The 56941-nt window shown below is 74.8% G+C and carries 54 protein-coding genes (1 of these 54 cut by a window edge); 30 read left to right on the top strand and 24 right to left on the bottom strand.

The genetic code is table 11. The features are described 5' to 3' along the window. The 5 genes from Q1A09_RS17305 to Q1A09_RS17285 form a co-directional block, all read left to right on the top strand. Positions 1-633, top strand: partial view of a DASS family sodium-coupled anion symporter gene (locus Q1A09_RS17305; protein WP_299957639.1) — the end only. It extends 1017 nt beyond the left edge of the window; only the last 633 of its 1650 coding nucleotides appear in the window; the start codon falls outside the window, past its left edge; it ends in the stop codon at positions 631-633. A 164-nt stretch (positions 634-797) separates the two neighbouring features. After that, positions 798-1619 (top strand): PASTA domain-containing protein, encoded by an 822-nt coding sequence (locus tag Q1A09_RS17300; RefSeq protein WP_299957637.1) that lies wholly within the window; start codon positions 798-800, stop codon positions 1617-1619. A 123-nt stretch (positions 1620-1742) separates the two neighbouring features. After that, a complete protein-coding gene (locus tag Q1A09_RS17295; RefSeq protein WP_299957634.1) occupies positions 1743-2792 on the top strand; it encodes a TIGR03885 family FMN-dependent LLM class oxidoreductase in 1050 nt (349 codons plus the stop codon). Positions 2793-2825: 33 nt separating this feature from the next. Beyond that, entirely contained in the window at positions 2826-4505 is a 1680-nt protein-coding gene (locus Q1A09_RS17290; RefSeq protein WP_299957631.1) for an alpha-amylase family protein, read from the top strand. Between the two features lie 203 nt (positions 4506-4708). After that, positions 4709-5560, top strand: a complete 852-nt coding sequence (locus Q1A09_RS17285) for a hypothetical protein (RefSeq protein ID WP_299957628.1) — start codon at positions 4709-4711, stop codon at positions 5558-5560. Here Q1A09_RS17285 and Q1A09_RS17280 read toward each other — a convergent pair. From Q1A09_RS17280 to Q1A09_RS17260, 5 genes are all read right to left on the bottom strand, one after another. Continuing rightward, complete coding sequence (locus Q1A09_RS17280) at positions 5544-5723, bottom strand: hypothetical protein (protein ID WP_299957625.1); 180 nt, start codon at positions 5721-5723, stop codon at positions 5544-5546. The two genes, Q1A09_RS17285 and Q1A09_RS17280, sit on opposite strands and share 17 nt — an antisense overlap. 87 nt (positions 5724-5810) lie before the next feature. Further along, positions 5811-6560: a hypothetical protein gene (locus Q1A09_RS17275; protein WP_299957622.1), complete on the bottom strand. Its 750-nt coding sequence runs from the start codon at positions 6558-6560 to the stop codon at positions 5811-5813. An 80-nt stretch (positions 6561-6640) separates the two neighbouring features. Further along, positions 6641-7414 (bottom strand): sulfite exporter TauE/SafE family protein, encoded by a 774-nt coding sequence (locus tag Q1A09_RS17270; protein WP_299957620.1) that lies wholly within the window; start codon positions 7412-7414, stop codon positions 6641-6643. Further along, complete coding sequence (locus tag Q1A09_RS17265) at positions 7411-8199, bottom strand: sulfite exporter TauE/SafE family protein (protein ID WP_299957618.1); 789 nt, start codon at positions 8197-8199, stop codon at positions 7411-7413. Before Q1A09_RS17265 ends, Q1A09_RS17270 begins: the two co-directional genes overlap by 4 nt. 99 nt (positions 8200-8298) lie before the next feature. Next, positions 8299-10623, bottom strand: a complete 2325-nt coding sequence (locus tag Q1A09_RS17260; protein WP_299957615.1) for a bifunctional diguanylate cyclase/phosphodiesterase — start codon at positions 10621-10623, stop codon at positions 8299-8301. Positions 10624-10862: 239 nt separating this feature from the next. Here Q1A09_RS17260 and Q1A09_RS17255 point away from each other — a divergent pair, with 239 nt between their 5' ends. Next, on the top strand, positions 10863-11423 hold the full coding sequence (locus Q1A09_RS17255; RefSeq protein WP_299957612.1) for an SRPBCC family protein: 561 nt from the start codon (positions 10863-10865) through the stop codon (positions 11421-11423). A gap of 234 nt (positions 11424-11657) precedes the next feature. Here the strand turns inward: Q1A09_RS17255 and Q1A09_RS17250 are convergent, their stop codons facing one another. Together Q1A09_RS17250 and Q1A09_RS17245 are read right to left on the bottom strand one after the other, a co-directional pair. After that, positions 11658-13142: an HNH endonuclease signature motif containing protein gene (locus Q1A09_RS17250; protein WP_299957609.1), complete on the bottom strand. Its 1485-nt coding sequence runs from the start codon at positions 13140-13142 to the stop codon at positions 11658-11660. A 168-nt stretch (positions 13143-13310) separates the two neighbouring features. After that, the gene (locus Q1A09_RS17245) at positions 13311-15932 is read right to left on the bottom strand and encodes an RNA helicase (RefSeq protein WP_299957607.1); all 2622 of its coding nucleotides are present in this window, start codon (positions 15930-15932) and stop codon (positions 13311-13313) included. 448 nt (positions 15933-16380) lie between these two features. Between Q1A09_RS17245 and Q1A09_RS17240 the strand changes: the two genes are divergently transcribed. Then, complete coding sequence (locus tag Q1A09_RS17240; protein ID WP_299957604.1) at positions 16381-17238, top strand: SDR family oxidoreductase; 858 nt, start codon at positions 16381-16383, stop codon at positions 17236-17238. A gap of 103 nt (positions 17239-17341) precedes the next feature. Here Q1A09_RS17240 and mmuM read toward each other — a convergent pair whose 3' ends face one another. The 3 genes from mmuM to Q1A09_RS17225 all read right to left on the bottom strand — a co-directional run bounded on the left by mmuM (position 17342) and on the right by Q1A09_RS17225 (position 19787). Beyond that, positions 17342-18238 carry a homocysteine S-methyltransferase gene (mmuM, locus tag Q1A09_RS17235; protein WP_299957601.1) on the bottom strand — a complete coding sequence of 299 codons (897 nt, stop codon included), beginning with the start codon at positions 18236-18238 and terminating at the stop codon, positions 17342-17344. 19 nt (positions 18239-18257) lie between these two features. Then, positions 18258-19043, bottom strand: coding sequence for a hypothetical protein (locus tag Q1A09_RS17230; protein ID WP_299957598.1), 786 nt, complete (start codon positions 19041-19043; stop codon positions 18258-18260). A gap of 120 nt (positions 19044-19163) precedes the next feature. Beyond that, positions 19164-19787 (bottom strand): hypothetical protein, encoded by a 624-nt coding sequence (locus Q1A09_RS17225; protein ID WP_299957595.1) that lies wholly within the window; start codon positions 19785-19787, stop codon positions 19164-19166. Between the two features lie 71 nt (positions 19788-19858). Here Q1A09_RS17225 and arfB point away from each other — a divergent pair, with 71 nt between their 5' ends. Together arfB and Q1A09_RS17215 are read left to right on the top strand one after the other, a co-directional pair. After that, the gene (gene arfB, locus Q1A09_RS17220; protein WP_299957591.1) at positions 19859-20296 is read left to right on the top strand and encodes an alternative ribosome rescue aminoacyl-tRNA hydrolase ArfB; all 438 of its coding nucleotides are present in this window, start codon (positions 19859-19861) and stop codon (positions 20294-20296) included. A 32-nt stretch (positions 20297-20328) separates the two neighbouring features. Beyond that, entirely contained in the window at positions 20329-20700 is a 372-nt protein-coding gene (locus Q1A09_RS17215; RefSeq protein ID WP_299957588.1) for a hypothetical protein, read from the top strand. Here Q1A09_RS17215 and Q1A09_RS17210 read toward each other — a convergent pair. Continuing rightward, positions 20697-20846, bottom strand: a complete 150-nt coding sequence (locus Q1A09_RS17210) for a hypothetical protein (RefSeq protein WP_299957586.1) — start codon at positions 20844-20846, stop codon at positions 20697-20699. The genes Q1A09_RS17215 and Q1A09_RS17210 overlap by 4 nt on opposite strands. Positions 20847-21110: 264 nt before the next feature. Here Q1A09_RS17210 and Q1A09_RS17205 point away from each other — a divergent pair, with 264 nt between their 5' ends. The 3 genes from Q1A09_RS17205 to Q1A09_RS17195 are packed head-to-tail and all read left to right on the top strand — an operon-like array spanning position 21111 to position 26634. Continuing rightward, positions 21111-23684 carry a molybdopterin oxidoreductase family protein gene (locus Q1A09_RS17205; RefSeq protein WP_299957584.1) on the top strand — a complete coding sequence of 858 codons (2574 nt, stop codon included), beginning with the start codon at positions 21111-21113 and terminating at the stop codon, positions 23682-23684. Next, complete coding sequence (gene nirB, locus Q1A09_RS17200; RefSeq protein ID WP_299957583.1) at positions 23684-26224, top strand: nitrite reductase large subunit NirB; 2541 nt, start codon at positions 23684-23686, stop codon at positions 26222-26224. The genes Q1A09_RS17205 and nirB overlap by 1 nt, the downstream gene beginning before the upstream one ends. Beyond that, the gene (locus Q1A09_RS17195) at positions 26221-26634 is read left to right on the top strand and encodes a Rieske (2Fe-2S) protein (protein WP_299957580.1); all 414 of its coding nucleotides are present in this window, start codon (positions 26221-26223) and stop codon (positions 26632-26634) included. Before nirB ends, Q1A09_RS17195 begins: the two co-directional genes overlap by 4 nt. On the opposite strand, the gene Q1A09_RS17190 is transcribed toward Q1A09_RS17195, so the two are convergent. Further along, positions 26631-27068, bottom strand: a complete 438-nt coding sequence (locus tag Q1A09_RS17190) for a DUF2000 domain-containing protein (protein WP_299957979.1) — start codon at positions 27066-27068, stop codon at positions 26631-26633. The two genes, Q1A09_RS17195 and Q1A09_RS17190, sit on opposite strands and share 4 nt — an antisense overlap. Positions 27069-27124: 56 nt before the next feature. Between Q1A09_RS17190 and Q1A09_RS17185 the strand changes: the two genes are divergently transcribed. Then, on the top strand, positions 27125-27940 hold the full coding sequence (locus tag Q1A09_RS17185; RefSeq protein WP_299957577.1) for an AraC family transcriptional regulator: 816 nt from the start codon (positions 27125-27127) through the stop codon (positions 27938-27940). A 21-nt stretch (positions 27941-27961) separates the two neighbouring features. On the opposite strand, the gene Q1A09_RS17180 is transcribed toward Q1A09_RS17185, so the two are convergent. The 8 genes from Q1A09_RS17180 to Q1A09_RS17145 form a co-directional block, all read right to left on the bottom strand. After that, entirely contained in the window at positions 27962-28372 is a 411-nt protein-coding gene (locus Q1A09_RS17180) for a hypothetical protein (RefSeq protein WP_299957573.1), read from the bottom strand. Continuing rightward, positions 28369-28512, bottom strand: a complete 144-nt coding sequence (locus Q1A09_RS17175) for a hypothetical protein (RefSeq protein ID WP_299957570.1) — start codon at positions 28510-28512, stop codon at positions 28369-28371. The genes Q1A09_RS17180 and Q1A09_RS17175 overlap by 4 nt, the downstream gene beginning before the upstream one ends. Before the next feature lies 1 nt (position 28513). Continuing rightward, positions 28514-29986, bottom strand: coding sequence for a hypothetical protein (locus tag Q1A09_RS17170; protein WP_299957567.1), 1473 nt, complete (start codon positions 29984-29986; stop codon positions 28514-28516). Next, on the bottom strand, positions 29983-30480 hold the full coding sequence (locus Q1A09_RS17165) for a SigE family RNA polymerase sigma factor (RefSeq protein WP_299957564.1): 498 nt from the start codon (positions 30478-30480) through the stop codon (positions 29983-29985). Before Q1A09_RS17165 ends, Q1A09_RS17170 begins: the two co-directional genes overlap by 4 nt. Before the next feature lie 115 nt (positions 30481-30595). Next, positions 30596-31393, bottom strand: coding sequence for a hypothetical protein (locus tag Q1A09_RS17160; protein ID WP_299957562.1), 798 nt, complete (start codon positions 31391-31393; stop codon positions 30596-30598). A 121-nt stretch (positions 31394-31514) separates the two neighbouring features. Further along, positions 31515-32954 carry an MFS transporter gene (locus tag Q1A09_RS17155; protein ID WP_299957560.1) on the bottom strand — a complete coding sequence of 480 codons (1440 nt, stop codon included), beginning with the start codon at positions 32952-32954 and terminating at the stop codon, positions 31515-31517. Between the two features lie 215 nt (positions 32955-33169). Then, entirely contained in the window at positions 33170-34402 is a 1233-nt protein-coding gene (locus tag Q1A09_RS17150) for a uroporphyrinogen-III synthase (RefSeq protein WP_299957557.1), read from the bottom strand. Positions 34403-34572: 170 nt separating this feature from the next. After that, positions 34573-35175 (bottom strand): uridine kinase, encoded by a 603-nt coding sequence (locus Q1A09_RS17145; RefSeq protein WP_299957554.1) that lies wholly within the window; start codon positions 35173-35175, stop codon positions 34573-34575. A gap of 38 nt (positions 35176-35213) precedes the next feature. On the opposite strand from Q1A09_RS17145, the gene Q1A09_RS17140 reads away from it, so the two are divergent. The 5 genes from Q1A09_RS17140 to Q1A09_RS17120 all read left to right on the top strand — a co-directional run bounded on the left by Q1A09_RS17140 (position 35214) and on the right by Q1A09_RS17120 (position 38362). Then, positions 35214-35705 carry a PH domain-containing protein gene (locus tag Q1A09_RS17140; RefSeq protein ID WP_299957551.1) on the top strand — a complete coding sequence of 164 codons (492 nt, stop codon included), beginning with the start codon at positions 35214-35216 and terminating at the stop codon, positions 35703-35705. Between the two features lie 349 nt (positions 35706-36054). Next, entirely contained in the window at positions 36055-36651 is a 597-nt protein-coding gene (gene infC / locus Q1A09_RS17135; protein ID WP_299957976.1) for a translation initiation factor IF-3, read from the top strand. 130 nt (positions 36652-36781) lie between these two features. Then, entirely contained in the window at positions 36782-36976 is a 195-nt protein-coding gene (rpmI, locus tag Q1A09_RS17130; RefSeq protein WP_222196142.1) for a 50S ribosomal protein L35, read from the top strand. 36 nt (positions 36977-37012) lie between these two features. Next, the gene (gene rplT, locus Q1A09_RS17125) at positions 37013-37402 is read left to right on the top strand and encodes a 50S ribosomal protein L20 (RefSeq protein ID WP_299957545.1); all 390 of its coding nucleotides are present in this window, start codon (positions 37013-37015) and stop codon (positions 37400-37402) included. 156 nt (positions 37403-37558) lie between these two features. Beyond that, entirely contained in the window at positions 37559-38362 is an 804-nt protein-coding gene (locus Q1A09_RS17120) for an RNA methyltransferase (protein WP_299957543.1), read from the top strand. Between the two features lie 123 nt (positions 38363-38485). Here Q1A09_RS17120 and Q1A09_RS17115 read toward each other — a convergent pair whose 3' ends face one another. Next, complete coding sequence (locus Q1A09_RS17115; RefSeq protein WP_299957540.1) at positions 38486-40738, bottom strand: diguanylate cyclase domain-containing protein; 2253 nt, start codon at positions 40736-40738, stop codon at positions 38486-38488. 126 nt (positions 40739-40864) lie between these two features. Here Q1A09_RS17115 and pheS point away from each other — a divergent pair, with 126 nt between their 5' ends. Genes pheS through Q1A09_RS17100 form a run of 3 tightly spaced genes read left to right on the top strand, consistent with a single transcriptional unit; the run spans position 40865 to position 45196 of the window. After that, the gene (gene pheS / locus Q1A09_RS17110; protein ID WP_299957537.1) at positions 40865-41932 is read left to right on the top strand and encodes a phenylalanine--tRNA ligase subunit alpha; all 1068 of its coding nucleotides are present in this window, start codon (positions 40865-40867) and stop codon (positions 41930-41932) included. After that, positions 41929-44391, top strand: coding sequence for a phenylalanine--tRNA ligase subunit beta (gene pheT, locus Q1A09_RS17105; protein ID WP_299957534.1), 2463 nt, complete (start codon positions 41929-41931; stop codon positions 44389-44391). The genes pheS and pheT overlap by 4 nt, the downstream gene beginning before the upstream one ends. Then, on the top strand, positions 44384-45196 hold the full coding sequence (locus tag Q1A09_RS17100; RefSeq protein WP_299957531.1) for an SDR family NAD(P)-dependent oxidoreductase: 813 nt from the start codon (positions 44384-44386) through the stop codon (positions 45194-45196). Before pheT ends, Q1A09_RS17100 begins: the two co-directional genes overlap by 8 nt. Before the next feature lie 4 nt (positions 45197-45200). On the opposite strand, the gene Q1A09_RS17095 is transcribed toward Q1A09_RS17100, so the two are convergent. The 3 genes from Q1A09_RS17095 to Q1A09_RS17085 form a co-directional block, all read right to left on the bottom strand. Further along, entirely contained in the window at positions 45201-45518 is a 318-nt protein-coding gene (locus Q1A09_RS17095) for an STAS domain-containing protein (RefSeq protein WP_299957528.1), read from the bottom strand. A gap of 106 nt (positions 45519-45624) precedes the next feature. Next, positions 45625-46023 (bottom strand): glyoxalase superfamily protein, encoded by a 399-nt coding sequence (locus Q1A09_RS17090; RefSeq protein ID WP_299957525.1) that lies wholly within the window; start codon positions 46021-46023, stop codon positions 45625-45627. Between the two features lie 55 nt (positions 46024-46078). After that, positions 46079-46960: a diacylglycerol kinase family protein gene (locus Q1A09_RS17085; protein ID WP_299957522.1), complete on the bottom strand. Its 882-nt coding sequence runs from the start codon at positions 46958-46960 to the stop codon at positions 46079-46081. 129 nt (positions 46961-47089) lie between these two features. Between Q1A09_RS17085 and argC the strand changes: the two genes are divergently transcribed. The 9 genes from argC to tyrS are packed head-to-tail and all read left to right on the top strand — an operon-like array spanning position 47090 to position 56552. After that, positions 47090-48127, top strand: a complete 1038-nt coding sequence (gene argC, locus Q1A09_RS17080) for an N-acetyl-gamma-glutamyl-phosphate reductase (protein WP_299957519.1) — start codon at positions 47090-47092, stop codon at positions 48125-48127. 49 nt (positions 48128-48176) lie between these two features. Further along, positions 48177-49328, top strand: a complete 1152-nt coding sequence (argJ, locus tag Q1A09_RS17075; protein ID WP_299957516.1) for a bifunctional glutamate N-acetyltransferase/amino-acid acetyltransferase ArgJ — start codon at positions 48177-48179, stop codon at positions 49326-49328. Continuing rightward, positions 49325-50422: an acetylglutamate kinase gene (gene argB / locus Q1A09_RS17070; RefSeq protein ID WP_299957514.1), complete on the top strand. Its 1098-nt coding sequence runs from the start codon at positions 49325-49327 to the stop codon at positions 50420-50422. Before argJ ends, argB begins: the two co-directional genes overlap by 4 nt. Next, entirely contained in the window at positions 50419-51603 is a 1185-nt protein-coding gene (locus Q1A09_RS17065; protein WP_299957511.1) for an acetylornithine transaminase, read from the top strand. Before argB ends, Q1A09_RS17065 begins: the two co-directional genes overlap by 4 nt. Next, on the top strand, positions 51600-52547 hold the full coding sequence (gene argF, locus Q1A09_RS17060; protein ID WP_299957508.1) for an ornithine carbamoyltransferase: 948 nt from the start codon (positions 51600-51602) through the stop codon (positions 52545-52547). Before Q1A09_RS17065 ends, argF begins: the two co-directional genes overlap by 4 nt. Positions 52548-52569: 22 nt before the next feature. Then, positions 52570-53112: an arginine repressor gene (locus Q1A09_RS17055; RefSeq protein ID WP_299957505.1), complete on the top strand. Its 543-nt coding sequence runs from the start codon at positions 52570-52572 to the stop codon at positions 53110-53112. Further along, a complete protein-coding gene (gene argH, locus Q1A09_RS17050; RefSeq protein WP_299957502.1) occupies positions 53109-54551 on the top strand; it encodes an argininosuccinate lyase in 1443 nt (480 codons plus the stop codon). Before Q1A09_RS17055 ends, argH begins: the two co-directional genes overlap by 4 nt. Positions 54552-54570: 19 nt before the next feature. Further along, positions 54571-55236, top strand: coding sequence for a DNA-3-methyladenine glycosylase (locus tag Q1A09_RS17045; RefSeq protein ID WP_299957499.1), 666 nt, complete (start codon positions 54571-54573; stop codon positions 55234-55236). Between the two features lie 32 nt (positions 55237-55268). Then, the gene (tyrS, locus tag Q1A09_RS17040; protein WP_299957496.1) at positions 55269-56552 is read left to right on the top strand and encodes a tyrosine--tRNA ligase; all 1284 of its coding nucleotides are present in this window, start codon (positions 55269-55271) and stop codon (positions 56550-56552) included. Positions 56553-56941: the final 389 nt, after the last annotated feature.

The raw sequence follows: 56941 nt of genomic DNA, 5'->3' as shown, positions 1-56941 counted from the left end.
CTGCTGTGGGTGTTCCGCCAGCCGCTGACCGGCTGGGCGGCGCTGACCGACCTGCTGCCGTTCGTGGCCAACCTCAGCGACGCCACCATCGCCATCGCCGCGGCCGTCGCGCTGTTCCTCATCCCGGTCAACGCGCGGGAGGGCGTCGCGGCGCTGGACTGGCAGCAGGCCCAGAAGCTGCCCTGGGGGGTGCTGCTGCTGTTCGGCGGCGGGCTCAGCCTGGCCGCCGCGGTGCAGGCCAGCGGTTTCGACGAGTACGTGGGCACCCGGGTCGGGGAGGTCGGCGCGCTGCCGGCCGTCGTGCTCGTGCTGATCACCGCTGGGGTGGTCCTGCTGCTCACCGAGGTCACCAGCAACACCGCGACCGCCGCGGCCTTCCTGCCGGTGCTCGGCGGGGTGGCGCTCGGCCTGGAGCTGATGCCGCTGGTCCTGCTGGTGCCGGCGGCGCTGGCGGCCTCCTGCGCCTTCATGTTGCCCGTGGCCACCCCGCCCAACGCGATCGTCTTCGGCTCGGGGTACGTGACGATCGGGCAGATGCTGCGTGCCGGCGTCGTCCTCAACGTGATCGGCATCGTGCTGATCACCGCGGCGGTCTACCTGCTCGGCGGGCTCGCTCTGGGCATCACCTTCTGACCCCGGTCCGGCGGCAGCCCGAGCAGGCGACCGCCCCGCTCGCCGCCCGCCGGGCACCGGACGCCTGCGGACGATCGTGTCCCAGCGGTGCCTCCTGCCCCATGCGCACCCGACGCTCGCCCTGTCTGCGCTCGACGGTGATCTCGCACGGCTAGCGTGCCGGCGTGCCCTCCATCTCCGGCCGTCTGATCGTCTGTGCCGCGCTGGCTCCGCTGGCCCTGCTCACCGGGTGCGGGGCGGAGGAGGTGCAGCTCCCCGACCTGGTCGGCCTCCCGCTCGATGAGGCCCACCGCGCTCTGGAGGAGCTGGGCTTCCAGGAGTTCGAGGACCAGGACGCCTTCGAGGACCGGGTGATCGTGCGGGACGCGAACTGGGTCGTCCTGGAGGTCACCCCGGGTGCCGGCGAGCCGGTTGCGGTGGATCAGGTGATCGCCTTCTCGGTGGGCAAGCTCGACGAGCAGCGGGCGATCGACGAGCTGCCCGCCGAATCGCCGGTCGCTCAGCAGTTCGCCGCCGAGCAGGCAGCCGAACGCGATCGCCTCGCGGCGGAGGAAGCGGAGGCACTGCAGGAGCAGTCGGAGCTGCTGACCGGGTACGTCAACGACCTGGACCCGCTGGTGCGGCTGGGCAATCGGGTTTTCGCCGAGGTGGGTGCCATGGCCGCAGGTGTGCAGGCCGAGGAGTACGGGCTCGGCCAAGTTGACGTCGTGCTGGCCGCTGCCGGGAGCACCGACACGCTGGTCGACGAGTTGCGGTCGACCGAGCCGCCTGCGGGCAGCCGGCGTGCCGGCACGCACGAGGAGTTGGTCGCCTCGGCTGAACGCCTCACCGACGCCGCCCGCACGCTGCTCAGCGCCGAGGCAGGTGAGCGTGCGTCGTCCCTGGAGCGGTATGGCCAGGTCGTCGCTGAGGCGCGTAGCTCCTGGAACAGTGCTCTGACCGCGATGTACGCCGGGACCGGGATCGCTGCGCCGCTGCTCCCGTAGCGCTTGGGACGTCCAACCCGGTCTGCTCCGGGCACCGGGGCGCACCGCGGACACGGACCCGACAGCAACGTTGCGGTCTGCACCCACCCAGCGGGTGATCACCGTGCCCGGTAGGCATGCCCCATGACGGTGATCGGCTTCCACAACTCCCACGAGCAGGTGCACCCCAGCGACCTGCTCCGCGCGGTGCAGCACGCCGAGCAGGTCGGCTTCACCGCCGCGATGTGCTCCGACCACCTCGAGCCCTGGAACGAGCGGCAGGGCCACTCCGGCTTCGCCTGGTCCTGGCTCGGGGCGGCGATGGCCACCACGGGCCTGCCGTTCGGCGCGGTCAACGCCCCCGGGCAGCGCTACCACCCGGTGATCATCGCCCAGGCTATCGCCACCCTCGGCTCGATGTTCCTCGGCCGGTTCTGGGTCGCGCTCGGCTCCGGGGAGGCGATGAACGAGCACGTCACCGGGCACGTCTGGCCGAACAAGGACCTGCGCGACGCCCGGCTGCGGGAGTGCGTCGACGTCATCCGTGCGCTGCTGGCCGGCGAGGAGGTCAGCCACGAGGGCCTGGTCACCGTGGACCGGGCCCGGATCTGGACCCTGCCCGAGCAGCAGCCGGCGCTGATCGCCCCCGCCGTCAGCGCGAGGACCGCCGCCCGGCACGCCGAGTGGGCCGACGGCCTGGTCACCATCAACCAGCCCCACGACGTGCTCCGCGAGGTGATCGCCGCCTACCGCGACGCCGGCGGCAAGGGCACGCTCACCATCCAGGTGCACGTCTCCTACGACCCGGACCCCGACCGGGCGCTCGCCCTGGCCCACGACCAGTGGCGCAGCAACGTCTTCCCGCCGCCGCTGTGCTGGGACCTGGACACCACGCGCGCCTTCGACCAGGCCAGCACGCACGTCCGGCCCGAGGACATGCACGACTCGGTGCGGATCTCCAGCGACCTCGGCCAGCACGCCGCCTGGATCGCCGAGTACGTCGACCTCGGTTTCGACCAGGTCTACCTGCACCACGTGCCCAAGGACCAGCTGCCGTTCCTGGACGCGTTCGGTGAGCACGTGCTGCCGCAGCTCGACGTCACCGTGCCCGCCCCGGCCGTCGCCATCGACCCGCCCGGGCCGGCCGAGCCGCTGCGCCCGCGGCAGCAGCCGCAGCCCGCCGTCCTGCCCTGACCCCGCTCCACCCGCCCCGAGAAGAGGAGCGACATGCGCATCACCGACACGTCGGACCTGTGGTGGAAGAACGCCGTCGTCTACTGCCTGGACGTCGAGACGTTCATGGACTGGAACGGCGACGGCGTCGGCGACCTGGAGGGGCTGGCCCAGCGGCTGGACCACCTGGCCGACCTCGGCGTCACCTGCCTGTGGCTGATGCCCTTCTACCCGACGGCCGGCCGGGACGACGGCTACGACATCACCGACTACTACGGGGTCGACCCGCGGCTGGGCACCCACGGTGACCTGGTCGAGATGATCCGGACGGCGAAGGACCGCGGCATGCGGGTCATCGCCGACCTGGTCGTCAACCACACCTCCGACCAGCACCCGTGGTTCACCTCGGCCAAGGCGAGCAAGGACTCCCCGTACCGGGACTTCTACGTCTGGCGGGAGGAGGAGCCGCCGGACACCAGCGACCAGGTGGTCTTCCCCGACGCCGAGGGCGGCATCTGGACGCACAGCCCGGAGACCGACACCTGGTACCTGCACCGCTTCTACTCCGAGCAGCCCGACCTCGACGTCACCAATCCGCGGGTCCGGGACGAGATCGCCAAGATCATGGGCTTCTGGCTGGAGCTCGGGCTGTCCGGCTTCCGGGTCGACGCCGTCCCGTTCCTGCTGGAGACCGCCGGGGTGGACGACGACTCCGCGTCGCACTTCCCCGACCCGCACGAGTACCTGCGCGCGCTGCGCGCCTTCCTCGGCCGGCGGACCGGCTCGGGGGTGCTGCTGGGCGAGGTGAACCTGCCGTTCGAGCAGCAGGCGGAGTTCTTCGGCGGCCAGGACGGCGACGAGCTGACCATGCAGTTCGACTTCAACACGATGCAGCAGATGTACCTGTCGCTGGCCCGGGGCGACGCCGGCCCGCTGGCCGCCTCGCTGGCGGCTCGCCCGGAGATCTCCCCGGACAGCCAGTGGGGCACGTTCGTGCGCAACCACGACGAGCTGACCCTGGACAAGCTGGACGACGACGAGCGCGCCGAGGTCTTCGCCGCGTTCGGCCCCGAGCCGGACATGCAGGTCTACGACCGGGGCCTGATCCGCCGGCTGCCGCCGATGCTGGCCGGCGACCCGCGGCGGGTGCGGATGGTCTACAGCCTGCTGTTCTCGCTGCCCGGCACCCCGGTGCTGTTCTACGGCGAGGAGATCGGCATGGGGGAAGACCTCTCGGCCGGCAGCCGGCTGTCGGTGCGCACCCCGATGCAGTGGACCAGCGGCGCCAACGGCGGGTTCTCCGACGCCCCGGCGAAGAAGCTGACCCGGCCGGTGGTCGACGGCGGGTTCGCCCCCGAGTTCGTCAACGTCGCCGACCAGCGCCGCGACCCGGACTCGCTGCTGTCGTTCATGAAGCTGCTGATCCGCCGCTACCGGGAGAGCCCGGAGCTCGGCTGGGGCGGCTTCCAGCTGCTCGAGCAGCCGCACGCCGCCGTCCTGGCGCACCTGTGCACCTGGGACGACGGTGCGCTGGTCGCCGTGCACAACCTGGGCGCCGAGCCGGTCTCGGTGCCGCTCACCGTGCCCGGCTGCGGTGCCACCCACCGGCTGGAGGACCTGCTCACGGCCGGCGGTGCCGCGCTGGCCGACGACGGGTCGGCCGAGCTCGCGCTGGAGGGCTACGGGTTCCGCTGGCTGCGGGTGGTCGCCGAGGACAGCCGCCGGCTGCTGTGAGCCGACGGCAGGGACGACGGCCGTGCGCCGCCGTCCCTGCCGTCCGCCGGTCCCGGGTCGCCGCCGCGCTGACGCTCCGGCCGCGGAGGACCACGGTCGGTCACTCCCCGCCGGGGCCCCACCCGCCCCGCCCGCCACACCCGACCACCTGCGGCGGTTCGTCGGAGTGGCGACCTAGCGTCCGCGCCGAGGTGATCGCAGAGATGAGCGACGAGCAGGACGTGCTGGCGGCCGGATGGGTCGACCGCGACCGACGACGGCCCGAGGACCAGCAGGCAGGGCCCACGCAACCGGGGACGGTCCCGCCGGGCTCCGCGGCGACGGGGGCCACGGCGGCGGGGATGGTGCCCGACCAGCGGAGCGCCGGTGGGCCGCCCGACGGCGCACCGCACCCGATGGCCGCGCCGGGGGAGCCGCCGTCCGGCGACCAGGTGCCGGCACCCGAGCAGGAGGCGGCGCACGAGCAGGTGCCGGCACCGGAGCACGGGTCGGCACTCGGGCACGGGTCGGCGCCCGAGCCGGGGCCGGCCCGGGAGCACGGGTCGGCACTCGGGCACGGGTCGGCGCCCGAGCCGGGGCCGGCCCGGGAGCCGGGGCCGCCGACCGGGTCGGTCCCGGGACACGCCCCCGACCAGCCCGGCACCCCCTACCCGACCACCCCGGTCAACGTCGGGAAGCCCCGGCCGCGCCCGCGGATGCCCCGCCCCGGTGACCCGCTGATCCGGATGGGCCCGTGGGCACCGGTGGCCGGCGCGGGCCTGGGTCTGCTGCTCGGCCTGATCGTGGTGCTCTTCCTGGCCCCGGCCGTCGACACCTTCGACCAGCGGCTCTCCCTGGTCTTCGTCGTCCTGGGGCTGTCGCTGCTGGGCGCCGGTGGCACCCTGCTGGCCGACGAGGTGCGGCTGCTCCGTCGCGGCGCGCAGGCCGCCGAGGCCCGGGCGTCGAACGTCGGGGTGATCGCCGGCCTGCTCAACGGGCTGACCCCGGCCCGGCTGCTGATCACCGCCAGCGCCTTCGTGCTGCTGCTGTCGGCCTACGTCACCGGCGGGAGCTGAGCTCGCTCGGTCGGCCCTGCCCCCGCCGACCGAGCCCCCGCCGACCGAGCCCCCGCCGACCGAGCCGGTCCCAGGCGACGCCGCCGGCGGCCAGCCCGAGCAGCACGGTGAGCACCGGGCTGGTGTCCAGCACCAGCACGTTGGTCACGGTCGCGCCGACCATCAGCGCGGCCAGCCCCAGGGCCGCCGCGCCGACCAGGTGGGGGCCTCCGACACCAGCCGCTCCAGCGGTCGATACGGCGGGCGGCGCTCAGCGGTCGGTGTCGGCGGCGGGGCGCAGCTCGTCGAGCGACAGCCGCCCGGTGACCAGGTCGTCGGCGACGTCGTCCACCACCCGGTCGCCGGCGAAGGCGTGCGCCTTGAGCACCGCGAGGGCGTCGGCGGTGTCCAGCCCGAAGGCGACGTTGACCATCCCGGTGGCCTGCCAGACCCGGGCCCGGCGGAGCGCGTCGGGACCGTCCCACCAGCCGCGGGCGCCGTCCTCCACCGGTGCGCCGAGTGCGGCGGCGACCATCGCCCGGGTCAGTGCGATGGTCACGTCGGCGACGTCCTCCCGGTCGGTGGCCGGCAGGGCGCGTGCGTCCCGGACGTAGAGGTCGAGCACCACCAGCGGCCCGAGCGGGGGCAGCAGCGGCACCGACAGCACCGCGGAGAACGGCGTCTCGCCCACCAGGGCGCTGTGCAGCTCGGGCCAGTTGCGGGCGATGTCGGCGGGGTCGAAGGCGATCGCCGCCCCGCCGTCGTGCGCGCGCAGGGCCGGCCCGGCACCGTGGGTGAACTGCAGCCGCTCGGCCAGGGCGGTGGTCGGGTCGCTGGCGCCGATCGGCGTCCGCAGCCCGTCGTGGTCGTGGATGCTCAGGCCCGCCCCGTCGACCGGCAGGGCGGTCAGGCACGCCCGGGAGAGCCGGACGGCGAGCATCTCCGGCCCGCGCAGCTCCGGTGGCGGCAGCTGGTCGAGCGCCTGGACGAACCGTTGCGCCGCTGGGCCGGGGCCGGTCATGGTGCCTCCTGTCGGTGCGGTGCCGGGATCGGCACCCGGACCACCCTGCCGGGCCGGGCGCCCGGACACCAGCGGGGCCCTCAGCCGAAGGCGTCCAGCCCCAGGTGGAGGGCCAGCCCGAGACCGGCGACGGCGATCACCCGGCGCAGCAGCGTCTGCGGCACCCGGCGCACCACCCGCGGCCCGAGCCGGCCGCCGGCGAACAGCCCGACGGCAAGGGGCAGCGCGGCCAGCCACGCGACGTCGGCGAACACGGCGTAGCCGACGGCGGCCACCCCGTTGGCCAGCCCGAGGACGGCGTTGCGCAGCGCGTTGCTGCGGGCCAGGCCCTCCCCGGTGGTGAGCAGGTACACCGCGAGCATCATCGTGCCGGCGGCGGCGCCGAAGTAGCCGCCGTAGATCGAGACGAGGAACGTCACCGGCACGACGACCCAGTGGTCGCGGTGCGACTGCCCGGCCCGCAGCTGGGCGCCCTCGGCGGCGAGGTCGGCCGGCCGGCGCTGCACCAGCAGCAGCACCGAGGCGCCGGCGATGAGGAAGGGCACCACCCGCTCGAACGCCCCCGCCGGGGTGAGCAGCAGCAGGACGGCGCCGGTCGCGCCACCGAGGACGCCGGCGATGCCGAGCCGGACCAGCCGGTCCCGCTGACCGGCGAGCTCGGGGCGTGAGGCGCTCACCGAGCCGACGCCGGTGAGCACCAGTGCGACGGTGTTGGTGACGTTGGCGGTGACCGGCGGGATGCCGGTGGCCAGCAGCGCCGGGTAGCTGAACAGCGAGGCGAGCCCGGCGATGCTGCCGATCAGCCCGGCGGCGAACCCGGCGGCCACCAGCAGGGCGATCTCGGCGGCGGTCACCGGCGCAGCAGCACGGTGATCGCGACCAGCCCGAGGGCGACGATGGCGGCCCGCAGCACCGTGGCGGGCAGCCGCCGGCCGAACGTGGACCCCAGGTACCCGCCGACCAGCGAGCCGGCGGCGACGAGACCGGCCGCCCGCCAGTCGACCCGGTCGGTGGCGACGACGACGTAGGCCAGCGCGGCGACCGCGTTCACCCCGAGGGTGAGCACGTTCTTGATCGCGTTGAGCCGCTGCAGCGGCTCGCGCAGCAGCAGCCCGAAGATGCCGATCTGCAGCACGCCCTGGCTGGCGGCGAAGTAGCCGCCGTAGGTGCCGGTGACGTAGGCGCCGGCGAACAGCGCGGCGACCCGGCCGCGGCCGATCGGCCCGGGGTCCTCCGAGGTGCCGGCGCGGGCGCGCCGGGCGGCCAGTCGGCGCTGCAGCAGCGGCTGCACCGCGACCAGGACGACGGCCAGCGCCACCAGCCCGGGGACGATCGCCTCGAAGGCGGCCGCGGGCAGGTGCAGCAGCAGGAAGGCGCCGGTGAGGGCGCCGAGCACGGAGGCGGGGAACAACCGCACCAGCAGGCCGCGCTGGCCGCGCAGCTCCCGCCGGTAGCCGATCGCGCCGGTGAGGTTGCCGGGCACCAGGCCCAGGGAGTTGGTGATCGTGGCGGTGACCGGGGGGAGGCCGACCGCCAGCAGCACCGGGAAGGTCACCAGGGTGCCCGAGCCGACGACGGCGTTGATCGAGCCGGCGGCCAGCCCGGCGGCGGCCACCGCGACCATCTCCCACCCGGTCATGCGGACATCGCCGCGAGGGTGTCACAGCCCCCGCTGTGAGCCCGCACACCGCGGGACCGGCGGCGGGGCGGTCGGGGGCCGCCCCGCCCTGCCAGCGGGTCAGGCGGGGGTGAGCTCGCCGGCGTCGGACCGGCGACGGTTCTCCGCGAGCCATGCCTCGAACTCCGCCGGCGGTGCGGGCGGCAGGTGGAGGAAGCCCTGCAGGCCGCCGATGCCGGCCTCCTGCAGGAAGGTCTGCTGCTCCACGGACTCGACGCCCTCGGCCACCGTCTCCAGGCCCAGCCGGGTGGCCATCTGCACGATCGCCTGCACCACCGCCTGGTCCGCGGCCTCGGTGAGCACACCGGCGACGAACGACCGGTCGATCTTGACGATGTTGATCGGCAGGCTGCGCAGCGTGGTGAGCGCGGAGTAGCCGGTGCCGAAGTCGTCCAGCGCGATGCCCACACCGAGGGCGACCAGCTCGTCGAGCGTGGCGGAGACGACGGGGGAGTCGAGCACGGTGGTCTCGGTGACCTCGATGACCAGTCGCTCCGGCGGGAGGCCGGCATCGCTCAGCGCCGTCCGCACCAGCTCGACGAACCGCGGGTGGGCCAGCTGGGTGGGGGAGGCGTTGACGTGCACCGCGACCGGCGCGCCGTCGACGGACCAGCCGGCCGCGTCGGCGCACGCCGTGCGCAGCACCCACTCGCCCAGCGCCACGATCGCGCCGGTCTCGTCGGCCAGCGGCAGGAAGGCGTCGGGTCCCAGCAGTCCGCGCAGCGGGTGTGCCCAGCGGACCAGCGCCTCGACGGCGGTGCAGCTGCCGTCGGTCGCCGACACGACCGGCTGGTAGGCCAGGACCAGCTCCTCGCCGTCGACCGCGGCCCGCAGCTCGGCCTCGGCCGCCTCGGCGTCGGCCACCTGCAGCAGGTCGGTGGAGAAGAACTGCACCCGGTTCTTGCCCGCGGCCTTAGCCGCGTACATCGCCAGGTCCGCCCGGTGGACGACGAGGGTCTCGGTCGCCCCGGGCTGGACCCGGGTGGCGCCGACGCTGGCGCCGATCCGGGCCAGGCCCTCGGCGAGCTGGACCGGGGTGGAGATCAGCTCGAGCACGCGCTGGCCGATCTGGCGGGCGTCGTCCTCGCCGGCGCCGCGCAGCAGCAGGGCGAACTCGTCGCCGCCCAGTCGCGCGCAGACGTCCGAGCGGCGCAGGGTCGCGGTCAGCTGGGTGCCCAGGTGGGCGAGCAGCCGGTCGCCGGCCAGGTGCCCGAGGCTGTCGTTGACCACCTTGAAGTCGTCCAGGTCGAGGAACAGGACCCACGACTCGGTCTCGGGCCGGGCCAGCGCGTCGTTCAGTGCTGCGGAGAACGCCGACCGGTTGGCCAGTCCGGTGAGGCCGTCGGTCAGCGCCCGGGTCTGCAGCTCCGCGTGCGCGTTGCTGGTGCGCAGGGCGAGCGCGACCTGGTTGAGCATCGACTGGGCGGCCAGCACGGCCTCGGGCGGGACGGTCGGCGAGGCCCCCAGCAGCATGTAGCTGCCGGGCGAGTCGGGCATGGGCAGGCAGAGCCACTCACCGCGGATGCCCGAGCTCAGCACCAGCGCGGCCGAGGGCTCCACCGGCCGCGCCTCGTCCGGGACGAGTGCGGTGGGCACCAGCGTCCGGGGCAGTGTCGCGATCGGCCGCAGGAACCCGCCGGCCGAACCGACGACCCGCAGCTGGTCGCCGTCGGTGTGCAGCACCGCGGCGCGCAGGCCGGGGGTGGTGGCGCAGACGGCCTCCGCGGTGGCCCAGGCCCGCCGCATGATCTCCCGCCGGTCGGTGAGGCCGAGCAGCTGCCCGCCGAGGGCGGCCAGCACCGCGTCGCGTCGCTGGTCGGCGTCGCGGGCGAAGAGCCCGACGGCCAGGTGCCGGACGACGAAGACGGTCAGCAGCAGCACCGGCAGCTGGCCGAGCACCGCGGCGGAGGCGAGCAGTGCGTCGTGGCCGGGGAGCAGGCGCCAGGTGTCGAGGGCGACGGCCAGGGCGACCGAGGTGGCGAGGCCGTAGGCGGCACTGTGCCACGTCCGGCCGTAGAGGGTGCGGTACCAGATCGCCGGGAAGGCGATGCCCAGGCCGATCACCGGCCGTGGGCAGGCGGTGGCGAAGAGCAGGACGGCGAACACGTCGGTGACGTCGAAAGCTGGGCGTGCCCGCCGGGCGCGGTACCGCCAGGACCACGAGACGGCCAGCGCTGCGGTGCTCACGGTCAGCAGCAGCAGCGACCAGCCGCCGGTGCCGGGCAGGACGAAGAGGAAGGTCAACGCCAGCGCGCCCAGGGCGCACAGGCAGAACAGCCAGCGGGTGTGCTCGACGAGGTCGGCAGGCCGGTGCACGCGGGCAGCGGCGCGTCGCAGCCGTGCGGCGGCGTGGCGCAGCTGCTCGGCTGCGGCGGGTCTGCTCATCGGTGCCCGTCCTCGGACCTGGAGGTGGGGCCGCCGCTGCGGCGGTCCCGGTGTCGTCCCTGTGTCTTCGGACGCTCCGGCTCCGTGCTTGATCACCCTTCCGGGTCGATCCGCAACGAGATCGGACGCGTGACCCGCTGCAGCCACCCCCGAGTCGATGCGCGGTGGCGGTCGGCGCATGTGCCTGGGCGTGGGCGTGGGCGTGGACGAGTGGGCTGAGCGCGAGGAGAGTCCGAGAGGTGAGCCGGGACCCGAGCTACCACTTCGTCTCGACCTGGCGGGTGGCCGGCACCGTCGCGGAGGTGCGGGCGGTGCTCAGCGACAGCGAGTCGCTCCCTCGCTGGTGGCCGGCGGTCTACCTGGACGTGGTACCCGTCGCGGACGGCGACCCCGACGGCGTCGGCCGCATGGTCGAGCTGCTCACCACCGGGTGGCTGCCCTACACGCTGCGCTGGACGCTGCGGATCACCGAGACGATGACCGACACGGGCTTCGCGCTGGCCGCCTCCGGGGACCTGATCGGCGCCGGCCGGTGGATGTTCACCCCGGACGGACCGGAGGTGGTCATCACCTACGACTGGCGGGTGGCGGCGGCCAAGCCACTGCTCGCGCGGTCGAGCTGGCTGCTCCGACCGGCGTTCTCGGCGAACCACCGGTGGGCGATGGCGCGCGGCGAGGAGAGCCTGGCGCTCGAACTCCGTCGCCGGCGCGACCCGGCAGCCACCGTTCCGCCGCCACCCGCCCCGACCTTCCGCCGGCTCACGCGCGTGCCGCGACCTGGGCCCAGCCTCCCGGCGTGACCGGCTCGGGCGACGGTCCTGGGCGGGCGACGGTCCTGGGTAGGTCACGGTCCTGGGCGAGCGACGGTCCTGGGCGGGTCAGGGTCCTGGGTGGGTCACGGTCCTGGGAGGTGACCGCCCTGAGCAGGTGACCGTCCCGTCGGCCGGAGGCCTTCCTGGGCGTGCACGAGTCGGACCGACGAGGTCCGTCCTGACAGGCCGGTCCCGAGAAGGTCGGCGGGACCGAGACCATGGCTAGAACGGCGGCGGTTGGTCGTCCGGAGGCAGTGGCTCTGGGATCAGCGGTCCCGCGGGCTCCGGAGGTGGCCGCCGGAGACCGGGTGGGCGGGTGGTGCGGGTGACCCCGGACGGGGTGGTGACGTGGAGGGTGCCGTCGCCGTCGAGGTGGAAGCGCCAGCCGGGGGCGAAGGTCTTGAGCCGGTGGTGGGAGCGGCAGAGGCAGCAGAGGTTGGTGCAGTCGGTGACCCCGCCGCAGGCGTGGGCGGTGACGTGGTCGAGGTCGGTGAAGCCGACGCGTTGGCCGCAGTTGGGGAACCGGCAGCGCCGGTCGCGGGTGGTGACGAAGGCCCGTTGTCGGGCGGTGGGTGTGTAGGCGCTGGTCGGTGGTGGTGGCCCCAGCACCGGGCAGTCGCACGCGGCACCAGGGTGGTCCGGGCAGCCGCGGCGAGCGAGGCGGGCGAGCTCGGCGGGGGTCACGGTGGCCAGGAGCTGCCCGTCGGGGCCGGCGAGGGCGTAGCTGAGCGTGCCGCCGTCGGGGGTGGTGAGGCCGAGGGCGCCCACGCGGGCCAGGAGGTCGCGCAGGTGGGCGGCGGTGATCGCCAGGCCGTTGACCTCACCGGTGGTGCTGCTGGTGCCTTCCAGTGCGCTCAGGTCGGCGGTGATCGTCAGGTTCGCGGCCACCTCAGGCAGCCCGGAGTCGGCGGGGCGGCGGATCAACGCCGAGAGGACGTGGGCGCGCAGGGCGCCGATGGGGCGGGGGTCTCCGTCGGCCTTGAGCATCGTCGCGAGCTGGTCGACCAGGTCGTGGCACTCCACGGCCTCGTCGGTGGACAGGTCCGCGGCCAGGGTGGACCGGCCGTCGGTCGGGGAGGGGTACACCCGCACATCGGTGGTCTTCTCTGCCTCCGACCGCCGTTCTTCGGCCGCGGCGGCGTCCAGCTGCAGCATCAGCTCGGTGGCGCGCTTGTCCAGCCGGGCGACTGACAGGTCGCGGGCTTCGGCGAGAAGCTGGTCCTCGATCTGGCCGGCGACGGTCGGGTTGGTGTGGGCGAGGGTGTCGGCCAGCTGCTGGGCGCGGCGCTCGTCGAGGTCACCGGCCCTCAGGGCCGCGAAGGTGGCCGGCAGTTTCTGGGCCCAGATCAACGCCCGGCGCAGCTTCACCGCGGCGGTGCCACGCCCGAGGTTCAGCACTGCCGAGAGCTCGCCGACGAAGAACTCGCTGATCTCCCCGTCACCTGCGTCGCTGGTCCAGCCCGGTCGGGAGGTCCCGGGGGAGTCGACCGGTGGGTCGTCGTTGGCGGGACGGTGACCGGCCATACCGAGGATCAGGTCGGCCTCTTCCGCAGCGAGCCTCGCCCGCCGCCGCTGAACGCTCCGCAGGCCGGTGGCCAGCCGCTCATCCGACCAGGCAGCGTGATCCGGGGCGGTGTGCTGTGCGCCGACCCAGACGATGTCGATGACGCCACCGTGCGGGCCGGGCGGCACCGCGGTCGTCGTCATGCCCGGAACCTACGGGCGGGGTACGACAGTTCCGGGCCGTCCGACGCCCCTGCGAAGACGCGGCCTCCGGGGGACACCGACCGTCCTGGCCACGGTCACCTGCTTCGGCCCGCCTCGCCCGGGAACCCCGACCGCGGACCAGCGGAGGGACGCAGGACGGGCCGGACGTCAGTCGCGGCGGCCGGCGTCGAGGAGGCGCAGGACGAGCGCGCCCTCCTCGTCGGAGGCGTCGAGGTCGACCTCGGCGTCGAAGCCCCAGTCGTGGTCCCCGGCCGGGTCGTCGAGGATCTGCCGGACCCGCCACAGCCGCGGGTCGCTCTTGTCCACGATGAGCAGCGCCGGGCCGCGGGCGTCGGCGCCGGTGCCCAGCTCGGCGTGCTCGGCGAAGTAGGCCTGCACCACCTCGCCCCAGCGGTCGGCGTCCCAGCCCGCGGCGGAGTCCAGCTCGCCGAGGTCGTACCAGCGGCGCCGGGCGATGAGCTCGACCCGGCGGAACAGCGCGTTGCGGATCATCGCGGTGAAGGCCCGCTCGTTGCCGGTGAGCGGGCGGGGGCGGGCCGGCACGCTCACCGGCGCGTCCAGCGGCTGGTCCGGGCTGGTCAGCTGCTCCCACTCGTCCAGCAGCGAGGAGTCGACCTGGCGCACCAGCTCACCGAGCCACTCGACGATGTCGGTGACCTCCTCGGTGCGGGCCTCGGTGGGCACGCCGGAGCGCAACGCCTTGAACGCATCGGACAGGTAGCGCAGCACCGCGCCCTCGGAGCGGGTCAGCCCGTAGTGGTTGACCAGCTCGCGGAAGGTCATCGCCTGCTCCCACATGTCCCGCACCACGGACTTGGGGGACAGCTGCGCGTCGCGGGCCCACGGGTTGCCGGCGGAGTAGACCTCGAACGCGTGGTCGAGCAGCTCCTCCAGCGGCTTGGGGTAGGTGATCTCCTCGAGCAGCTCCATCCGCTCCTCGTACTCGATCCCCTCGGCCTTCATCTGCGCCACGGCCTCGCCCTTGGCCTTGTTCAGCTGCGCGGCGATGATCTGGCGCGGGTCGTCCAGCGTCGCCTCGATGACCGAGACGACGTCCAGGGCGTAGGTGTCGTTGCCCTCGGCGTCCGGGCCGGGGGTGAGCAGCCCGATGGCGGCCAGCGCGAAGGTCGACAGCGGCTGGTTGAGCTGGAAGTCCGGCGGCAGGTCCAGGGTCAGCCGGTAGCGCCGTCCGTCGGGCTCGGGGACGTCGAGCCGCTCGATGACGCCGGCGGTGATCAGCGACCGGGCGATCCCGATCACCTCCCGGATGTGCCGCAGCTGCCGGGGGCGGGGCTCGTGGTTGTCGGTGAGCAGGTGCCGCATCGCCGCCACCGGGTCACCGGGCCGGGCCAGCACGTTGAGCACCATGCCGGTGGAGACCCGGAAGTGGCTGGTCAGCGGCTCGGGGTCGGCGCTGATCAGGCGCTGCTGGGTGGACTCGCTCCACGGCACCATGCCCTCGGGCACCTTGCGGCGCACGAGCTTGCGGCGCTTCTTCGGGTCGTCGGCGACCTTGGCGAACTGCTTGAGGTTCTCCACCTCGTGCTCGGGCGCCTGGACGACGACGGTGCCGGCGGTGTCGTAGCCCGCGCGCCCCGCCCGGCCGGCGATCTGGTGGAACTCCCGGACGCTGAGCAGCCGCATCCGGGTGCCGTCGTACTTGCTCAGCGCGGAGAACACCACGGTGCGGATCGGCACGTTGATCCCGACGCCCAGGGTGTCGGTGCCGCAGATGACCTTGAGCAGCCCGGCCTGGGCCAGCTGCTCCACCAGCCGCCGGTACTTGGGCAGCATCCCGGCGTGGTGCACGCCGATGCCGTGCCGGACCAGCCGGGACAGCGTCGTCCCGAAGGCGGAGGAGAACCGGAAGCCGCCGATCATGTCGGCGATCGCGGCCTTCTCCTCCTTGGTGGAGACGTTCACGCTCATCAGCGCCTGCGCGCGCTCCAGCGCCGAGGCCTGGGTGAAGTGGACGACGTAGACCGGTGCCTGCCTGGTGTCCAGCAGCTCCTGGATCGTCTCGTGCATCGGCGTGGTGGCGTAGTAGTGGTGCAGTGGCACCGGCCGCTCGGCGTTGGCGACCAGCGCGGTGGGCCGGCCGGTGCGCCGGGTGAGGTCCTCCCGCAGCGCGGTGACGTCGCCCAGCGTCGCCGACATCAGCAGGAACTGGGCCTTCGGCAGCTCGATCAGCGGCACCTGCCAGGCCCAGCCGCGGTCGGGGTCGCCGTAGAAGTGGAACTCGTCCATCACGACGAGGCCGATGTCAGCGGCACCGCCCTCGCGCAGCGCGATGTTGGCCAGCACCTCGGCGGTGCAGGCGATGATCGGGGCGTCGGCGTTGACCGAGGCGTCACCGGTCAGCATGCCGACGTTCTGCGCGCCGAACACCCCGCACAGGGCGAAGAACTTCTCGCTGACCAGCGCCTTGATCGGCGCGGTGTAGAAGCTCACCTGGTCGTTGGCCAGCGCCGCGTACTGCGCGCCGGTCGCCACCAGCGACTTGCCCGAGCCGGTGGGCGTGGCCAGGACGACGTTGGCGCCGCTGACCAGCTCGATCAGCGCCTCCTCCTGCGCCGGGTAGAGCACGGTGCCGCTCTCGCCGGCCCACTCCGCGAAGTGGGCGAACAGTGCGTCGGGGTCACCGGCGAGCGACTGCAGCTCGGTGAGGTCGTCCGGGTCGCCGATCAGCGAGCGGACGCCGGGGGCGGGCAGCGCGGCAGCGGGGGAGTCGGCCGGAGTGGTGTCGGTACCGGCAGGAGAGAGCGTCATCGTGAGCGACAGCGTGCCTGACGTCTGAGACGTTCCCACGCCGACGCCCGCGCGCGGAACCGCAGCGACGTCCAGGTCACGATCCGGTCACGGAGTGTCCAGCCAGGTGTCGAGTGGCCCGATGGGGGAGACTAGGTGAACAGAAGGTGAACGAGAGGTGGATGGAACATGCGTACAGAGTGCCCTGAGTGCCGCTGGGTGTCGGTGGTCGACGGCGCCGGCCGTCGTCGGATGGAGATGCGCTGGGAGAACCCCGGTGCGTCCGTGGTGAGCCTGCCCGGCGCCCGCGCCGGCGTGACCTCCCGGGCTGCCTGAGCGGTTCGGGTTCAGCGCCGTGACGCCCGGGTAGCCGGAGGCGACGCGGCACCGGACCGGTGCGCAGGACGCCACCGGTTGCGTGAGCAGAGCGCTGGGTGTGCCGCGGCCGGACCACGCAGGAGGTACCACCGTGTCGTCGCCCCGCTCCGAGTCCCAGCCCGAGCAGCAGCAGACCCCGCCCGGGACGCTCGGTGAGCTGGACCCCAAGCCCGACCACGGCGAGGAGAGCTACCGCGGCTCCGGGAAGCTGACCGGCAAGCGTGCCGTGATCACCGGAGGCGACAGCGGCATCGGCCGCGCGGTCGCGATCGCCTTCGCCCGCGAGGGCGCCGACGTGCTGATCGCCTATCTGGACGAGCACGAGGACGCCCGCGAGACCGCGAAGTACGTCGAGGACGCCGGCCGGAAGTGCGTGCTCGTGCCCGGCGACCTCGCCGACCGGTCGCATGCCAAGACGGTCGTCCCGAAGGCCCTCGAGGAGCTCGGCGGGATCGACGTCCTGGTCAACAACGCCGCGTTCCAGATGAGCCACGAGTCCCTCGACGAGATCAGCGACGACGAGTGGGACCACACCCTCGCGCTGAACCTGACCGCCATGTTCACCCTCATCAGGGACGCCGTGCCGCACATGCAGCCGGGCGCGGCGATCGTCAACTCCTCGTCGGTGAACTCCGACAACCCCAGCCCCACCCTGGCGCCCTACGCCATGACGAAGGCCGGCATCGCCAACTTCAGCGCGAGCATGGCCCAGCTGCTGGGGGAGAAGGGCATCCGGGTCAACAGCGTCGCGCCCGGGCCGGTCTGGACGCCGCTGATCCCCTCGACCATGCCGGCGGAGAAGGTGGCCAGCTTCGGGGGCAACACCCCGCTGGGCCGCCCCGCACAGCCGGCCGAGCTGGCCCCGGTCTACGTGCTGCTGGCCAGCGACGAGGCCAGCTACGTCTCCGGTGCCCGGGTCGCGGTCACCGGCGGGCGCCCGATCCTCTGACGACGCTGCCCGTCCCGCTGCCCGCTCCCGGGCCGAGCAGCGGGACGGGGTCGCCCGGCACCCAGCCGTCGGCCGCCGTGGCGACGACCGCACCGAGCGGGCGCTACCGGACGGCGGAGGCGATCGCGGCCACGTCCGCGGGCCGCACCCGGCAGCAGCCGCCCACCAGCCGGGCGCCGGCCGCCAGCCAGCCGCCGACGTCGCCCACCCCGGGACGGCCGGTCCACGAGCGCGTGGCTGCGTCCCAGACCTCACCGCTGTTGGGATAGGCCACCGCGGGCAGCTGGGACGCCGCGGCCGCGGTGACCGCGGCCGGGACGCCCGCCGGGTCGGTGCAGTTGACGCCCACCGCGAGCACCGCGTCGACGTCGCGGGCCATCGCGCAGACGTCGTCCAGCCGCTCTCCGCGCCGGGTGCGTGCGACGCCGTCCGCTCCGGTGACCGCGGTGAGGGAGAGCCAGGCCGGGACGCCGAGGTCGTCGAGCTCGGTCAGCAGCGCCTCGACCTCCGCGGCCGCCGGCAGCGTCTCGCAGGCCAGCACGTCGGCGCCGGCCTCGGCCAGCACGGCCAGCCGCGACCGGTGGAACGCCCGCAGCTCGTCCACGGACATGCTCTCCACGTAGTCGCCGGTGTACTCCGACCCGTCGGCCAGGAACGCGCCGTAGGGGCCGACGGAGCCCGCGACCCAGCCGTCGTGCCCGGCCAGCCCCTCGCGGGCCAGCCGCACCGACCGGGCCATCAGCGAGCGGGCCTCGGCGGCGTCGATGCCCGCGGCGGCGAAGCCGGGGAACGTCGCCTGGTAGCTCGCGGTGGTGAGGACCTGGGCCCCGGCGGCGGCGAAGGCGGTGTGCGCGGCGACGACCGCAGCCGGGTCGTCGCGCAGCAGCCGCGCCGACCAGAGCGCGGAGGTGACGTCGTGCCCGCGGGACTCCAGTTCGGTGGACAGCCCACCGTCGAGGACGACGGGCCCCGCGGCCAGCGCCGCGGCGAGGGTGGTCATCGCCCGATGGTCCTCCGGGTCAGCGCGCGGAGCGCCCCCGCCGGTCGGCGGCCACGAACGCCACCGCGATGGCCAGCGGTGCGGCGGCCGCGACGCCGGTCATGGCCAGCACGTCGGCGACGCCGGCCGTGGTGCGAGCGGAGGAGGAGAGCAGCGCCCAGCCGACCGCGGCCAGCGGCACGGTCACCAGGCCGGTGCCCAGCGCCAGGCGGACCCGGGCGGACCGCCCGGCCCGGGACGCCAGCGCGCCGGCCAGCACGGCCGGGACGATCGGCACCAGGCAGCGGAGCAGTGTGTCCGTGGGGCGCTGGCCGGTGCCGGCGAAGGACGCCAGCGACAGGTCGGCGGCCACGGTGACCAGCGCGGCGCCGGCCAGCAGGGCCCACCACAGCTGCGCGCCCGCGGAGCCGAGCAGCTGCGCGGGGCGGGTCAGCCGGCCGGCGGCCCAGACGCACAGCAGGGTGCACATCAGCAGGAAGGTGACCAGCGACTGCGGCACGTCGGTGACGCCACCGGCGTCCCGGCCCGGCAGCTGCCACGGCTGGCGGGCCAGCAGCACCAGCAGGACGGTGAGCCCGGCGCCGACGGCGACCGTGCCGGCCGGCCGGAGCGAACGGGAGGTCGTCTCCGCGGCGACCCGGGCGTCGAGCTCCTCGGCGCGGCGCAGCAGGTCGGCCATCACCGACCCGTCCGCCGGTACGCCGTCGACCCGGCGCTGACCCAGCGGCTCGGCGCCGGCCGGCTCGACCGGCGCGACGTGGTTGTCGGTCACCAGGTGCAGCCGGGTGGAGGCGTCCTGTGTCACTCCCCGAGCGTCACACGCAGTGACCGGTTCGGCGAGGTGAACCGGTGCCGTTCACCGCACCGGGCGACGTGGTGCTCCTGGCGGGGCCCGGCGTTCACCCGGTGCGGGGACGCCGGGTGCTCAGGCGGGGGACGGCGCCGTGCCCCGGGTGCGCGTCGCGCGGGTGAGCGCCCAGGCGATCGCGAACGGCACGGCGCCGAACAGCGCGGCGGTGTACAGCCCGTCGGTGACCGTGCTCAGGTCGTGGTCGCTGCCGGCCAGCGGCCGGCCCAGCGCGAACAGCGGGAGCACGACCAGCGCCAGGCCCAGCGTGGCCTGCCGGTGGGCCACCGGGCCCCGGCGGCGGGCGACCAGCCCCACCAGCAGTGTCGGCAGGAAGGTGAACGCCCAGTTGAACACCGGGATGACCGGGCCCTCGTCACCGAGCGCGGCGAGGTACAGGTCGTTCCAGACCAGCGCCAGGACCGAGACGACGGCGAGCGCCCACCAGGTGACGGCGACCGCGACGCCGAGCCGGTGCGGTCGCGCCAGCGCGGCGGCGACGGCCAGGCACACCAGGGCCGCGACGACCAGGAGGCTGAGCAGCGACGGCGGGGCGTCGGTGACCTGCCAGCCCGAGGTGGTCCGCTGCGGTGCCGGCCACTCCCGGCTGGCGACGAGCACCGCCAGCACCGTCAGCAGGACCACGACGGCAGCCAGCACGGTGGAGCCGGGACCGGACGATCCCGGCTCGCGATCGGTCATGGCGGGCAGCGTGCCACGGCGGCGGGCGGAAGTCGGTCGTCGACGCCGGGGCGATCCGGGAGACTGTGCCGGTGCCCGGGGACGACGCGTTCGGTGACCTGCCGGTGAGCGACCGACTGGTCGTCCCGGTCGGGGCGCTGTCGTGGCGGTTCTCCCGGTCGTCGGGGCCCGGTGGGCAGGGCGTGAACACCGCGGACTCCCGGGTGGAGCTGTCGGTGTCGCCCCTGGAGCTGCCGGGGCTGACCGACGCGCACCGGGCGCGGCTGGCCGACCGGCTCGGGGCGCGGCTGGTCGACGGGGTGCTGACCGTCGCGGCCAGCGACCACCGGGCGCAGCTGCGCAACCGGGAGGCCGCCCGCGAGCGCCTGGCCGCGGTGCTGCGCGCGGCGTTGGCCCCGCCGCCGCCGGCCCGGCGGAAGACCAAGCCCACCCGTGGCTCCAAGGAGCGGCGGATCACGGCCAAGAAGCAGCGCGGGGAGACCAAGCGCCTGCGCGGCCGGTGGGACTGAGTCCCCGCGTCTGGTCCGGGGCACCGTGGGCGGTGCGCGCCGGGGCGGTCGCCGGGGTCGTGCTGCTCGTCTTCGGCTCGGTCGTCCACGTCGTCCACCTGATGGCCGCCGGGACGGCGGTCTACGAGGGTCAGCCCGGGTGGCTGCGGCTGTACTTCGTCTCGCTGACCGTGTTCGACCCGGTGGCCGCCGTGCTGCTGGCCCGGGCCCGGCGCAGCGGGGTGGTGCTGGCGGTCGCCGTGCTGGTCACCGACGCGGCGGCCAACGGGTGGGCCAACCACGTCGTCGACACCTCGGCCGGGATCACGGTCGGGCGGGTCGGTCAGGCGGTGATCACCGGGCTGGCGGTGGCCGCACTGGCGTGGGCCCCGGCCGCATGGCGGCACGCCCGTCGGGCTCGCTAGTGCCGGCGTGCCACGCGGGTGCCGACCAGCACGCCCATCAGTGACCAGAAGGCGCCGACGCCCACCCCGGCCAGCACCACCCAGAACGGCACCCGCATCTCGTCGGTCGCCGCCGCCATCAGCCGCTGCTCGGTCTGCTCGTCCACGGCGGTGAGACTGCCCGTCGGCCGGGCCGTGCGCCAGCGTCGTCACACGGCCAGCGGGAACCCCCGACCCGGGGGCGCCGAGTGGCAGCCCAGCGGGCTTCCCGGGCCGGGAGAGCCCGCTCAGCTGTCACTCGGCGGACTCGAGCCGCGGGGTGGGGCTGCGGGAGCAGCGCACCGCCGTCGGCGGCCGGGTGTGCGGCCGACGGAACGCGACCTTGACCTGAGCGCAGCCGCCGGGAAACGGCGTGCCCGCAGGCTCGGGATGTGTCCGCCGCCGTCTCGTTGCCCAGCCCGGGCGTCGGCACGCGCACCACCGAGACGCACTGCCCGTACTGCTCGCTGCAGTGCGGGATCACCATGACCGCCGGCGACCGGCCCGCGACGCTGGTGCCGGCCGACTTCCCGGTCAACCGCGGCGGCCTGTGCTCCAAGGGCTGGTCGGCCGCCGAGCTGCTCGACCACCCCGAGCGGCTCACCCGCCCGCTCGTCCGCGCCGACCCCGCCGACCGCACCAGCCCGCTGGTGGAGACGACCTGGGACACCGCGCTGGACCGGGTGGTCGCCGCTGTCCGCCGCACGCAGGCCGAGCACGGCCGGGACGCCGTCGGCTGCTTCGGCGGGGGCGGCCTCACCAACGAGCAGGCCTACCAGTTCGGCAAGTTCGCCCGGGTGGCGCTGCGCACCAGCGCGATCGACTACAACGGCCGGTTCTGCATGTCGTCGGCGGCCGGTGCCGCGGTGCGCGCGTTCGGCCTGGACCGCGGCCTGCCGTTCCCGCTCAGCGACCTCGCCGCGGCCGACGTCGTCGTCCTCGTCGGCAGCAACCCGGCCGACACCATGCCCCCGGCGATGCAGTACTTCGACGCCGGGCGCGCCGCCGGCGCCGAGCACATCGTCGTCGACCCCCGCCGCACGAACACCGCGAAGAACGCGGACCTGCACGTCCAGCCGCTGCCCGGCACCGACCTGGCGCTGGCCAACGGCCTGCTGCACATCGCGCTGGCCGAGGGGCTGGTCGACGAGGCCTACGTGGCCGCCCGCACCACCGGGTTCGCCGAGGTCCGGGCCGGCGCCGCCGGGTACTGGCCCGACCGCGTCGAGCGGCTCACCGGGGTGCCGGTGCAGCAGCAGCGGCAGATCGTCTTCGCCCTCGCCCGCGGCCGGCGGTCGATCGTGCTCACCGCGCGCGGCGCCGAGCAGCACCGGCACGGCACCGACACCGTGACCGCCTGGATCAACCTGGCCCTCGCCCTCGGTCTGCCCGGCCGCCCGGGCAGCGGCTGGGGCACCGTCACCGGGCAGGGCAACGGCCAGGGTGGGCGGGAGCACGGGCAGAAGGCCGACCAGCTCCCCGGCTACCGCAAGATCACCGACCCCGCGGCCCGTCAGCACGTCGCCGCCGTCTGGGGCGTCGAGCCCGACGACCTCCCCGGGCCCGGCCGCAGCGCCTTCGAGCTGCTCGACTCCCTCGGCACCGAGGGCGGGGTGCGCACCCTGCTGGTGATGGCTTCCAACGTCGCCGTCTCCGCCCCGGACGCCCGCCGGGTGATCAGCCGGCTGCGCGACCTGGACTTCCTCGTCGTCAGCGACTTCTTCCTCTCCGAGACCGCCGAGCTCGCCGACGTGGTGCTGCCCAGCGCCATGTGGGCGGAGGAGGAGGGCACGATGACGAACCTGGAGGGCCGGGTGATCCGCCGGCGCCGGGCGCTGCCGCCGCCCGGTGAGGTGCGCGATGACCTGCAGCTCCTCGCCGAGCTGGCCGGACGGCTCGGGGCGGCCGGCTTCAGCGGCGACGCCGGGACGGTCTTCACCGAGCTCGGCCGGGCCAGCGCCGGCGGCCCCGCGGACTACTCCGGCCTCACCTACGACCGGATCGACGCCGAGCAGGGCCTGTTCTGGCCGGTCCCGCACCCCGACCACCCGGGCACTCCGCGGCTGTTCACCGAGCGCTTCGCGACCCCCGACGGGCGGGCCCGGTTCACCCGGGTCGAGCAGGTGCCGGCCCACGAGGAGCCCGACGCCACGTACCCCTACGTGCTCACCACCGGCAGGGTGCTGGCGCAGTACCAGTCGGGCACCCAGACCCGGCGCTCGCGGAGCCTGCAGCTGATCGCCCCCACCGCGCGGGCCGAGCTGCACCCCGACCTGGCCCGCCGGCTCGGCATCGCGCCCGACGACGTCGTGGAGCTGACCACCCGGCGCGGGCGGGCCCGGTTCCACGCCACGGTCACCGACGCCGTCCGCCCCGACGTCGTCTTCGCGCCCTTCCACTGGGGTGGCGCCTCCTCGGCCAACGCCCTCACCGACCCGGCGCTGGACCCCACCAGCCGGATGCCCGCCTTCAAGGTCTGCGCGGTGGCCGTCTCCCGGGTCGGCGGGCCCGAGGAGCTGATCGACGCACCCGACCCGGCCGGCCAGCCGCAGCCGCTGGCCCACCAGAACCCGACGTCCCCCACGCCGCACGCCCCGTCCCGGAGGAGGACCACCCGAGTGAAGAGCAGCCCGCGCTTCCTGCAAGGCGTCTACCCGATCAGCGGCGAGGGGCTGGCCAAGCCCGGCCCGCTCGACCCCGCGCTCCGCTACGAGGTGCCGCAGGGCAAAACCGCCCAGGCGCTGTACTTCCGCGGCGGCAACTCCACCGCCGAGCTGGTCTACCTGCTGCTGGTGCGTGACGGGCAGCCGATGCGCTGGTTCCCGATCGGCGCCAAGGGCGACGTGCACGTGCCGCTGCGGGTGGTCGAGGACCTCGACGGCGGCACCGTGGTCGAGCTGCACGTGGCCGCGCCGGAGGGCGTGACCGGCGACGTCGTCGTCGATCTGGGCCTGGTGGAGGTCTGATGGGGGCCGTCCTGGGTGGCCGCCCGGAGGGGATGACCTCGCTGCACTTCGCGCTGTCCGACGCCGACGGGGTCGACCCGCGGCAGCGTCTCGTGGTGGTCGGCAACGGCATGGCCGGCGCCCGGCTGGTCGAGGAGGTGCTGGAGCGCGGCGGCGGCGAGCAGTTCGCGATCACCGTGTTCGGCGAGGAGCCGCACGGCAACTACAACCGGATCATGCTGTCCCACGTGCTCGCCGGCGAGGAGCACGAGGACGACATCGTGCTCAACAGCCACGACTGGTACGCCGACAACGGGATCACGCTGCGCGCCGGCGTCCGGGTCGAGCGGATCGACACCCACGCCAAGCTGGTCTACGCCACCGACGGGACGGCCACCGGCTACGACCAGCTGGTCATCGCCACCGGCAGCCGCTCGTTCGTGCCGCCGATGGCGGGCCTGCGCACCGCCGACGAGGCGCTGCTGCCCGGGGTCCTCGGTTTTCGCACCATCGACGACACCCGGGCGATGCTCGCCGCGGCGGGCGAGCACGAGAAGGCGGTCGTCGTCGGCGGCGGGCTGCTCGGGCTCGAGGCCGCCCGGGCGTTGCAGGGCCACGGCCTGGCCGTCGAGGTGGTGCACGCCGGCACCCACCTGATGAACCAGCAGCTGGACCCCGACGGCGGCGCGATCCTCAAGCAGAGCGTCGAGGCGCTGGGCATCACCGTGCACCTGGCCACCCGCACCAGCGAGGTGATCGGCCCCGACCGGGTGCGCGGGGTGGTGCTCGCCGACGGCCGGGCGATCGACGCCGACCTGCTGGTGCTCGCCGCCGGCATCCGGCCGGTCACCGAGGTCGCGCTGATGAGCGGCATCGAGGTCGAGCGCGGCATCGTCGTCGACGACCAGCTGCGCACCGACGACCCCGACGTCTACGCGGTCGGGGAGTGCGCCCAGCACCGGGGCGAGCTCTACGGCCTGGTCGCCCCGGTGTGGGAGCAGGCGCGGGTGCTCGCCGACGTGCTCACCGGCACCGACCCGGACGCCGAGTACCACGGCTCGCGCACCGCCACGAAGCTCAAGGTGGCCGGGGTCGACGTCGCCACCATGGGCGTGAACCGGCCCGAGCGGGACGCCGACGAGTTCCTGGTCATCTCCGAACCGCGCCGCGGGGTGCACCTGTCGGTGGTGATCCGGGACGACGTGCTCATCGGCGCGACGCTGCTCGGCGACACCCGCAAGGTCGCCTTCCTCACCCAGGCCTTCGACCGCGGCACCCCGCTGCCCGAGGAGCGGATCCGGCTGCTGGTCGACCTCTCCGACGGCGCGGCCGAGGTGGGCGTGGCCGAGCTGCCCGGTGAGTCGCAGGTGTGCAACTGCAACGGCGTCACCAAGCAGGCCATCTGCGACACCGTCGCCGGTGGGTGCGCCAGCGTCGGCGGGGTCATGGACGCCACCCGCGCCGGCAAGGGCTGCGGCTCCTGCAAGGGCCTGGTGCAGCAGATCGTGGAGTGGGCCGCCGGCGGTGACGTCGTCGAGGACCCGTCGGCGAGCTGGTACGTGCCGGGCATCCCGCTGGCCAAGCCGGCGCTGATCGCCGCGATCCGCGAGCAGCAGTTGCGCAGCGTCCCCGCGGTGTTCGCCGCGCTCGCCCCCGGCGGCGAGGAGGACGCGAAGTCGAAGATGGGCCTGACCTCGCTGCTACGGATGGTCTGGGGCAGCGACTACGAACAGGAGAACGACGCCAAGTTCATCAACGACCGGGTGCACGCGAACATCCAGCGCGACGGCACCTTCTCCGTCGTCCCGCAGATGAAGGGCGGGGTGACGACGGCGGCCCAGCTGCGGAAGATCGCCGACGTCGCGGAGAAGTACGAGGTCCCGATGATCAAGGTCACCGGCGGGCAGCGGATCGACCTGCTCGGCGTCCGCAAGGAGGACCTGCCCGCGATGTGGGCCGACCTCGGCATGCCCTCGGGCTACGCCTACGGCAAGAGCATGCGCACGGTGAAGACCTGCGTGGGCAGCGACTTCTGCCGCTTCGGCCTGGGCGACTCCACCCAGCTGGGCATCGACCTGGAGACCCGGTTCCAGGGCATCGAGAGCCCGGCGAAGATCAAGATGGCCGTGGTCGGCTGCCCGCGGAACTGCGCCGAGGCCTACGTGAAGGACGTCGGTGTGGTGGCGGTCGGCAACGGCAAGTGGGAGGTGTACGTCGGCGGCGCCGCCGGGGCGAGCGTGCGCAAGGGCGACCTGCTGGCCACCGTCGGCTCACCGGCCGAGGTGATGCAGCTGACCGGCCGGTTCCTGCAGTACTACCGGGAGAACGCCAACTGGCTGGAGCGCACCTACGACTTCGTGCCCCGGGTGGGGCTGCCGCACCTCCAGCGCGTGCTGCTGGAGGACGGCGAGGGGATCGTGGCTGAGCTCGACGAGGGCATCCAGCGCTCGATCGACGCCTACACCGACCCGTGGGCGCAGGACCGCGCCGAACCGGCCACCCCGGGCCAGTTCCGCCCGGCGCTGCCGCTGGTCGCGCTGCCGAAGGTGCCGGTCCGATGAGCGTCACCCACTCGGACGCACCGCAGGCGCCGACCACCCCGGGGACGGAGACCGGGACGCCGGCCGCGGGGACGACGGCTCCCGGCACCGTGGAGGCACCCTCGGGCACCGCGCACGTCGTCGGCCGGGTGGACGACGTGCCACTGGGGGAGGGGCGGGCCTTCGTGGCCGGCAACACCCAGGTCGCCGTCTTCCGGCTGCGGGACGGGTCGCTGCACGCCACCCAGGCGGCCTGCCCGCACGCCGGGGGACCGCTGGCCGACGGGCAGACCGACCCCCGGGTGCTGGTCTGCCCGCTGCACCTGTACGCCTACCGGTGGAGCGACGGCGCCCCGACCAGCGGCGGCAACGCACCCGTCCGCATCTACCCGGTGCACGAGGCTGACGGCGCCCTGGTGGTCACCGTCTAGGGGTGCATGCGGGCGCCCTTGAGGACCTTGTCGACGGCGTTCTTCGGCCCGTGCAGGGCGAGGCCGACCAGGTCCAGGTCCGCGCCGGTCACCGCGCGGACGGCCGCCCGGTTCTCGGCGTCCCCGCCGGTGGCGAACAGGTCGGCGGTGAACACCGAGGTGGGCAGCCCGCGCTCCAGCGCCTTCGCCCGCGCCCGGGGCAGCAGGTCGGCGGAGCCGGTGAGCACCAGCACGGGCTGGCGGAACATCGCCAGGTACGCCGTCCCGTCGGCGTCCTCGTAGGGCCGGCCGATCAGCTCCGGGACTGCGGCGGCGATCGCGCTGGAGAGGAAGGCGGTCACGTTGAGCTCCTGCCAGGGCAGCAGCCCCTCCCGCAGCAGGACGGCGATCTTCGTGGGCCACGGCGGGCCCGGTTCCTCCACGACGGGCAGCATCTCCACGTCCGGCAGCATCGCGTCGGGGACCGGACCCTGGCTTGTACGTTCCTGACGTGACCGAGGTGGTGGCGTGGCGCCCGGACGTCCCGGGGCTGACCGAGGTGTTCCACGCGCACTTCACCGACCACGTCTACCCGGCGCACACCCACGACGCGTGGACGCTGCTGCTCGTCGACGACGGCGCGGTCCGCTACGACCTCGACCGGCACGCCCACGGCGCCTCCCCGACGGCGGTGACCCTGCTCCCGCCCGGGGTGCCGCACGACGGGCGGTCGCAGTTCCCTGGGGGCTTCCGCAAGCGGGTGCTCTACCTCGAGCCGGAGACGCTGGGCACCGACCGGGTGGGCCACGCCGTCGACTCCCCGGCGTTCGCCGACCCGGTGCTGCGGGCGCGGATCTCCCAGCTGCACGCCGCGCTCGCACCGCGCACCGAGGGGCTGGCGGCGGAGAGCCGGCTGGCGTTCGTGCTGGAGCGGCTCCGGCAGCACCTGGACCGCGCCGTCGTCCCGGTGACCGTCGTCCGCGACGACCGGCTGGCCGACCGGCTGCGTGACCTGCTGGACGCCCGGCTCACCGAGGGCGTGTCCCTGGAGGCGACGGCGGCGGACTTCGGGGTGCACCCCACCCACCTGGTGCGGGCGTTCACCCGCCGGTACGGGCTGCCGCCGCACCGCTACCTGACCGGGCGGCGGGTCGACCGGGCCCGCCGGCTGCTGCTGGCCGGCGCGCCGCCGGCGGAGGTGGCCACGACGGTCGGCTTCTACGACCAGGCGCACCTCACCCGGCACGTCCGCCGGCTGATCGGGACGACGCCCGCGGCCTACGCCCGGTCGGCAGTGGCGCGGTCGGCGGCCCACCTGGCGGTCTGACGGTCCGGGGTGACCGCCGGGTCACGGGGCCGGCACCGTCGCGTGCGCCTCGCCGGGGCCGCCGCACTCGCGGGAGCCACCCACCCGCACCCACTCCACGTCGAGGTCGGCCACGGTGAGCACCGCGCCGTCGGCGGCGAGCACCGTGGCGGTCACCGAGTCCGGCGAGCCCGTGACGAACGTGACGGTCGCGCTGCCGCCGGCGAGCGGCACGGTGATCGTGTCGGGTTCGTCGGCCGGGGAGCTGAGGAGGAGCCCGCAGGGGGAGGAGCAGTCGACCCGGACCGCCTGCGCCGCCGGCCAGCCGGGGCCGACCTCGACGGTCAGGGCGCTGGACCAGCCGATCGCCGGGCAGGCCGCCTCGCCGCCGAGCCGGCTGGCTACCAGCACGATCGCGACCAGACCGAGGACGAAGCCGACCAGCCCCCTCACGGCGCGCTGACCGCCGCGGGGAGCCGGTCGAGCGGGCGCAGCGGGGGTGGACGACGGCGGCGGGGCGCCGCCCCGCGGGCCCGGGCCTCCTCGGCCAGTTGCCGCGCGGCGATGACCGAGGCGGGCTCGGGGCTCGTCACGTCAGTCCCAGCCGGCCGTGGCGCTGATCGACTCCAGGCCGTCGTACCCCACCGGCTCGGTGCGTCCCAGCGACGTGCCGTCCGCTGCCAGGAACTCCGCTGCGGCCACGTCGGTCGCCGGGTCCGCCGGTGCCGGTACCACCGCGGCACCGTCGGTCAGCGGGACCTCGACGGCACGCTCGCCGGACCCGTCCAGCAGCCACGCGCTGGCGGCAGCGGTCGGGCCGATCAGCGCCACGTGGTCTCCCAGCTCGGACCCACCGCCGGAAGAGCCCGGGCAGTCGAGGAGGAACAGCTGCTCGGTCAGCGGCGTGCCGGCCGGGCGGAGGTCGGTGCCGCACCAGGTGCTCCCGGTCGTCCGCTGTTCGCCCATCTCCTGGCTGAGCAGCGCCTCCAGGTAGACCGCCCCCGACGGCAGGGTGGCGGCCAGCAGCTGCAGCCGGCCGGGCGGGCCGGTCACCGCGGGGACGTCACCGGCCCAGACCACGGCGACGTCGATCTCCTCGGCCGGCAGCCCGGTGATCTGCAGGACGTGGTCGACCGCGCCGGACAGCACCGACCGGGCGCCCGCGGAGCCCGGCTCGCCGCGCAGCCACTCGACGGGCACGTCGGGGGTGGGCCAGGTCGAATCCGAGCGGAACCCGGTGGGCATGGCGGTGACCAGCTCCACGCCGTCCCGGGACACCCGGTAGCGCAGCGCCTCGTCATAGGTGCCCGCGGCCGGCCCGAGCGCCAGCACCGCCACCCCGGCCGGTGCGTCGACCGGTGCGAACGAGCGGCTCACCGTGCCGTCGGCGGCCACCTCCGGCCGCTCCGACACCTCGATCTGGTCACCCGGTGCGGCGAGGACCACCAGCGCGCCGGTCGCCGCGTCCGACAGCGTCACCGGGGTGCTGAGGTCCACCCCGCCGATCAGGCTGGCCGGCTGCAGCTGGTCGGGTGCGGCACCGGCCGGGCCGGTGAACCAGGCGGCGGCCAGACCGGAGGCGGGGTCGGCCGGCTCGGAGCCCATCGTGTCCTCGGCGACCAGCAGCGCCCAGCGGCCACCGGCCACGTCGCCGACGAAGACCACCCGCCGGCTGTCCAGGGACGGCTCGGTCATCGCCGTGGGCCGGTTCGGGTCGTCGGCCTCGGTCCAGGGCAGCTGCCGCACGGCCTCGACGAACGCCGTGTCCCCGGCCAGCGACCCGCGGGGCGGGCCGGCGAGCACGTCGGCCGCCGCGACCGCCGACTCCGGGCCGGCCGCGTCCGCGCCGACCGCGGTGGCCGGCGTGACCGACGGGCCGTCCAGCGTCGTGGTCGTCAGGACGACGAGCCCGGCCACCGCCGCCGTCACGGCCACCGTCCCGAGGGTCTGCCGGCGCCGGCTGCGGTGCCGGGCCACGACCACGTCGGCCAGCCCGTCCCGCGGCGGGGGAGCGGTGTGCTCGGCCAGCCGGGTCAGCCGGGCCTGCAGGTCCGCGTCGTCCATCACGCCCCCTCCTCGACGCCGGCCAGCTCCGCCGGGGTGAGCGCGGCGCGCAGCCGCTGGAGCCCGCGGGCGGTCTGGGTGTTCACGGTGCTGGCGGAGCAGCCCATCGCGTCGGCGGTCTGCTGCTCGGAGAGGTCGGCGTAGTAGCGCAGCACGACGGCGGTGCGCATGCGCGGGGGCAGGGCGCGCAGCGCGGTCCGCAGCTCCTCGTCGTCCTCCAGGGCCGACGGCGCGGCCCGGTCGGGCAGGGTCTCCACGACCTGCTCGGTGGTCGACAGCCGGCGCCGCCAGCTGGTGTGCGTGGTCACCAGCACCCGGCGGACGTAGGCCGTCGGCTCGCCGGAGCGGGTGATCCGGCCCCAGTGCCGGTAGCTCTTCAGCAGGGCGGTCTGCACCAGGTCCTCCGCATGTCCGCGGTCACCGGCGAGCAGGACGGCCAGCCGCAGCAGGGCAGGCTGTTCCCGGGACACGAAGTCCTCGAAGCCCGTCCCGTCCACGCCCTGGGTCCCCTCTCGCCGTCCGTCACCTCATACACGCGGTGGGACGGCCGGCGGACCCACAGCGGCGGTCACGAACCGATCACGATCCGGCCCCTCACTGCGGGAGGGGCCTTCAGGCGGCGGGTGGGAGATCCAGGTCGGCGAGCGCGGCGGTGACGTCGTCCTCGCGGACGAAGTCCAGCGCCAGCAACCGGTGCACCAGCACGCCGCGGCGGGTCAGCCGCAGGTCGGCCGGGCGCAGCTTCGGCCGCACCGCGCCGGGCCGGGCGGGAACCGGCGGCGGGTCGAGCAGACCGGCCTGCTGCAGGTCGGTGAGGTCCTCGCGGGCACCCCAGGCGCGCCAGCTGCGCGGCTCGTCCTCCACCGCGCCCACCGGCAGCGGGGTCCGGTCCCGCCGGCCGACGGCGGCCAGGAACACCAGCTGCCGCCAGCTGCACGACTCGGCCAGCTGCAGGGCTCGGGACGCGAGGGCGACGTCGACGTCGGGGGAGACGACGACCTCGGCCACCAGGTAGCCCAGGTGCCGCACCCGGCGCTCCTCGGTGGTCTGCCGGGCGGCCTGGACGACGTCCTCGACCAGCCGCTCGGCCGCGGACCGGGAGGCGGTGCTCACGCTGAAGAAGCCGTCGCTGCGGACCGCGCGGTCCTGGGCGGAGCGGGTGACCGACAGCTCGGCGACGAACGCCAGGACGGCGCCGGCCCGGGCGCGCTCCCAGGTCAGCGGCAGCTCGGCGGCGGAGGTGGCGGCATCGCGCAGGCAGGAGGCGATCCGCTCGTCCAGCCGCAGCGGGCTGTCCTCGGGGGCGAAGAGCAGCCCGGCGACGGCGCGGCTCATCGACCCGGCGACCAGCTCGCCGGTCTCGACCAGGTCCCGGCCGGGTGCGCGCTCGTTGCCCACGGAGTCCCTCACGCGGTGATCATGGCCCGGCGCGGCCGGTGACGCACCTGGCGACCCAGGCCCCTCACCACAGCGGGGCAGGACGGGGACGCCGGGACGACGTGGCGTCGTCCCGGCGTCCTTCGCGGTGGGTTCAGACCCCGGCCTGCTGCATCAGCGTGCCGCGGCGCAGGTAGACGAACCAGGTGACGGCCACGCAGGCGACGTAGAAGGCGCAGAAGGCACCCAGCGCCGTTCCGACCCCACCGGTCGCGCTGTAGGACTCCGAGATGATCCGCGGGATGAACACCGCGCCGAGGGCGCCGACGGCGGAGATGAGGCCCACCGCGGCCGCGGTGTCCCGCCGGGCCCGGTACATCGTCTGCGCCGGGGTCTCGTCGCGGGCACCGGCGGCTGCCTCGGCACGGTAGATGATCGGGATCATCCGGTAGGTCGAGCCGTTGGTCATGCCCACGATCCCGAACAGCACCAGGAAGCTGAGCAGGAAACCGGCGAAGCTCCCGGCGTTCACGAACGCGATGGAGACGCCGATGGCCAGGGCCTGGCCGATGAAGGTCACCACGGTCACTCGCGCGCCGCCCACCCGGTCGGCGAGCAACCCGCCCAGCGGCCGGGTCAGCGAGCCGACCAGCGGCCCGAGGAAGGCGTACTGGTACGTGTTCGCCGCGAACTCGTTGGCCAGCACCAGCGGGAAGGCGCCGGAGAAGCCGATGAACGAGCCGAAGGCGCCGATGTACAGGAAGGACATGATCCAGGTCTGCTTGCGCCGGGCGATCGTCGCCTGCGCGCCCACGTTGGCCCGGGCGCCGGACAGGTTGTGCATGCCGAACCAGGCACCGGCCATCGCCAGCAGGATGAACGGCACCCAGATCAGCGCCACGTTCTGCACGTACCGCTCGGCGCCGTCCTCGGTGGTGCCGGTGACCCCGCCGACGAGGGCGAGCGCTCCTGCGCCGGCGGCGAGCGGGCCGACCAGCTGGATGATCGCCACCCCGATGTTGCCGCCGGCGGCGTTCAGCCCGAGGGCGAAGCCCTTCTCCTTGTCCGGGTAGAAGAAGGAGATGTTGGCCATCGAGGAGGCGAAGTTGCCGCCGCCGAACCCGCAGGTGATGGCGGTGAGCACCCAGAACCAGTAGGGCTGGCCGGTGGTGGCGGCGACCACCAGCAGGGCGACCGGCACCAGCAGCAGGGCAGCGCTGACCACCGTCCAGTTGCGCCCGCCGAACAGCGCTGGCATGAACGTGTAGGGCACCCGCATGATCGCCCCGACCAGGCCGGCCGTGGCGACCAGCCAGAACAGCTGGTTGCTGCTGAAGCCGTACCCGATCGAGGCCAGCACCGCGGTGGAGACGCTGAACAGCTGCCAGACGCTGAAGCCGATGTTCTCCGCGAACACCGACCAGACCAGGTTCCGCCGGGCGACCGGCCTGCCCTGCGGGGAGGCCCAGAACGCCGGGTCCTCCGGGTCGTAGTGGTCGATCCAACGGCCGCCGACCCGGGCCACCGGGCCGCTCCCGGCCGGAGGTGCTGGCGTGACGGCGACGCCGTCACGGTCGAGCTGGGTGTCGGTCATCGCGTCATCCCCTGGTTGCAGCGCCGGTGGTCGCCGAACCGGGTGGCGGGTGGCCCGCCGACCGGTGCGGCCGAGGACGACGCTAGGTAGCGGCCGTTTCCGTCCGGGCGCGGCCGGATGACCGGTGCGGAACATGTGCCGCACGCTCCCCTCGGTGCCGTCGTGCGTCCGGCTCGCGCGACGGCACTGGTCCCGAGTCGGCGGGGGCGGCGGCCTCAGACGGCCAGGCGGTAGCCGCGCTTGACCACGGTCTCCACGACCGGCGCACCCAGTGCGGCGCGCAGCCGGGTCACCGCCATCTCCACCGCGTGGGCGTCGCTGCCGCCGGAGAGCTCGGTGAGCAGGTCCGGCCGGGAGACGACCACCCCGGGCCGGCGGGCCAGCGCCCGGAGCACCGCCATCGGGCCCGGCGGCAGCTCGACCAGCCGGCCGTCCAGGACGGCGGCGTGCCCGCGCACCTGCAGGGTGTGCGGCCCCAGCTGCAGCACCGGGTGCCGGGCGGGCAGTGCGGAGACGACCTCGCGGGCCAGGGCGCCGAGCCGGGCCCGCTCCGGCTGGACGGTGCGGATGCCCACCGCCTCCAGCGGGCCTGCGGTCACCGGGCCGACGGCGACCGGCAGCACGGCGTCGGCGAAGGCGGCCAGCACCCCCGCGCGCACGCCCTCCTCGCCGGCCACCTGCAGCAGGCTCGCCGCGGCCGGCGCGCTGGTGAAGGTGACCGCGTCCACCCCGCGGGCGGCGATCACCGTCACCAGCCGGCGCAGCGGCGCGGTGTCCTCGGGCAGCACCCAGCGGTAGACCGGCACGGTCAGCACGTCCGCCCCGGCCCGGCGCAGGCCGGCGACCAGGTCGGGCAGTGGGTCACCGTGCAGCTGGACGGCGACCCGCCGTCCCTCGATCGGGCCCTCGGCGCCGGACAGCAGGTGCTCCAGCACCTCCGCGGAGCTCTCCGACTCCGGGGACCAGGCGTCCACCAGGCCCGCCCCGCGGATGGCGCCGCGGGCCTTGGGACCCCGGGCCAGCACCCGGGCGCCCTGCAGGTGCTCGCGCAGCGGCAGGTCCCAGGCCTCGGCCGCCTCGATCCAGCCGCGGAAGCCGACGCCGGTGGTGGCGACCACCAGGTCCACCGGCTCGGCCAGCACCTCGCGGGTGGCCGACACCAGGTCCGCGTCGTCGGACAGCGGCACGATCCGGATGGCCGGGGCGTGCACCACCCGGGCACCGCGCCGGTCCAGCAGTGCGCCCAGCTCCTCGCTGCGCCGGGCGGCGGTGACCGCGACGGTGTACCCGGCCAGCGGCAGCAGCTCGGTGGCCGGCGCCTCGGTTGCTGGCGCCTCGGTCGCTGGTGTCTCGGTTGCTGGTGACCCGGCGGCCGGTGGCTCCGGGGCAGCCGCCGGGGCGGGGTCGACCGAGCTGTCCACCGGGAGGTCGAGCGAGCGGTCGGTCACCGGTCCATGGTGCGTCCTCGGTGTTCCAACCGTGTGACGGCGGGCCGACACCTCGGGTCTGCGCGTCGGGTCCGGACCCCGGGTCCGTGCCTCGCGTCCGTGCCTAGGGTCGGCGCCCGCGGGTGCGGGTCCCGGGATGGCGGCCTCGGTGCCGTGTCCCGCGGGTCCGATCAGTCCAGCCGGGTGAACCCGTCCTCGGCGTCGGGGACCGGCGCCGCGCCGTCGACCCGGAGGTCGGCCCGCGCCCGGGTGTCCTCGGCAGCGAAGACGGCAGCCTCCTCCTCCTGCCAGCGCAGCCACTCCGCGCGCAGCTCCGCGCCGTCCCGCTGCAGCCCGCGGCGCAGTCGCAGGGCGGCCGGTGCCTCCACCCAGACCCGCAGCGTGGTGAACCGGTCCCAGACCCGCGGGGCGCTGCCGCAGCCCTCCACCACCAGGGCGTCCGCGACCGGGACCGCCGTCGGCTCGGGAACGAACGCCGCGCGAGCCCAGTCGTAGCGGCGGTAGGCGCCGGGGCGGCCGGCCGACAGCGGGAGCAGCACTCCCTCGGCCAGCCGGTCGGTCGCCCCGGTCATCGTCCAGCCCGCGTAGACGTCGTCCATGTGCACCAGCGGCGCCGCCAGCGCAGCGGCCAGCCGGCCGCCGAACGTGGTCTTGCCCGACCCGGCGGGGCCGTCGACGCAGACCAGCCGGGTGGTCCCCAGCCGGGGTGGCGCGGCGAGCACGGACGCCGCGAGCGCCCCGAACGTGTCGGCGTCCGCCGCTGTGACCTGCACGCCTGCACTCTGCCAGCGCGGGCGTGCAGGATGGTGTCGTGCCTGCCGACCCCGCGCCCGCCCCGGTCTCCGCCGTCCCGCGCCGGCTGCGGCTGATCACCGCGCTGATGGCCGGTGGCCTCGTGCTCGCGATGACCGTGGTGGCCGTCCTGCTCAAGGAGTCGACCACCGGCGTCGTGTCCTTCCACACCGCCGACCAGGTGGCGATGATCGGCCTCGGCCTGGCCATGGGGGCCGGGGTGCTCCTGCTGGGGCGGTCCCGGGTCGACGCCGACGCCGACGGGGTCCGGGTGCGCAACGTCCTGATGAACCACGAGCTCCCCTGGTCGGCGGTGCGGGCGGTGCGGTTCGACCAGCACTCGCCGTGGGCGTCCCTGCTGCTGACCAACGGCGACGAGCTGGCCGTCTCCGCCGTCCAGGCCGCTGACGGCGCCCGGGCGCTGGTCGCCGTCCGTGGGCTGCGCGCCCTGCTGGCCGACCACCAGGCCCGGCACGCCGTCCCCGAGCCCGACCTGCTCTACCCGGACTGAGGCACCTGGGCCGGCGCCGTACCCCGGGAATGACGGCGGCCACCCGGGCGCTGTACAGTGAGCGCGCCTCCCCCCGCTACATCGAGGCGCGTGAACCACGATGGTCGGGCCCACCAGGGTCTGGCCGTCTACCAAAGAGGAGCCCGCTCCCACCTGGCGCCGTCACAGGCGCCCAGGTCCCCGGTTCGCGGTGACCGGCACGTCCGGCCACCGCCGCTGCGCAGCACCCTGCCCCGGGTGACGTGCAGCGTCCGGCGAGTGGGCCCCGTGAGCAGCTGCTCACGGGGCCTTTCCCGTCGGTGGCCCGGGTGGGCTACGAGCTCCTCCCCGCAGCAGCAGAGGAGAGGCCATCACCGAGCCCCGCATCAACGACCGCATCCGTGTCCCCGAGGTCCGCCTCGTGGGGCCCGAGGGCGAGCAGGTCGGCGTCGTGTCGATCGGCGAGGCGCTGCGCCTGGCCCAGGACAGCGAGCTCGACCTGGTCGAGGTCGCCCCCATGGCGCGCCCGCCCGTCGTCAAGCTCATGGACTACGGCAAGTTCAAGTACGAGGCCGCGCAGAAGGCCCGCGAGGCCCGGCGCAACCAGGCGCTCACCGTCATCAAGGAGATGCGGCTGCGCCTCAAGATCGACCCGCACGACTACGAGACCAAGAAGGGCCACGTCGAGCGCTTCCTCAAGGGCGGCGACAAGGTCAAGATCACCGTGATGTTCCGCGGTCGCGAGCAGTCCCGCCCCGAGATGGGCTACAAGCTGCTGCAGCGGCTGGCCGGCGACGTCGCCGACCTCGGGGTGGTCGAGTCCAACCCGAAGCAGGACGGCCGGAACATGGTCATGGTGATCGCCCCGCACCGGAACCAGGCGGCGACGGACGCGGCGCGGCGCAGTGCCAAGCAGGAGAAGCAGGCCGCCAACGACGCACCGGCGGACCAGGCACCTCCCGCCTGACGCAGGACCTCCCTGCCCCCCACCACGCACCAGCTCGTGGTGGGCCCCGGCGGGGAGGCCGACCCAGACCACCGGGCGCCGCGCAGCACACCGCTGCGCGGCGCCGGGCAGACACGAACAGGACGCAGAGATGCCGAAGAACAAGACGCACAAGGGCACTGCCAAGCGCATCCGCGTGACGGGCACCGGGAAGCTGGTGGGTGAGCACCAGAACAACCAGCACAAGTTCGAGGCCAAGTCCTCGTCCCGGAAGCGTCGCATCAGCGGCACCGGTGTGCTGTCGAAGGCCGACACCCCCCGGATGAAGAAGCTCCTCGGTCTCTGACCGCCCCTTTCCTGACGAGCAGAACGGAGCTCTCACGTGGCACGCGTGAAGCGGGCGGTCAACGCCCAGAAGAAGCGTCGTACGACCCTCGAGGCGGCCAGCGGTTACCGCGGCCAGCGCTCGCGGCTGTACCGCAAGGCCAAGGAGCAGATCCTCCACTCGGCCACCTACAACTACCGCGACCGCAAGGTCCGCAAGGGTGACTTCCGCAAGCTGTGGATCACCCGGATCAACGCCGCGGCCCGGCAGAACGACATGACCTACAACCGCTTCATGCAGGGCCTCAAGCTGGCCGGCATCGAGCTGGACCGTCGTGTCCTCGCCGAGCTCGCCGTGAACGAGCCCGCCACCTTCGCCTCGCTGGTGGAGTCCGCCCGGGCCGCGCTCGTCGCGCACCCCGAGGCGACCGGCGCCCAGGCAGCCTGATCCTGGACGTCCCTGCCCCCGGGCAGGAGCGCCCCGCCCGGTGACCTCCCCAGGAGGACGCGGGCAGCACGACCTGGCGACGCCGTCGCCGGTGGGTCCGAGACCTGCCGGCGGCGGCGTCGCCGTCTGTCCGCCCCCCGTCCCGAGAGGTCACCCGTGCCCGATCTGCTGACCGAGCGCTCCGCGCGGGTCGCCACCGCCCGCAAGCTCACCCGGCGCAGCGGCCGGGACGACGCCGGTGCCTTCCTCGCCGAGGGGCGTCAGGCGGTCAGCGAGGCGCTGGCCGAGACGGCCGCCGACCCCCGCGCGGTGCTGGAGCTGTTCGTCACCGAGGCCGCCGCGGCCACCCACCGTGACCTGCTGGCCGGCACCCGGGTGCCGGTGCACGTCGTCACCGACCGGGCCGCGGCGTCGCTGTCGGAGACGGTCACGCCCCAGGGGCTGGTCGCCGTCTGCGCGCTGCGCGACGTGCCGGCGCAGACCCTGGTCGCCGACCCGCCGCGGCTGGCGGTCGCGTTCGCCGAGCTGAACGACCCGGGCAACGCCGGGACGGTGCTGCGCACCGCCGACGCGTGCGGCGCGGGGGCGGTGGTGTTCGGCGCCGGCTCCACCGACCCGTACCAGGGCAAGGTCGTGCGCAGCAGCGCCGGCAGCCTGTTCCACGTCGACGTGGTGCGCAGCGCGGACCTGGCCGAGCTCGTCGCGCAGGTGCAGGCCGCCGGGGTGACCGTGCTGGCCGCCGACGGCGGGGGAGAGGTCTCCCTGGACGCCGCCGGGGACCAGGGGCTGCTCGCTGCGCCGGTGCTGTGGCTGTTCGGCAACGAGGCCCGGGGCCTGGACTCCCAGCTCGCCGCCGCAGCCGACGCCCGGGTCCGGATACCCATGCGCGGCCGGGCGGAGAGCCTCAACCTGTCGGTCGCCGCCTCGATCTGCCTCTACGCCACCCAGCTCGCGCAGTAGGTGGAGGACCCCCTCCTCCCCACCCCTCGCACGCTCGGGGCGGTGCCCTGGAGGGGGCCGTGACGAGCTCCCCGGTCGAGAGCTCGTCGCAGGACGCTGCAGCGGGGCCGGACCGCAGGGGGACTACCCGGCTGCGTCGGCGGGGTGCTTGCCGGCGTACATCCGGGCGTCGGCCCGGTGCAGTAGCGGGCCGAACTCGGCGCCGTCCTCGGGGTGCACGCTGACCCCGATGCTGGCCGACACCCGCACCGGCTCCCCGCCCAGCAGCACCGGCTCGGCGAGCGCGGCGCACAGCTGCCCGACCACCTGCCAGGCCTCGGTCAGCGCGGTGGCCGGGTCCAGGCCGGGCAGGCCGACGAGGAACTCGTCACCGCCCAGCCGGGCGAGCAGGTCGCCGCGGCGCAGCCGGGCGCGCAGCCGGTCGGCGACCACCTGCAGCAGCTCGTCGCCGGCCGCGTGGCCGCGGGCGTCGTTGACCGCCTTGAACCCGTCCAGGTCGAGGAACAGCAGCGCCACGGCGTCCCCGCCCAGCCGGGCCTGCCACAGCGCGGCCTCCATCCGTTCCTCGAAGCGGCGCCGGTTCGGCAGCCCGGTGAGCGGGTCGGTGTAGGCCAGCTCCTCGATCTGGGCCAGGTGACGCCGGGTGCGGTCGCGCTCCTGCAGCAGCTCGCGTTCCACCGTGACCCGGGCGGTGACGTCGGTCTGCACCCCGATGTACTGCACCACGGCACCGCTGGCGTCCAGCACCGGCGCCAGGTGGATCTCGTTCCACCACGGCTCCCGGTCCGGCCCCCGGTGGTTGAGCAGCGTGGCCCGGAACTCCGCGCCCTCGCGGATGGCCGCGCGCATCCGGGCGACCACCCCCGGGTCGGTGTCCGGGCCCTGCAGGAACCGGCAGTTGCGGCCCAGCACCTGGGCGGCGCTGAGCCCGGCGAGCTGCTCGAAGGCGGCGTTGACGTACAGCAGCGGCTGGTCGGGGGCGGTCATGTCGGCGATGGCGACGCCGCTGGTCGTCGCGGCCAGCGCCCGGTGCAGCAGCACCTCCTCGACCGTCCCGCCGTCACGGGCCACCGCGGCCGCGGTGGGCTGGCGGTCGCGGCCGGGGTCGGCCGGGGTGGCCGGCGCCGGCTGGGCGGCGACGCGGGCCACCAGCGCGACGCCGGCCCGCTCGACGGTGCGGCGGTCGTAGGTCAGCGCGTACTCGTACCGCCGCTGCCGGTCCGGGCCGGAGTCGCCCAGGTCGCGGGCCAGCAGCGCGGCGCTGAAGTGCGGGCTGAGCACCACGACGTCCCACTCACCGCGCACCGGGTCGGTGGCCGCCAGGTGCGCACCGCGCACCCCGGGCACCGGCTCGACCGGCAGGTCCTCGCCGAGGGCGGCGACGAAACCGGTGCGGGCCACCAGGTCGCGGTAGCGCAGCGACGTGGCCGGGGTGAAGTGCCGGGCCTCCTGGAACGTGGCGGTGACGACGCAGGTCTCGCCGAGCCGCATCGCCTGGCGCTCCAGGTGCTTGCTCAGCTCGATCAGCAGCGCCTTGGGCGCGGTGCGCAGCTGGGTGCCCTCGGGCAGGCAGCCGAACGGCGAGTCGGTGGCACCGGCCACGCGCACCTCTGCGCAGGGCAGGTCGAGGGAGCCGACGGGGCGGTCGGTCACCGCGGTCGGGCCGGGGCGCCCGAAGTGCCAGCCCTGGCCCAGGCTCGCGCCCAGCGCCGAGGCCATGGCCAGGTGCTCCTCGTCCTCGATGCCCTCGGCCAGCACCAGCGCGCCGGTCCGCTCGGCGTAGCCGTTGACCGCGTTCATGATCTCGGCGACCGCCGGGCCGGGGCGCTGCTGCACCAGCCGCAGGTCCAGCTTCACCACGTCGGGACGCAGCAGCGGCATGAAGGCCAGCGACATCGACTCCGCGCCGACGTCGTCCAGCGCCACGCCCCAGCCGACCTCGCGCACCCGCTCGACGGTGCGCAGCAGGTCTGCCGGCCGGGTCGCCAGGGCCCGCTCGGTGATCTCCACGACCACGCGCAGGCCGGCCGGTGCCGTGGTGGCGATGGCCAGCAGCTCGTCCATCGGTGCCGACTCCAGCACCTCGGGCTCCACGTTGACGAAGACCGTGAGCGGCGGGCGCAGCTCGGCCTCGACCGCCCCGCGCAGCGCCGCCGAGCGGCACAGCCGGTCGAGCTCGGCGAGGCGGCCGGCGGCCCGGGCCGCGGCGAACAGCGCGTCCGGGGTGTGCAGCGGGCCCTGCGGCCCCCGGGCGAGGGCCTCGTAGGCGACGACCCGGCCGGTGTCCAGCTCGACGATGGGCTGGTAGACGCTGTGCACGGCGGCGGCGTGCAGCACCTCGTCGATCGTCGAGAGGGCCGGCTGGGTGGAGATCACCCCGCGAGGATCGGCACGTCAGCTGCCCGGCCCGCCCCGTCCGGCACGCAGCCCACCCGTGGGGGTGAGGCCGGCCCGCGGAACCGGGGCGCGGCGCCGGCGGTGCGGCGGGCAGAATGGCGTCCCGTGTCTGGCGCCAACGACCCCTACGACCCCAAGCAGGTCGCCGCGCTGTCCGCGGAGGCCCTCGACGCCGCCGTGCAGGCGGCGGCCGAGGCGTTCGCCGGGGCGGGTGACCTGGAGGCGCTCGCCGCCGTCCGGCCGGCCCACCTGGGCGACCGGGCGCCGGTGTTGCTGGCCCGCCGCGAGCTCGGTGCGCTGCCACCGGCGGCCCGATCGGACGCCGGCAAGCGGGTGAACGCCGCCCGGGTGGCGGTCACCGAGGCCTACGCGGAGCGGCTGGCGGTGCTGGAGGCCGAGCGCGACGAGCGCGTGCTGGCCGAGGAGCGCGTCGACGTCACGCTGCCCTGGGACCGCGCCCCGCGCGGCGCCCGGCACCCGCTGACCACCCTCACCGACCGGATCGCCGACGTGTTCGTCGGGATGGGCTACGAGGTCGCCGACGGCCCCGAGCTCGAGGCGGAGTGGCTGAACTTCGACGCCCTGAACACCGGCCCCGACCACCCGGCCCGCTCGCTGGCCGACACCTTCTTCGTCGCCCCCGAGGACTCCGGCCTGGTGCTGCGCACGCACACCAGCCCGGTGCAGGCCCGCACCATGCTCGAGCGCACCCCGCCGATCTACGTCGTCGCGCCCGGCCGGGTCTACCGCACCGACGAGCTCGACGCCACCCACACGCCGGTGTTCCACCAGGTCGAGGGCCTGGCCGTCGACAAGGGCCTGACGATGGCCCACCTGCGCGGCACGCTGGACCACCTGGCCCGCTCGCTGTTCGGCGCCGACGCCCAGACCCGGTGGCGGCCGCATTTCTTCCCGTTCACCGAGCCGTCGGCGGAGTTCGACGTCTGGTTCCCCGAGCACCGTGACGGCCCGCAGTGGGTCGAGTGGGGCGGCTGCGGGATGGTCAACCCGCGGGTGCTCCGTGCCTGCGGCATCGACCCGGAGGTCTACACCGGGTTCGCCTTCGGCATGGGCATCGAGCGCGCCCTGCAGTTCCGCTCCGGCGTCGGCGACATGCACGACATCGTCGAGGGCGACGTCCGGTTCACCACAGCGTTCGGAGTCGAGCAGTGAAGGTGCCTGTCAGCTGGCTGTCCGAGATGGTCGACCTCCCCGCCGGGATCACGGTCGAGGAGCTGGAAGCCGCCTTCGTCCGGCTCGGGCTGGAGGTCGACGACGTCGTCCGACCGCCGGTCACCACCGGTCCGCTGGTGGTCGGCCGGGTGCTGGAGATCGAGGAGCTCACCGGCTTCAAGAAGCCGATCCGCTACTGCCAGGTCGATGTCGGCGAGGAGTCCCCGCGCGGCATCGTCTGCGGCGCGCGCAACTTCGCCGTCGGTGACCTGGTGGTCGCCGCGCTCCCGGGTGCCGTGCTGCCCGGCGACTTCGCCATCGCCGCCCGGACGACGTACGACCACGTCTCCGACGGGATGATCTGCTCGGTCCGCGAACTGGGCATCGGCGAGGACCACGCCGGCATCCTGGTGCTCGGTCAGGACGGGTACACCCCCGGGACGCCGGCCGCCGGTCAGCTCGGCCTGGACGACGTCGTGTTCGACCTCGAGGTCACCCCGGACCGCGGTTACGCGATGAGCCTGCGCGGCATCGCCCGCGACCTCGCCGCGGCGCTGGCCGTCGACTGGCGGGACCCGGCGGCGCTCACCCCGCCGGCGTGGTCGGGCGAGCCGGCCTGGCAGGTGTCCGTCGCCGACCCGCAGCGCTGCGACCGGTTCTCGATGGTGGCGCTGGAGGGCCTGGACCCGGCCGCGCCGAGCCCCTGGGAGCTGCGCCGTCGGCTGACCCAGTGCGGCGTGCGCAGCATCTCGCTGGCCGTCGACGTCACCAACTACGTGATGCTCGAGCTCGGCCAGCCGATGCACGCCTTCGACCGCGACCGGCTCAGTGGCCCGATCGAGGTGCGGCTGGCCCGCGCCGGCGAGCGGCTGACCACCCTGGACGGCGTCGACCGCGCGCTCACCGACGACGACCTGCTGATCGCCGACGGTTCGGGCCCGATCGGGCTGGCCGGGGTGATGGGCGGGGCGTCGACCGAGATCGGCGACACCACGACCAGCGTGCTGCTGGAGGCCGCGCACTGGGCGCCCACCGGCATCTCCCGCGGCGTGCGCCGGCACAAGCTGCCCAGCGAGGCGGCCAAGCGCTTCGAGCGCGGCACCGACCCGGAGGTCACCGTCGTGGCGCTGGCCCGGGCCGCGGCCCTGCTTGCCGAGCACGGTGGTGCCCGCGTCGTCGGCGCGCCGGTCGACCTCGACGTCCGTGGTCCCCGTCCGGTCATCGCCCTGGACGCCGGACTGCCCGGGCGCGTCGCCGGCGTCGACTACCCGGCCTCCCAGGTCGTCGACGTGCTGCGGGCGATCGGTGCGGCCGTCGACGCCGACGGCGAGCGGCTGCAGGTCACCCCGCCGTCCTGGCGCGGTGACCTGACCGACCCGGCCGACCTGGTCGAGGAGGTCGTGCGGTCCGTCGGCCTGGACGAGATCCCCTCGGTCCTGCCCAGTGCGCCGGCCGGCCGTGGGTTGACCGATCGCCAGCGCCGCCGGCGCAGCGTCGGCCGCGCCCTGGCCGACGCCGGCTACGTCGAGGCGCCGGCCTACCCCTTCATCGGCACGACGGTGCTCGACGACCTCGGGCTCCCGGCCGACGACGCGCGGCGCACGCTGATCACGCTGCGCAACCCGCTGTCGGAGGAGGCTCCGGCGCTGCGGACGACGCTGCTGCCCGGGCTGCTGGCCTCACTGGCCCGCAACCTCTCCCGCGGCCAGCGCGACGTGGCGCTGTTCGAGCACGGCGCCGTCTTCCCCGGTGGGCTGACCGGCACCGCACCGGTGCCCGGCGTCGACCGCCGTCCGGACGACGAGACGCTCGCCGCGCTGCTGGGTGCGGTGCCCGTACAGCCCTGGCACGTGGGCGTGGTGCTGACCGGGCAGCGTGAGCCGCGCGGCTGGTGGGGCCCGGGACGCCCGGCCGACTGGGCCGACGCGGTGCAGGCCGCGCGCGTGGTGGCCGAGGCCGCCGGGGTCGAGCTGACCGTGCGCGCCGGCGAGCTCGCCCCCTGGCACCCCGGCCGCTGCGCCGAGCTGCTGGTCGGCGACCGGGTCGTCGGGCACGCCGGCGAGCTGCACCCGCGGGTGATCGCGGCGCTGGAGCTGCCGGCCCGCACCTGCGCGATGGAGCTGGACCTCGACGCGCTGCCCGCAGCCCCCGTGCAGGCAGGCCCGCACGTGTCCACCTTCCCGCCGGTCCTGGTCGACCTGGCGCTGGTCGTCCCGGCCGACGTGCCGGCGGCGGCCGTCGACGCGGCGGTCCGGGAGGGGGCGGGGGAGCTGCTGGAGTCGCTGCGGCTCTTCGACGTCTACACCGGCTCGTCGGTGCCCGCCGGGTCGAAGTCGCTGGCCTACGCGCTGACCCTGCGCGCGCCGGACCGCACGCTCACCGGCGAGGACGCCAACGCCGCCCGTGACGCGGCCGCGGCCCTGGCCGCCGACCGGACGGGGGCGGTCGTCCGTGGCTGACACCGACCTGACCGGCACCGTCGCCCTGGTGACCGGGGCCTCGGCCGGGATCGGCCGGTACCTGGCGCAGGGGCTGGCCGAGCGGGGCGCGACGGTGGCGGGGATGGCCCGGTCGGCCGAGCGTCTGCTCACCGCGATGGACGAGGTGTCCGCGGCCACCGGCGTGCGCACGCTGGCCGTGGCCGCCGACGTCACCGACCCCGACGCCGTCCAGGCCGCGGTCGACCAGGTGACCGGCGAGCTCGGGCCGGTCACCCTGCTGGTCAACAACGCGGGTCTGATCGACGCCGCCGAGGTGCCGCTGTGGGAGGCCGACCCCGACCAGTGGTGGCAGGTGGTGGAGAGCCAGGTGCGCGGCCCGTTCCTGGTCTCCCGCGCCGTCGTCCCCGGGATGATCGCCGCCGGCGGCGGCCGGGTCATCGGGCTGGGCAGCGGTCTGGGCACCCGGGGGAGCGACGTCTACAGCGCCTACTCGGCCGGCAAGACCGCGCAGATGCGGATCACCGAGGCGATCGACCTGGCCGGCGCCGCGCACGGGGTGCGGGCGTTCGACCTGGCGCCGGGGGTGATCGACACCGCGATGACCCGGGCCATGCCGATGCACGCCGGGCGCACGGAGTGGACCCGGCCCGAGGACGTCGTCGCCCTCGCCCTGGCCATCGCCGCCGGTGAGCTCGACCAGTGGTCCGGCCGGTTCTTCCGGGCCGGTGCCGACGACCTGGACCTCCTGCGCGGGACCACCCCGGAGGGCACCGCCCGGCAGCTGCGGCTGCGCCCGTACGGGGTCGACGACCCGATCGGCTGACCGGTCAGCAGATAGCCGCGAACAGCGGCGCCGCGCCGGCCACCTCGAGCATCCGCCGGACCGTCCGGGAGGGCCGGCGGAGCTCGGGCAGCCGCCCCGCCCGGCGGGCCTGATCGGTCTCCCGCACCAGCAGCCGCAGCGCGCGCCCGTCCAGGAAGGTCGCGGCGGACAGGTCGACGGCGCCTGCCTCTCGGAGGCGGGGCCCGCCGGCGTCCCAGGCGTCGACCACCGAGCTGTCGACCTCACCGCGCAGGGTGAGCACGGCGAGGCCGCCCTCCTCGACCAGGTCGATCCCGCCGGGCAGCTGCTGGACGTCGGTCATGCCGGTGTTCCTCCCCCTGCCCGGCGTCGTCAGCCGGACCGGTGTGGACCCTGCCCGACCCCACTGACAGAACCGTGGGAGCCGCCGGTCAGGACGCTGTGCGTGGTCAGGCGGCGCGCTCCTCGACCACCCAGACGGTGTTGCCGTCCGGGTCGCGGAGGCTGAACAGCAGGGGGGCGCCCGGCACCCGCGTCGGGGCCGGGTCGAGATCGACGTCCCCGCGTGCGGCCAGCCGGGCGTGCTCGGCCAGCACGTCGGTCGACTCGACCCCGACGACGCCGCCACCGGGGGAGCCGCCCATCGGCGGGTTCAGCGCCAGCCGTGCGGCCGAGCCGGCCGGCGCGACCTCCAGCCAGCGGGCCGTGCCGTCCTCCCCGAACCGTTCGTCGCCGCGCACCTCGAAGCCCAGCACCCGGACGTAGAAGTCCCGGGCGGCGTCCTGGTCGGCGACGGTGAACATGGTCACGGCCAGCTGGGTGAGGGTGGTGTCCGTTGTCGATGTCATGCCGGTGAGACCGCCCTCGGGCAGCGGACTCATCGGCGGTCCGGGCGCGCCCTGGTCAGAGGACGGTGGCCAGCGCACGGGGCGCGATGTCCACCGCGACCGGGGTGTCCGCCGCCAGCTCCACCAGCTCGCCGTCCAGCTGCAGCGGCATCGGCACCAGCGGGGTGAACGCGTAGTGCGTGGCGCTGGGCTGCGGCCCCAGCCCGCGGGTGGCCGCACGGATCGCGGTGGCCAGCACCCGCAGCTTGCCGGTCCGCTCCTGGGTGACCACCTCGAAGCACCCGTCGTCGGGGGTGGAGCCCTCGCTCACCGTCGCGACCTTGGCCATCTGGGAGATGTTGGCGAACAGCAGGCTGTCCACGGTGCGCTGCTCCCCGTCCTCCAGCCGGATGGGGAACGGGCGGAACCGCCAGAAGCCGCGGACCACCGAGACCAGCTCCCGCCAGGACCCCTTGCCGCCCTCCTCCAGGTCGACGGCCACCACGGGGGTGAGCCCGACACCGATGTAGGAGTGGGCGTAGCGGGTCTCCGCCGTGGCCCCGCTGCCGAGGGTCAGCCGCAGCAGGTCGATCCGCTGGACGTCCCCGGTCACGATCGCGTCGGCGAGGTGGTGCGCCCGGGTGGTGCGGCGGTGGTCGTTGGCGTTGCCGGCGGCCCGGACGGCGCAGACGGCCCGGTCGTTGCCGGCGTCCAGCACCCCGTTGACGACCTCGTTGTAGCCGCCGTCCCCGCTGACCGACACGAGCAGCGGGGTGCCGGTGGCCGCGACGTCCCGGGCGATCTCGCGGGCGTGCCCGGCGCGCTGCGTCGGGCGGAGCTGCACCGGCACGTCCGGCAGCCGCCGGTCCAGCTCGGCGCGGAGCTCCTCGGCCGACTCCGCGGCGTTGCCGGTGCTGTGCGGGTTGAACACGATGACGATGCGGTCGAACGGGCGCACGGGCGGCGTCTCCTCGGGGTGCGGGGCGGGTGGTGAGGTGGAGAGCCCGCTGCTCACTGCCCAGCTCACCACGGAGGCACGCCCCCCGGCGAATGCACGGTCATGCATGACCCGGTATGGTCATGCACTGTGAGTCAACAGACGTGGACGGTCGGGGTCACCGGCGCCACCGGGTACGCGGGCGGTGAGGTGTGCCGACTGCTGGCCGGGCACCCGCACCTCCGGCTGGCCGGGGTGCACGCCAACTCGAGCGCCGGCCGACGCCTGGGCGAGCTGCAGCCGCACCTGCTGCCCTACGCGGAGATGACGGTGCAGCCCAGCGACGCCGCATCCCTGGCCGGCTACGACGTCGTCGTGCTGGCGCTGCCGCACGGTGAGTCCGCGGCCATCGCCGCCCAGCTCCCGGACGACGTCCTGGTCATCGACTGCGGCGCCGACCACCGGCTGAACGACCCGGCCGCCTGGGCCCGCTGGTACGGCGGGGAGCACGCCGGGCACTGGCCCTACGGCCTGCCCGAGCTGCCCGGCCAGCGCGCCCAGCTCACCGGCGCCCGGCGGATCGCCGTCCCGGGCTGCTACCCCACCTCGGTCACCCTCGCGATGGCCCCGGCGCTGGCCGCCGGCCTGGTCACCCCCGACATCGTGGTGGTCGCCGCCAGCGGCACCAGCGGCGCGGGCAAGGCGGCCAAAACCCACCTGCTCGGCAGCGAGGTGATGGGCTCGGCGAGCGCCTACGGCGTCGGCGGCGTGCACCGGCACACCCCGGAGATGGTGCAGAACCTGTCACTGGCGGCCGGTACGGATGTGCGGGTGAGCTTCACCCCGACCCTCGTGCCGATGAGCCGCGGCATCCTCGCCACCTGCTCCGCCCCGCTGTCCGACGGGGTGGACGCCGAGGCCGCGCGCGCCGCGTACGCGAAGGCCTACGCCGACGAGCCGTTCGTGCACCTGCTGCCCGAGGGCCAGTGGCCCACCACGGCCTCCGTGCTCGGCGCCAACACGGTGGCGCTGCAGGTGGCGGTCGACCCCGACGCCGGCCGGCTGGTCGTGGTCGCCGCCGTCGACAACCTGACCAAAGGCACCGCCGGCGCCGCGCTGCAGTGCGCCAACCTGGCCCTGGGCCTCCCCGAGACCACCGGCCTGCCGCTCGTCGGGGTCGCGCCGTGAGTGCACCGACCCGCCCCGTCCTGCCGGCCGTCATCCCCGAGGAGCACGCGTGACCGTCACCGTCCCCGCCGGCTTCCGCGCCGCCGGCGTCGCCGCCGGGTTGAAGTCCAGTGGCGACGCCGACGTCGCGCTCGTGGTCAACGACGGGCCCGACGACGCCGCGGCCGCCGTCTTCACCACCAACCGGTTCCCCGCCGCGCCGGTGCAGTGGAGCCGGCAGGTGCTGGCCACCGGCCGGCTGAAGGCGGTGGTGCTCAACTCCGGCGGCGCCAACGCCTGCACCGGCCCTGGTGGCTTCCAGGACACCCACGCCACCGCCGAGCACGTCGCCGCGCAGCTGGGCATCGGCGCGATCGACGTCGCGGTCGCCTCCACCGGGCTGATCGGCGTCCGGCTGCCGATGGACGCGCTGCTGGCCGGCGTGACCGCCGCGGTCGGCGAGCTCTCGGCCGACGGCGGCACCGCCGCGGCTCGGGCGATCATGACCACCGACACGGTGCCCAAGACGACGGTGCAGCGCGGTGAGGGCTGGAGCGTCGGCGGCATCGCCAAGGGCGCCGGCATGCTCGCCCCGTCCCTGGCCACCATGCTCGTGGTGCTCACCACTGACGCCGCCGTCGATCCGGCGGTGCTGCAGCGGGCCCTGGCGGCGGCCACCGGCGTGAGCGTGGAGCGGGTCGACTCCGACGGCTGCCTGTCCACCAACGACACCGTGATCGCGATGGCCAACGGCGCCAGCGGGGTGACCCCGTCGGAGGAGCAGCTCACCGAGGCGCTCACCACTGCCATGACCGACCTGGCGATGCAGCTGCTCGCCGACGCCGAGGGCTCCACCAAGGACATCGCGATCACCGTCCGGAACGCGGCCAGCGTCACCGACGCGGTCACCGCGGGCCGGGCCTGCGCCCGGAACAACCTGCTCAAGACGGCGCTGTTCGGCAACGACCCCAACTGGGGCCGGGTGCTGGCCGCGATCGGCACCACCGACGCCGCCTTCGAGCCCGACCAGGTGGACGTGACGATCAACGGGGTGACCGTCTGCCGCGGCGGTGCCATCGGCGACCCGCGCGAGGGCGTCGACCTCACCGGCCGGGCCGTCACCATCGACGTCGACCTCCGGGCCGGCGCCGAGCAGGCCACCATCTGGACCAACGACCTGTCCCTCGCCTACGTGCACGAGAACTCGGCCTACTCGACATGACCAGCCACACCCCGGGCCCGGCCCAGGACCCCACCCCGCCCGACCTCGCCCCCGACCAGGTGGCGCCCGGCGGCCCTGCCCCCGACGAGGTGACCCCGGCCGGCCAGCAGGACCCGACGCCGCCGGACGTCCCGGTCGACGAGACGCCGCCGCGCCGGTCGATCGGCACCCACCGGGTGATGCGGGTCAACGACCCCGAGGGCGACGCCCGCAAGGTCGCCGTCCTCACCGGTGCGCTGCCCTGGCTGCGCGAGTTCCACGGCAACGTGGTGGTGGTCAAGTACGGCGGCCACGCGATGGTCGACGAGGAGTGCCGCCGGGCCTTCGCCGAGGACATGGTCTTCCTGCGGACCTGCGGCATCCTGCCCGTCGTCGTGCACGGCGGCGGGCCGCAGATCAGCGGCATGCTCAACCGGCTGGGCATCGCCAGCGAGTTCCGCGGCGGGCTGCGGGTGACCACCGAGGAGACGATCGAGGTCGTCCGGATGGTGCTCACCGGCCAGGTCGGCCCGGAGGTGGTCGGCCTGATCAACTCGCACGGCCCGCTGGCCGTCGGCCTCTCCGGCGAGGACGGCGGCCTGTTCACCGCCGAGCGCACCCACGCGATCGTCGACGGCGAGCCGGTGGACGTCGGGCTGGTCGGCGACGTCGTGGCCGTCGACCCCGCCCCGGTCACCGCGCTGCTGGCCGCGGGGAAGATCCCAGTCGTCGCGACCGTGGCCCCCGACGCCGACGGCCAGGTGCACAACGTCAACGCCGACACCGCCGCCGCGGCGCTGGCCGTGGCGCTCGGTGCGGTGAAGCTCGTCGTGCTCACCGACGTGGAGGGGCTCTACGCCAACTGGCCCGACCGGGACTCGCTGGTGGAGCAGATCGACGCCACCGAGCTCGCCGAGATCCTCCCCGACCTGGACGCCGGGATGATCCCGAAGATGGCCGCCTGCCTGCGGGCGGTCGAGGGCGGGGTGAAGCGGGCCACCGTCGTCGACGGCCGGCTGCCGCACGCCCTGCTGCTGGAGATGTTCACCACCGAGGGCACCGGCACGATGGTCGTGCCCGCCGAACCGACACCGGAGGGAGTGGCAGCACCGTGACGCACACCGAGGAGCTGTCGGCCCGCTGGTCGACGGTGATGATGGGCAACTACAGGACCCCTCCGGTCGCGCTCGCCCGGGGCGCCGGCGCCACCGTCTGGGACGTCGACGGCCGCGAGTACACCGACCTGCTCGGCGGCATCGCCACCACGATCCTGGGCCACGCCCACCCGGCCGTGGTGCACGCGATCACCGCCCAGGCCCAGCTGCTGGGTCACGTGTCCAACCTGGCGATGCACGAGCCCGGCGTGCTGCTGGCCGAGAGGCTGCTGGAGCTGTCCGGCCGGTCCGGGCGGGTGTTCTTCGGCAACTCCGGTGCCGAGGCCAACGAGGCGGCCTTCAAGATCAGCCGGCTGACCGGCCGGCCGGAGGTGGTCACCGCGATCGGCTCCTTCCACGGCCGCACGATGGGCTCCCTCGCCCTCACCGGCCAGCCCGGCAAGGCCGCGGCCTTCGCCCCGCTGCCCGGAGGCGTGCGGCACGTCCCCTACGGCGACCCCGACGCGCTGCAGCTCACCGACGCCACGGCGATGGTGCTGCTGGAGCCGATGCTGGGGGAGGGCGGCGTGCTGCCCGCCCCGGCCGGTTACCTGGCCGCCGCCGCGTCGGCCGCCCGCGACACCGGCGCGCTCTTCGCCCTCGACGAGGTGCAGACCGGGATGGGCCGTACCGGGCACTGGTTCGCCCACCAGGCCGACGGGCTGCAGCCCGACGTGATCACCCTGGCCAAGTCCCTCGGCGGTGGCCTCCCGCTCGGCGCGACGCTGGCCTTCGGCCCGGCCGCCGAGCTGCTCACCGCCGGCTCGCACGGCTCCACCTTCGGCGGCAACCCGATCGCCGCCGCCGCGGCCCTGGCGGTACTGGACACCATCCGCGACGAGGGGCTGCTGGAGCGGGCCAAGGAGATGGAGCACCGGGTCACCGCCGGCATCGAGGCGCTCGGGCACCCCGGCATCAGCGGCGTCCGGGGGCGGGGTGCGCTGCTCGGCGTCGTGCTCACGGCACCCGTCGCCGCTGCCGTCGAGGCGCAGCTGCGCGCCGCCGGCTTCCTCACCAACGGGGTGGCCGCCGACGTCGTCCGGCTCGCCCCGCCGCTGGTCGTCACCGACGCCCAGCTCGACGCCTTCGTCGCGGCCCTCCCGGCCGCCCTCGACGCCGCCCTCCAGGAGAGCGACCAGTGATCCGGCACTTCACCAAGGACGACGACCTCACCCCGGCCGAGCAGGCCGAGGTGCTCGCGCTGGCCGCGCAGCTCAAGGCCGGCCGGCACACCGCGGAGGCGCCCACCCCGCTGCGCGCGCCCAACGGCGCCCCGAAGCCGGTGGCCGTGCTCTTCGACAAGCCCTCCACCCGCACCCGGGTGAGCTTCTCCGTCGGGATCACCGAGCTCGGCGGCTTCCCGCTGGTCGTCGACGCCGGCGCCAGCCAGCTCGGCCGCGGCGAGTCGGTCGAGGACACCACCCGGGTGCTCGACCGGCAGGTCGCCGCGATCGTCTGGCGCACCTTCGGCCAGGACCGGCTGGAGACCATGGCCGCCACCAGCCGGGTGCCGGTGGTCAACGCGCTCACCGACGACTACCACCCGTGCCAGATCCTCGCCGACCTGCAGACGGTGCAGGAGCGGCACGGCCGGCTGGCCGGGCTGACCTTCAGCTACCTCGGCGACGGGGCCAACAACATGGCCCACTCCTACCTGCTGGGTGGCGCGCTGGCCGGCATGCACGTGCGGATCGGCTCGCCGGAGACGTTCCAGCCCGACCCCGCGGTGCTCGAGCGGGCCGCCCGGATCGCCTCGGACACCGGTGGCTCGGTGCAGTGGACCGCCGACCCGGCCGCCGCCGCCGACGGGGCCGACGTGCTGGTCACCGACACCTGGGTGTCGATGGGCCAGGAGGACGAGTACGCCACCCGGATCGCGCCGTTCGAGCCGTACTCCGTCGACCAGGCGGCGCTGGCCCGGGCCGCCGACGACGCCGTCGTCCTGCACTGCCTGCCGGCCTACCGCGGCAAGGAGATCGCCGCCGAGGTGATCGACGGCCCGCAGAGCGCGGTGTGGGACGAGGCGGAGAACCGGCTGCACGCCCAGAAGGCGCTGCTGGCCTGGCTGCTGGAGCGGTCGGCGTGAGAGCCGCCCGCGCGGGGCGCGCGTGACCACCGCGCTCACCCGGCAGGCTCGGCACGCCCGGATCGTCGAGCTGATCACCGCCGGGCCGGTCACCTCGCAGACCCAGCTGGCCCGGCTGCTGGCCGAGTCCGGCGTGGAGGTCACCCAGGCCACGCTGTCCCGGGACCTGGAGGAGCTCGGCGCGGTGAAGCTACGCGGCTCCGACGGGGCGCCGGCGTCCTACGTGCTGCCGCCGGAGAACGCCCCGCTGCGCCCGGCGCAGTCCGCGCCGGCCCGGCTGACCCGGCTGCTGGCCGACCTGCTCACCAGCGCCGAGGGCAGCGCCAACCTCGCCGTCGTCCGCACCCCGCCGGGCGCCGCCCAGTTCCTGGCCTCCGCGCTGGACAAGGTGGGCCTCCCCGACGTGCTGGGCACCATCGCCGGGGACGACACTCTGCTGGTCGTCTCCCGCGCCCCCGACGGCGGTGCGGCCCTGGCCGACCGGCTCCGTGCGCTCGCCGAGCGCGCGCCGGCGGCTGCCCACGACCCCGACCTGACCGACGACGGAGAAGAGAGCACACCGTGACGGAGCCGAACGGCGCCAGCCACACCCGCCTGTGGGGCGGCCGGTTCGGCGGCGGGCCCTCCCCGGCGATGGCCGCGCTGTCCAAGTCCACCGACGTCGACTGGCGGCTGGCCCCCTTCGACCTGGCCGGCTCTCGCGCGCACGCCCGGGTTCTGCAGCGCGCCGGCCTGCTCAGCGTGGACGAGCTGGCCAGGATGATCGGCGCGCTCACCGAGCTGTCCGCCGAGGTCGCCGATGGCTCCTTCGCGCCGATCGAGGCCGACGAGGACGTGCACGAAGCGCTGGAGCGCGGCCTGCTGGAGAAGCTGGGCGCCCTGGGCGGCAAGCTGCGCGCCGGCCGCAGCCGCAACGACCAGGTGGCCACCGACCTGCGGCTGTACCTGCGGCACAACGTCCGCCGGCTGGTCGGGGAGCTCGCCTCCCTGGAGTACGCGCTGATCGGGCTGGCCCTGCGCTACCGGGACGTCGCCGCGCCCGGCATGACCCACCTGCAGCACGCCCAGCCGATCCTGATCGCCCACCAGCTGCTCGCCCACGCACACTCGCTGTCCCGGGACGTCGACCGGCTGCTGGACTGGGACAAGCGCGCCGCGGTCAGCCCGCTGGGCTCCGGCGCGCTGGCCGGTTCCTCGCTGCCGCTGGACCCCGACGGCGTGGCCGCCGAGCTCGGCTTCGACCGGGCGGCGGACAACAGCATCGACGCGGTCAGCGACCGCGACTTCGCCGCGGAGTTCTGCTTCGCCGCGGCCCTGATCGGCGTGCACCTCTCCCGGCTGGGGGAGGAGGTCGTGCTCTGGACGTCGACCGAGTTCGGCTGGGCCAAGCTGGACGACGCGTGGGCGACCGGGTCCTCGATCATGCCGCAGAAGAAGAACCCCGACATCGCCGAGCTGGCCCGCGGCAAGGCCGGCCGGTTCGTCGGCAACCTGACCGGCCTGCTCACCATGCTCAAGGGCCTGCCGCTGGCCTACGACCGCGACCTGCAGGAGGACAAGGAGCCGGTCTTCGACTCCGTCGAGCAGCTGCTCCTGCTGCTGCCCGCGGTCACCGGCATGATCGCCACCCTGACGCTCCGACCCGAGGTGATGGAGGCGGCGGCTCCGCAGGGCTTCGCGCTGGCCACCGACGTCGCCGAGTGGCTGGTCTCCCGCGGCGTCCCCTTCCGGTCCGCCCACGAGATCAGCGGCGCGATGGTCGCCTTCTGCGAGGAGGCCGGCCTCGAGCTCGACGAGCTGGACGACGAGCAGCTGGCCGGCATCGACGAGCGGCTCACCCCCGAGGTGCGCACCGTCCTGCACGTGGACGGCGCCCTGGCCGCGCGCGGTGCCCGCGGCGGGACGGCGCCCGAGCGCGTCGCCGAGCAGCTGACGTCGCTGGCCGAGCTGGCCAAGCACCACTCCGACTGGGCAGCGCACTCGCCGGTGGCGGCCGTCCTCTGAGCTCCGGAGGAGCGCCTGCATGACCGACGCCGTGCCGCCGTCCGGGCCCGGGCCTCTCGTCGCCGAGGAGTCGCTGCTCGGGCCGGTCGACGAGGTGGCCCGGGCCCTGCTGGGCTGCTGGGTCGTCACCGACCGGCCCGAGGGGCAGGTGGCGCTGCGGCTGACCGAGGTCGAGGCCTACTCCGGGCAGGGGGAGGACCCGGCCTCGCACGCCCACCGGGGCCCGACCCCGCGCGCGGAGATCATGTTCGGCCCACCCGGCCGGCTGTACGTCTACTTCAGCTACGGCGTCCATTGGTGCGCCAACGTCGTCGTCGGCCCGGCCGGGCGGGGCTCGGCGGTGCTGATGCGCGCCGGTGAGGTGGTGGTGGGGGAGTCCCTGGCCCGTGCCCGGCGTCCGGCCGCCCGGGCGGCGCGGGACCTGGCCCGGGGGCCGGCCCGGCTCACCCAGGCGCTGGCCATCGGCCCCGACGACCGTGGTTCCCACCTGCTCGACCCCGCGTCGGCGGTACGGCTGCACGCCGGGACGCCGCCACCGCAGGTGTCCACCGGGCCCCGGGTGGGGATCAGCGTGGCGACCGAACTGCCATGGCGGTTCTGGGAGAGCGACGCCCCCTCGGTGAGCGTCTTCCGGGCGGGTGGGAAGCCCCGGCGGGGGAGTGCCAGGCAGGATGGGCGACCGTGACCTCCGCACCTCCCGGGACCGACGCTCCCTCCGTGATCGACGAACTGCACCGCCGCGGGCTGATCGCCCAGAGCACCGACGAGGACGCGCTGCGCGCCCACCTCGCGGAGGGGCCGGTCACCTACTACTGCGGGTTCGACCCGACCGCGGCGAGCCTGCACGTCGGGCACCTGATCCAGTTCATGGTGCTGCGCGCCCTGCAGCGGGCCGGGCACCAGCCGATCGTGCTGGTCGGCGGGGCGACCGGGCTGATCGGTGACCCCCGGCCGTCGTCCGAGCGGCAGCTCAACGACCCGATCCAGGTGGCCACCTGGGTCGACCGGATCCGCCGCCGGGTAGCGCCGTTCCTCGACCAGCCAGCGGCCGAACAGGGCCTGCGGTCCCCGATCTACGCCGACAACCTCGAGTGGACGTCGCCGCTGTCGGCCATCGAGTTCCTCCGCGACCTCGGCAAGCACTTCCGGGTCAACCGGATGCTGGCCAAGGAGGCGGTCTCGGCGCGCCTGAACTCCGACGCCGGGATCAGCTACACCGAGTTCAGCTACCAGATCCTGCAGGCCAACGACTTCCGGGAGCTGTTCCGCCGGCACGGCTGCACGCTGCAGAGCGGCGGCTCGGACCAGTGGGGGAACATCACCGCCGGCACGGACCTGGTGCGGCGCACCGAGGGCGCCTCGGCGCACGCGCTGGCGACCCCGCTGATCACCACGGCAGACGGCAAGAAGATCGGCAAGACCGAGGGCGCCACGATCTGGCTGGACCCGGAGCACACGAGCCCGTACGCGTTCTTCCAGTACTGGCTGAACATCGACGACGTCGACGCCCGGGCGTGGCTGCCGCTGTTCTCCGAGCGCCCCGCCGAGGAGGTGGCCGCGCTGATCAGCGAGTCGGAGGAGCGCCCGGCCTCCCGCGCGCCGCAACGTGCGCTGGCAGAGGAGCTCACCCGGCTGGTGCACGGGCCTGAGGAGCTGGCGCAGGCCGAGGCCGCCGGTCGAGCCCTCTTCGGCCGGGCCGAGCTGACCGACCTCGATCCGCAGACCCTGGCCGCGGCGTTGACCGAGGCCGGGTCCGTGGAGGTCGACGACCCCGGGGTGCCCGTGACCACCCTGCTCCAGCAGGCGGGCCTGGCCTCCTCGCTGTCCGACGCCCGCCGCACGGTCAAGGAGGGCGGGGCGTACGTCAACAACGTCCGGGTGACCGACGGCGACGCCGTGCCGGCCCCGGGGGACTGGCTGCCGGGGGGATGGCTGGTGCTGCGGAAGGGCAAGCGCTCGGTCGCCGGGGTGCACTGCGCAGCAGCCGCCCCGGCTGCCTGACCAGGGCCCTTCGGGTGCCGTCGCGGTGGCCGGCCCACCGGCCCGGACGGGGTCGTCCGCCGCGTGTGAACGACAGGTGACCGCGACGTTCCGGGCAGGTGGCGCGCGTCACCCGACCCGGGTTTGACACCTCCCGCGCAGCCACGTAACTTTCTCTCTGCGCCGGGAACGACCGCGAGGCCGGGACCGGGCGCCGAAGCGAGACAACACAAGCCGGAGACGACGACCTGAGAGGGTCTGGTTCGCCGCGCGTCCGCTCCTTGAGAACTCAACAGCGTGCCGAAAGTCAGTGCCAAGTAACAAATCCCTGGGCACTGCGGTCTTTGATCGTGGTGTTTGGGTTCCTTTGGTTGATTGAACGAGAGTGCCAACTCTTGGTCTCAGCCTGT

Origin of the sequence: uncultured Modestobacter sp. (assembly GCF_947486615.1) — a bacterium.
Taxonomy (GTDB): Bacteria; Actinomycetota; Actinomycetes; order Mycobacteriales; family Geodermatophilaceae; genus Modestobacter.
Note: the sequence above shows the minus strand (reverse complement) of the source record. Positions and strands in the feature narration are given on the sequence as shown.

Excerpts from the sequence above, each read along its gene's own strand:
- Q1A09_RS17190 (WP_299957979.1), bottom strand. The coding sequence starts at position 27,068 with ATGCTGCCCGTCGTGGAGGAACCGGGCCCGCCGTGGCCCACGAAGATC.
- Q1A09_RS17275 (WP_299957622.1), bottom strand. The coding sequence starts at position 6,560 with ATGACCGGCCCCGGCCCAGCGGCGCAACGGTTCGTCCAGGCGCTCGAC.
- Q1A09_RS17225 (WP_299957595.1), bottom strand. The coding sequence starts at position 19,787 with ATGACCGATCGCGAGCCGGGATCGTCCGGTCCCGGCTCCACCGTGCTG.
- rpmI (WP_222196142.1), top strand. The coding sequence starts at position 36,782 with ATGCCGAAGAACAAGACGCACAAGGGCACTGCCAAGCGCATCCGCGTG.
- Q1A09_RS17090 (WP_299957525.1), bottom strand. The coding sequence starts at position 46,023 with ATGACATCGACAACGGACACCACCCTCACCCAGCTGGCCGTGACCATG.
- Q1A09_RS17260 (WP_299957615.1), bottom strand. The coding sequence starts at position 10,623 with ATGAGCAGACCCGCCGCAGCCGAGCAGCTGCGCCACGCCGCCGCACGG.
- argB (WP_299957514.1), top strand. The coding sequence starts at position 49,325 with ATGACCAGCCACACCCCGGGCCCGGCCCAGGACCCCACCCCGCCCGAC.
- Q1A09_RS17295 (WP_299957634.1), top strand. The coding sequence starts at position 1,743 with ATGACGGTGATCGGCTTCCACAACTCCCACGAGCAGGTGCACCCCAGC.
- mmuM (WP_299957601.1), bottom strand. The coding sequence starts at position 18,238 with ATGACCACCCTCGCCGCGGCGCTGGCCGCGGGGCCCGTCGTCCTCGAC.
- Q1A09_RS17265 (WP_299957618.1), bottom strand. The coding sequence starts at position 8,199 with ATGACCGGGTGGGAGATGGTCGCGGTGGCCGCCGCCGGGCTGGCCGCC.
- Q1A09_RS17280 (WP_299957625.1), bottom strand. The coding sequence starts at position 5,723 with ATGGTCGGCGCGACCGTGACCAACGTGCTGGTGCTGGACACCAGCCCG.
- Q1A09_RS17285 (WP_299957628.1), top strand. The coding sequence starts at position 4,709 with ATGAGCGACGAGCAGGACGTGCTGGCGGCCGGATGGGTCGACCGCGAC.
- Q1A09_RS17095 (WP_299957528.1), bottom strand. The coding sequence starts at position 45,518 with ATGACCGACGTCCAGCAGCTGCCCGGCGGGATCGACCTGGTCGAGGAG.
- Q1A09_RS17045 (WP_299957499.1), top strand. The coding sequence starts at position 54,571 with ATGACCGACGCCGTGCCGCCGTCCGGGCCCGGGCCTCTCGTCGCCGAG.
- Q1A09_RS17250 (WP_299957609.1), bottom strand. The coding sequence starts at position 13,142 with ATGACGACGACCGCGGTGCCGCCCGGCCCGCACGGTGGCGTCATCGAC.
- Q1A09_RS17195 (WP_299957580.1), top strand. The coding sequence starts at position 26,221 with ATGAGCGTCACCCACTCGGACGCACCGCAGGCGCCGACCACCCCGGGG.
- Q1A09_RS17245 (WP_299957607.1), bottom strand. The coding sequence starts at position 15,932 with ATGACGCTCTCTCCTGCCGGTACCGACACCACTCCGGCCGACTCCCCC.
- Q1A09_RS17290 (WP_299957631.1), top strand. The coding sequence starts at position 2,826 with ATGCGCATCACCGACACGTCGGACCTGTGGTGGAAGAACGCCGTCGTC.
- Q1A09_RS17155 (WP_299957560.1), bottom strand. The coding sequence starts at position 32,954 with ATGACCGACACCCAGCTCGACCGTGACGGCGTCGCCGTCACGCCAGCA.
- nirB (WP_299957583.1), top strand. The coding sequence starts at position 23,684 with ATGGGGGCCGTCCTGGGTGGCCGCCCGGAGGGGATGACCTCGCTGCAC.